The sequence below is a fragment of the Cylindrospermum sp. FACHB-282 genome, assembly GCF_014697195.1.
In the GTDB taxonomy this organism is placed as follows: Bacteria; Cyanobacteriota; Cyanobacteriia; order Cyanobacteriales; family Nostocaceae; genus Cylindrospermum.
In genome coordinates this window covers 1-57671 of record NZ_JACJRJ010000031.1, presented here as the reverse complement: position 1 = coordinate 57671, position 57671 = coordinate 1, and the positions used below count along the sequence as shown (strand labels likewise).

Below are 57671 nucleotides of genomic sequence, written 5' to 3'. Positions count from 1 at the left end.
GCTCACCTGATTTTAAATCTTTGAGCGATGACTTCTGCGCGGCTGCTTCTTCAGAACCAATAATCACGCAAAATTGAATTCCTTGTTTCTGGGCTAACTGAAATTGTTTACCTAATCCTCGTTTGTCAAAGCTAGTTACAACATTAATGCCCGCCTGACGTAACTGTTGTGATACTTTTAAATAAATAGGCATCAAATCCTCTTGCATATTCACTACCATTACCTGGGCTGGTGTGGCAGCTAAAGTGTTAAGAACGCCAGCTTTTAATAACCGACTAATTAAGCGAGTTAAACCTATAGAAATTCCCACTCCAGGCATTTTTTCACCCAAAAATACCCCAACTAACTCTTCATATCTGCCACCAGAACAAATACTACCTAAAGCTTCATGCCCTAATAGGGTTGTTTCGTAAACTGTGCCCGTATAGTAATTAAGACCACGGGCAATACGTAAATCAATACAAAAACGATTTGCGGGAACTCCGAGATTACGCACCCCTGTAATTACTGTTTCTAGTTCAGCAACTCCCAGACAAAATTGCTCAGATTCTGGCAGATTTTCTGATAGGTGTTTAAGCTTATCTAATACCTCATCGACTCCACCATCGATTTTAATAAAATCAATAATTTTTTGCACCTGCTCTAGTGAAATACCCTCTTTTTCTAAATCTTGTTTTACCTTACCTTCCCCGATTTTCTCCAAATTATCGATAATGCCGATACAGGATTTAATTTGGTTTTCAGCAATTCCTACTGACTGAAAAAAACCAGTAAGAACTTTGCGATTATTGATGCGAATTAGAAAATCACCAATATTAATTGCTGTAAATATTTCCGTGATAATTGCCGGCATTTGAGCATCATATAGCAAGCTGAGTTGGCCACGAGTAACCACATCAATATCGCACTGACGAAATTGACGGAAACGCCCATCTTTTGCCCGTTCACCACGAAAAACTACATCCATTTGGTAACGGGCGAATGGAAAAGTCAATTCATTTAAATGACGGGCAATATACGCCGCCAAAGGTACTGTTTGATCAAACTTTAGAGCTTTTTGCTCTGAACCAGAATCACCCGATTTATCCTTCTCAGCTTGGCGATTTGGTGGCAGAATTGGCTCAATGCCATAAATGATATTATCTCCTTGATTCCCTTTGGCTTGCAGCACTTCTAAACGTTCTACTGCTGGGGTTTCAATGGGTGTAAATCCATAGCTTTCAAAAACCCTACGGATAATATCTAGTAAATATAATTCCAGTCGCTTTTCACTAGGAAGAAATTCAGGAAATCCGCTAGGAGTCGAAAAGTTTATTTTGTCAATTTTTGCCATAAAAAATTAATTTTGGTAATGGAAGGCTGGGGATTTTCAATCATTATTAGCTATCTGGAATTAATCCAAATATTTTTGTTCAATAATGAGGAATTAACACATTATAACGCGCCCTAAAGATTGATAATTAATTTTATCAAAATTACTGGAAATTTTCAGCTATTATTGTATCGGTTTTTCTGGAACTAGGGTGAGTTGATAGACTTGATCATTTTTAACCAATGCCAAATTACAGTGTATATGAACCAGATCACTCTTCTTCATGGAGGAGCATAATGGGCATTGCTTGATGAATATTAGATATACAAAAAAAATATATTCAGCTAACTAGGTAATTGCTGATTTCCAATTATTTTTGACTATTCTTGATGATTAAACCACCAAGGATCTTTAATTGAGTTGGTTTTAATCAAAAAAGATTTTTTTCGCATAAACCGTTTCAATGCTGTCGCACCCATACCTGATCCACCCATCCCAGAAAATTTAAAGGCATTTTTCTCTCCTTCATGCATAATTGCTGTTAAGGCAGCATCGTTGATACTGATGGCACCTGCATCTATCTGCTGGGCAACTTCTAATGCTAACTCTTCTGACTTGGCAAACACAGCAGCACTCAACCCATAAATTGAGTCGTTTGCCAAATGCACTGCTTCTTCAACTGTGGAAAAAGGCATTACTGGCATAATTGGGCCAAATGTTTCTTCTGTCATCACTTCCATTGAATGGTCAACTTCGGTGAGAACTGTGGGACGACACCACCAACCCCCACCTAATTCTTCCACTTTACCGCCACAGTGAATTACTGCTCCTTTAGACGCTGCATCCTGTAGATGTTCATTAATAATTGCTGCTTGGTTTTCGGCAATGATTGGGCCAATTTCACCACTTTCTATTGTGGGGTAGGCTAGCTGGAGGCGAGAAGCTTTAGCTACTAATTGATGATAAAACTTTTCAAATATAGATTCAGCCACATAAATTCGCTCAATTGAGAGGCATGACTGTCCGGTGTTGACGACTGAACCCCACAAAATTGCTGAGGTGGCTAATTCTAAATTGGCTGATTCTAAAACTATTGCTGGGTCTTTGCCTCCTAATTCTAAAAAAGCTGGAATAAAGTTTTTAGCTGCGGCTTCTGCAACTCTTCTCCCAGTTTCTACGCTGCCTGTAAAGCATACCAAATCTACATTTTCAATCAAAGCTGCTCCCGTTTGTCCTGCTCCCTCCACAAAAGTTAAGACATCGCGCAATTTGGGGACGGTATTAAGGGCGGTCATTAGCGGTGCTACAAAGCGGGGGGCAATTTCACTAGGTTTAACAATAACGGCACAACCCGCTAGCAATGCCGGAATTGTGTCCATTGTAGACAGCAACAAGGGAAAATTCCAGGGGCTAATTACCGCTACTAGGGGGTAAGGAACTGATGTTTGTTGTAAGGCGATAAAGGGGATGGCTGTATTTTTGGCAAATTCTTGCAGCAACTGTGGAGCTAATCCACACCAGCGGTCGATGCTAGAGAGAAAGGAGTCTATTTCTAGGATGGATATTGACAATCTTCCTGTGTCATTTATTAAAGCCTCTGTCAGCTGTTCGCGCCCAGATAAGATGACTTGCTTCCACTGCTGTAAGGCTTCAATTCTCCCTTCTATACCAATCTGCTGCCAACTAACTTGTGCCCTGCGGATACGGTTACATTGCTGGGCTAGTAGTTTTGGGGGTGGTGGGATAATTACATAGTCATATTTGCCAGTTCGGGGGTTGCGGACTTCTATTGGTTTTGTCATTGGTCATTGATTAAACAAGTTATTATCAAATTACCCCCAATAACGAAATGCCCATAAGGATGCTTTTGAGATTTATCGAAAACAATTTTTGTGGGGTTTCATTAAAGTTATCCTTTGATTGGCGGTTCCTGAGAGGATGTTTTAAAAGTCTAAATTCATACTCCCCTGGGCGATTAGAAATCGCGCGCCACATGCTTCAAGTCGGCGGAGCCGCCCAACGCAGTGGCTTGGCTACACAGACAAAACCCACCTTTCCTGCGGAACGCTACGCGAACGTGGGTTAAAAACCCTTAATTTTTCATTAGTCCACGGAGGTGGACTTCGTTTGTGTAGTAGCGTTCGCGGAGCGTGCCGGAGGCTCTATTATATTCGCCCAATACTTTTAAAACATCCTCTTAGTATAAAACACCGTAGTGGGAAGATTGTTGTAGTTGGAAGTATGAAGGAAATCTTGTACATCCTTAATAGGACTGTGATTCGCCCAGATCATAACGTTTGCGGTTGATGTGGGAGACTTCACAAGATTTTTATGGTTGATGGCGTCCAAGAATATCAGCGATCGCTCTAGCTAAATCCTCTGGATCAACAGGCTTAGAAACGTGCTTTTGGAAACCAGCCGCCATTGCTTGTTTGTAGTCAATTTCTCCAGCATAAGCGGTTAAGGCGATCGCCGGAATTTGCCCACCTTGCTCTGGTGGTAATTGTCTCACCTGGCGCAGCAACATATAGCCATCGATCACCGGCATGCCAATATCACTTAACAGAATATCTGGCTGTGACTGATCCAGTACTTCCAGAGCTTGATCTGCCGATGCCACTGCCTTTACAGTGGCCCCATACTCTTCTAAGGTAAAACAAAATAAATCTCGCACATCAGCCTGATCGTCTACAAGCAAGATTTGCACTCCAGAGAGTAATAAGTCTTGGGTTGATTGTTCTAAATCAGCAGACTCAGGACTCGAAGAAGGTAACTCAGTACTTTTGAGCAACGGTAGCTTGACTGTAAATGTTGCACCCTGTTCTTTTCCAGCACTTTCCACCTGAACAGTACCCCCATGAAGTTCTACTAGATGATGCACAATTGCCAGTCCCAGTCCTAATCCACCAAATACCCTGGTTGTTTTGGCATCTGCTTGGCGAAAGTATTCAAAGACGTGAGGCAAGAATTCCGGGGTGATGCCAAGGCCAGTATCAATCACCTGGATTTGTGCATCTAACCCAACTTTTTCTAAACGTACTTCCACTCGTCCGCCTGTGGGAGTAAACTTCACAGCATTCGAGATTAAATTCCAAACTATTTGTTGTAAGCGATCGCCATCGCCCATCACCTCAACGATATCATTACTCAGGAACGTTGTTATTTGAATTGACTTAGCTTCTGCTGCCAAGCGTACCGTTTCTATGGCGGTGATGATTGTGACGCGCAAATTTACCGCACAAATATTGAGACTCAACTTACCTCGTAAGATTCGGGAAACATCTAGCAAATCTTCAACTAGTTGAGTTTGTAACTTGGCATTGCGCTCAATTGTTTCCAAAGCGCGATTGACGGTAGCTTCATCGTGCTTGCGGGTGCGGAGTAACTTAGCCCACCCCAAGATGGGATTTAGGGGCGTTCTCAGTTCGTGAGAAAGCACAGCGAGGAATTCATCTTTAATGCGGTTTGCTGTCTCAGCTTCTGCCCGGGACTCTTTTTCTGCCTCATAAAGTTGAGCGCGGGCGATCGCCAAAGCACACTGCTGCCCTAGAGTAAACATAAATCCCCGGTCTTCTTGATTAAATGCTAGGGCTGTAGCAAAGCTCAATCCCAATCCCCCTATTGTTTTTCCCTCTACTATCAGAGGAATACAAGCAAAGCCACGATTTTCTGTGATATCTGGCAGATCCGCTAAATGGGGATACTTAGCAGCTAAGGACTCTACATTTTCTATAAAAATTGCCTGCCCAGTTCTTAATGTTTCAGCTAACGGGACAGAAGCAGTAATCGGGAAACTTTTCCAAGCATCTACCAGTGATTGCGGATAGCCAATGGCTTGCACAACGTTGATGGTAGTACCTTCTTTAGCTAATAAAACGATGCTCCCAGATGTAGCTCCCAAAGCTCCAATTCCTTGATTCACCACCACATCCGCCACTTCCTGAGAAGTCAACGCTTCGGAAAGGGCGGCGGTAATTCTTTGTAACTGCACCGTGCGATTAACAGCCCTCTCCGCTGCTTGCTTGGACTGTTGAGTTTCCTGGTAGAGTCTAGCATTATCAATTGCTGTTGCAGCACGACGGGCAATATCCTCTGCTAAAGCCAAGTCTGTCAATTCATAGTGATGATCAGACTCAGCCGAGAAGAAAGAGATTGCCCCGAATAATTGCCCACGGGAACTTAGTGGAATCACCATCAGAGAGCGAATACCCAAGCTTCGGAGTAATTGCAGATGTTCCTTGTCTTGAGCCATCTGTGCCAAAGTAGATTCGGTTAATTGAGGATAAAAGACAGATTTTTCCTGCTCTAGTTTCTGCAAATAATCTTTGACACCGTTTTTTGGCGGATAACGCCGTCTGATTTCTTCTAAAATCCTTCGTTTTCTGGGGTCGGCAGTTTCCAGGGCAATTTGTTGACTAGACTGATCTTCCTGAAAAATCTCCACAACACACCAATCTGACAGAGTAGGAACTGCCAGTTTAGCCACATTTACCAAAGTAATTTCATAATCCAATGAGCTAGCTAGTAAGGTGCTGGCTTCAACTAAAAATTGTTGCTCGGCTTCAACTCTTTTGCGTTCGTGCAACGCGGCTTGCCGTTCGCTAATATCTTCAATAATACCTACCGCATACTTTGCTTGCCCGTTAGCATCCCAAACCGCTGATGAAGTCAAGTTTACCCACACGATGGAACCATCTTTGCAGATGTAGCGTTTCTCCAGGGAATAACCACTAATTTCCTTGGCTAAAACCCGTCGCGCATATTCCCAATCTATTTCCAATTCATTAGGGTGAGTAATTTCCTCGAAGCTCATCTGAATTAATTCTTCATGCTTGTACCCAGTAATCTCACACAGGGCGCGATTAATCTGGAGGAATCGCCCATCCAGCCCTACCAGGGCTATACCTACCGCTGCTTGGTCAAACATTGCCCGGAACCTTTCTTCACTTTCCCGCAGTTCATGGAGATTCTTTTGGGCCCGTCTTTTGGCAGTCTTTAATTCTTCACATAAAATACTGAAGAGAAATCCCTGAAATACAAATAACCCAATTCGCAGGAAATTAGGTGGGTCAAAAAACAAGGTATATTTTGGTTCAATAAAGAAGAAACCGCTCAATATAGTAGACAAGACAGTTGCTAACAGCCCTGACTTCAAACCACCGTACCAAGCACTCACCATGATAGCGCTAAAAAACAGCAAGAAAGGAGTTTTGCTCATTTCCATCCAAGGATCTAGCGCCAGCATCAGCAATAGAGCAACCGTAACATTTAATACAGTCAATCCATGTTTTCGGAACTGAGGATGATTAATATAGGGCATGAAAATGATTGAGAATAGCTAATATTTTTTACCAAGATTCTATCTACCCTAAACTTGTTTGTAAATTATCGTAATTTATCTTCCGATAGATTTTTATCTAAGTTTAAAAAATCTTTTGCTAAAAGTAGTTTTCCCATTAATATTCTTCTATTTGCAGCCAGCATTGAGCATTTATCTTGTACAGATATAATGCTTTCTTATTGATAGCAAATATTGAATATTCACCAGGGCTATTTCGTTTTAGACATCCCCCGCTCAGAACTGAATTGGCTAATCACTAAAGTCCGTTGTCAGAGACTAGAAATTTCTTTTAGTCGTCTTTAGACGAATGAGTGCTATTAGAATCAGAATTCATTCTGATAGCGCAGCGTGACGTAAGTCATAGTGGGTTAGATAAGAATCAAATAGCCCTGGAATATTCAGCAACTCAAGTGCCCAATTTTTTTGAAAAAACTTGGCTGATGATATTTTACCAAAGCAACAATGAAGTCACTGTAAATATATACACATTTTACCAAGAGATATTTTTCAATTCTGCTACCAATTTTTTAATATGCTCTGATTCATGAGTTGCCATCACAGAAATCCTAATCCGACTTGTAGGTACTGTAGGAGGACGAATGGCTGGGGCAAAAATTCCACCTGCTCTTAATTGTTTCCCTGCTGTTAACGCTGCTGCTGCACTTGGCAATTGCAAACATAATATAGGTGATTCTGTAGGCAGTAATTGAAGATTAGGTAAATCTTGGATTAAGTTCTTTAAATAATCTACATTTTGCCACAATTGGGTGCGGCGTTGCGGTTCTTGTCGCACTATCTTGATTGCTGCTAAAGCTGCCGCTGTGTCAGGGGGTGACAGGGCTGTGGTATAAATCCAACTAGGGGCGCGATTCCGCAAAAAATCAATTAGGGCAGCACTTCCCGCTACATAGCCGCCTAAACTTCCCAAGGCTTTACTCAAGGTACCAACTTGAATTAACTCTCTACCTGTACAGCCGAAATGTTCAACACACCCAGCACCATTTTTTCCTAGTACTCCAGTACCATGAGCTTCATCGACTAGCAGCATACAGCTAAATTCTTCAGCTACATCCAACAGCCCATTTAAGGGACATAAATCGCCATCCATGCTGAAGACGCTATCAGTAATTATTAAACAGCGTCGGTAATTTTGCCGCTGTTGACTCAAATTTGCTCTTAATACTGCAATATCGCCATGGGGATATTCAATGAATGCTGCACCGCTGAGAATTGCCCCGTTTTTGAGGCTGGAATGATTGTATTGATCAGATAAGATTAAATCACGCTTGCCTACTATGGCAGTAATTGCACCCAAATTTGCTAGATAGCCTGAACTAAATACTACAGCATCTTCGGTTTGTTTGGTAGATGCGATCGCCTGTTCTAATTCTCTGTGTAATTCTCGGTGTCCACTAAGTAACCGCGAACCAGTGCTACCAGTGCCAAATTCTTGAATAGCCGCAATTGCTGCTGTCAGCAAGCGCTCATCCCCAGCCAATCCCAAATAATCATTACTGGCAAAATTAATTACCTCTTGCCCTGACAACAGCACCGTTGCGCCAGGCAGACCATGGATTGTTTGTACTGAACGATACCAGTTAGCCTGGTGAATAGTTGCCAGGGATTGTTCTATCCAAGCATAAGGGTTTGTCTTCATTTTTGAGTTTCAAGACTCAACTTCGGTGCTGCTAAGATGTGCGATCGCTTGTTTAATCCAATCTTCCACATAGGCATCTTTCGTTAGTCCAATATTTTCACTGACGACATGGAGGGCGTGACTGACTTCATTGGCAGTATATCCCAAAGCAAAGAGAGTCATTTGCACTTCTTCCAAAATCCCTGGTGCTGGGCCACCAGTAGCGACGAAGAACCCTGCTGATTTGCGCCATTCAATTAACTTGCTTTTCAGTTCTAGACAAATGCGTTCTGCGGTTTTCTTCCCCACGCCGGGGGCTTGAATTAAGATTTGGGTATTGGCAGCGATAATGGCTTGAACTAAATCTGGTAGTTCCAAAGTGTCCAAAAGTGCGATCGCCGAAGCTGCACCAATACCGCTGACAGTTTGCAAGTGACGAAATAAATCTCGTTCTGCTGGTGAAGCAAAGCCATATAGCAACGGCACTTCTTCGCGAATTTGGTAATGGGTAAAAATTTGTACCTCTTCCCCAATCGTCATTAATTGCTGGGCGAGTCGTTGGGGGATTTGTAAATCATACCCCATACTATTCACCTCTAAAGTCAGAATCGTGCGACTCGGACTAATTGTTTGGATACCAGCAACAATACCTTTAAGATAGCTAATCATGTTAAGAAACCAAAGTATTTTAATCCTTCGATAATTCCACCTGCACAAAAATTTTGTGCTAGGTAACGGTAGTCAGCGGGATACTCGTTGTGCCATTGGAGTAACTCAGGACGGGCATTGCCGACAATGATTCCCCGTTCGTTGCCTACAGCGAATAAAGCAATATCATTACCTGAATCACCACAAACAACAGTTTGTTCTGCTGCAAATTCCCACTTTCGGCGCAGAAATTGCATTGCCTGACCTTTATCGCTGGTAAGGGGTACAATGTCAAGGTCAATACCGCTGCTATAGATTAACTTTATATTTAATTTAGATTTCTGCAACTCTGCCTCTAGTTTTGGTATAACATTTAGGGCTGCATCTTGTTGGAGGAAAAAACTCACTTTGAAGGGACGTTGTTCTGTGTCTGGTTGGCGAACTAACTCCCGAAACTGCTTGGTGATCGATAAAACCAATTCCCGATCCCAACCAGGGGTGAGGATTTCTACCCAACCAGCATCTGTTGTGTCACTACCATTGAGATAGATTTCTGTGCCCACAGACAGAACGAGAGCATCTGGTGTTAAGAGATTTTTTTCCTTTTGGATTTCGCGGTAGAGAATAGGCGATCGCCCCGTAGCATATACAATCTTAGTGCCATGTTCTTGGCGATGTCTTTCTAAGCGATCGCTTAATTCTGCCAATGTCTTGTCATCGCCTACAAGGGTATGATCTAAATCAGTTACGAAGAGAAATTTAGTCACAGCAAACTCTTTTGTTAGGTGAACCAACAGAATAGTTTATCAGCCTTCGGGCAAAGCAAGAATTAACATTACCATAAATTCACTGTGTATAAAACTTACAAAGGATTCCCTAAAATTCTGGTATGTTTAGGGTTTTCTTCGGAATTTCAAGTAGTACAATTGTTCTAGTAAGATCAACTTTTAGTCTTGGCTATCATCCTTGACTAATGTGAGATGGCCTTTAACAAAAACCCTTAGAATGACCCTAATACCACTATGACACCAATGCCCGGTGTAGTGCCAACCCAAGTTAACCATCAAGCAATTGCTCCATCCAAGCTTGAGCAATATATAGAACTAAAAGCTGAAGAGAATAACCGTGTTAGTACTGAAGATTATGCGGCCCCAACTCTTGCCGATGTCACTAAGACAATAGTGCATTATGCGTTTTGGTTAGCTGAACAAAAACAAAAGCTACCTTTACAAGAGTACAAAAAGCTACTGGCTGAACTGGGTTGGCAAGGTGAGGAAAAGCGTTATCTGAAGATTGCCGCAGCATTTGGGAAGTTTTCCCCCGAAGATTTTGCCCAAGTTGAGCCTAGAACCATATATCAGCTAGGGGAAAATAGTAAAAAGTATCAGCAAGTAATAGAAAGGCTACTAGATTTAAGAGAAATCACCCAAGAAACTATACGCACTTTAACCAAAAAAGCGCGTCATCCTCAAGGCAAAAGACCTGAAAAACCTAGTATTTGGCGGCGGACTAAAAACGGTGGGAGATACTGCCAAATTCCGCCAATTCACGAAGCAGCAGAACAGACTGGAGTTACTCTGCAAAGAATGATGGATGAAGAAGGATTGAGCGCCCAGTATATTGTGGCAGATGCGATCGCCCTGAGACAAGCATATCAGGAAGGCCGACTGGTAAGAGTAGAAGAAACCAAATGCCCGCCAGGTAAATGAAACCCCCGTTGCAAATATCAATCATCAGTTAAAGTTTCAATCAACAAATCTACCTGCTGCTGTCGCTGCTGCAAAAAACTTTCGCACTGACGCAAAGACTCAACAGCGGCGGCAAATTGCTCAAAAACCTCAGCTAAATCCAACTCACCCGCCTCAATGCGAGCAATTATTTTCTCAATTTCTGCCACCTTTGCCTCATAACTCCCACCCACCAGAGAATCAGAATTAGAGGAACTATTACGTTTAACCATTCAAATCTTGGCGTCCTTGGCGCGGCAGTTGCTTTAAGTCGGGAAACCCGCCCAAGGCACTGCCTTGTCTTGGCGGTTTGTTAACTTCTACAACCTTCACTTTAACTTCCCCTTGTCCCAACTGAATCAGCAAATCTTCCCCTACAGTTAATTTTGCCGCCGAACGAGCGATCGCGCCATTTTCTTGCCTCACCACCGCATAACCACGCTGTAACACCGCTTTCGGGTCAATACTAGCCAACTTTTGCCGCAACATTTCTAAATGCTGGGTGGCTTGTTGCGATCGCCCCATAGTCACTTGCAATAACTGCTGACGCTGCCAACCAAGATTTTGCACCTCTTGCTGTACAAGCCTTTCTAACCCCAACCGCCGCAACCGATCTTTTAACAATTGCAGTTGGTTTTCAGCAATTTCCCCAGACTCATGCACCGCCTCATGTAAAGCTGCAACTCGCTGCCGATGCTGATTATACAACTCCGACAAAGCCGGCACAACCCTTTCCGCTGCTGCCGTAGGTGTATGAACACAGACATCAGCAACTAAATCTGCCAAAGACTCATCTCGTTGATGACCAATACCACTAATGATAGGAATGGGACAATTGGCGATCGCCCTCACAACCCGTTCATCATTAAAGCAAGCCAACTCCTCAACCGCCCCACCGCCCCTAGATAAAATTAACACCTCAGCGCGAGCATCTCGTTCTACCCGTTCAATAGCTTTGACAATAGATGCCGGTGCTAAGTCACCTTGGACAGTAGCGGGAGAAAACAAAACTTGTAAACCAGGATATCTGTGTTTAAGGGTTTTTTGAATATCACCCCAAGCCGCAGCAGTGGGAGAAGTGACCACAGCTATAATTTGGGGGTGAATAGGAAGCGATCGCTTTCTTTCCATATCAAACAACCCCTCAGCCTCTAAGCGTTTCTTCAGTTGTTGATAGCGTAACGCCTGTAAACCAGCACCAGCAGGCAAAGCTTGCCATACCGTCAACTGATACTCACCCCGTTGCGGATAAAGCCGGATACTACCCAAAATAATTAACTGTTCACCACGAATCGGTGTCTGAGCCAGTTTTGCCAATTGGCTATTCCACACCACACACTTAATAGTTGCCGTACCATTAGTATCTTGCAGCGTGAAAAATAACCCACTGCGATGATTGTTAGCGCTAGAAACTTCCCCAGTCACCCAAATTTGCCGCAGGTGTTGATCTTCCTCCAGCAGCAAGCGGATGTAGTCAGTTAACCCAGCCACCGAAAGCGCGGTATCGGGAATCAGAGAGTCAAAAATCATCAAAGATGCCTGAAAGCATTTGTGCTAGAGCGATTTTAGCATTTTTCATCAAAACCAAACTTTAGCCCAGTAAACGCTTTAATCTTTTGTAGACATCATCATCATTGCGCTTACCGACTAAAATCACTTCCACTAAATCTTGTTCAGGAAAAAACCTGTAAACAATTCGATATTCACCACTATCAACTCGATATAAACCCTGATAACCAGATAGCTGCTCACTATCAGCTGGTAAAGGCTCAACGTTCAAGGCTAAAACTTTTTTGGCAATTTGTGCTGCTATTTTAGGCTGCAAACCGTTGAGAAAATCAAGAACAGTTGCTAAACCATCAAGCCTCGCCATCAGCTAAATGCTCCAATGCAGACGTAAAAGCCTCTGTACCAACCATTTTGGACTGACTCAAAGCCGTTTCAGCAGCTTGACCAAAAACCATATCCTCTAATTCTTGCAGCCGATTAAGTAATTTATGGTAGCTATCTGCGGAAATAATCACATGACTAGGACGTGATTGTTTGGTTAGTAGAACTGGCTCAATTGCAGCCTTGTCAAAAACCTCACCGTGTTTGTTGCGAGCATCTGTGAGAGTGTAGGTCTGCATAGTAGTTTTGACTATTTTAGACATTATGACTATATTCTAGCAGATGCAATGGGCAAAAGCACCCGCTGGAAGCGATCGCATAACAGGCATTAAACCCAGGCGATCGCACCTTAAAATATTGGTAAACTTAAAGAATCAATCACACCAATGCAGCTAACCCTCCGCGTACCTCTGCGTTAAAAAAAATTACCCATCTCCAAAATTGGCGTTGCTGAATTGGAATATGAAATCGGGAAATTCAACTTTTTTAAGCTTGATTCTTTGCGCCTTTGCGCCTTTGCGCGAGACATATTCATATTTTTAATCAGCAACGCCCCAAAATTGTAGCGATCTATTACCCAAACCAGAGCGCGATCGCATTTTTCAGCTTAAAATTACTTAAGTCTTTTTTTACATAACCCAAACATGGATAATGCCAACCCAGAAACCCCTCCCTTATCCGGCAAAGAAATTTATCAAAAAATTTGTCACAACATTGAAAAAGTGATGAAAGGGCAATCAGCAGCCATCAGGAAGTTGCTCTCAGCCTTTGCTAGTGGTGGTCACGTCTTACTAGAAGACTATCCCGGAACCGGTAAAACCACCTTAGCCAAAGCCCTAGCATTCTCTGTAGATGTCACATTCAAGCGGATTCAATTTACACCAGATTTGTTGCCGTCAGACATCTTAGGCGTTTCCATGCTAGACCCCAATGCACGCACCTTTCATTTCCACGAAGGGCCAATATTTGCTCATATCGTCCTAGCTGACGAAATCAACCGCGCTTCACCCCGCACCCAGTCCGGCTTACTAGAAGCAATGGCAGAATTTCAAGTCAGCATTGACGGAAACTTGCGAAAACTCAAAGACCCCTTCTTTGTAATCGCTACACAAAACCCAGTAGAGTCCCGTGGTACTTACCCCTTACCAGAAGCCCAAATGGATAGATTTGCGCTTCAATTTAGCCTAGGCTACATATCCCCAGAAGAAGAAATTAACCTGCTCTCAGACCAAATTCAGCAACATCCAATTGATACCATTCAACCATGCGTTGACTTACAACACATAATCACCTTAAAACAGCAAGTTAAGCAAATCAGAATCAGTGAAGAATTGAAACGCTACCTTGTAGATATTGTTAATGCTACTCGTTCAGCCGAAGGTGTGCAATTAGGAGCTAGTCCCAGAGCTTCTATTACTTTAATGAAAATTTCTCAAGCTTTGGCTTTGTTTGATGGTTATGAATTTGTCACCCCAGAACACATTCAAGAACTAGCAGTATCAGTCATTGCTCATCGTTTAGTCATGGAACCCCAAGCACGTTTCTCTGGGAAAACTGCTGAAAGTGTGATTGAAGATATTCTCAAATCTGTGCCTGTTCCTACCTAAAATGCAACCTACAAAGACACAACGTTCTATCTATCGTCTTTACCATTTCAGTTCTGCTATTCAACACAGACTAGAAAAACGAGTTACTGTTATGGGTGCGGTTATTTCTTGGTTAACTGCTGCTGCCATAATGGCCGGAGATAGCAACCAAAGCATGACCTATCAGATATTTACTTTTTTGCTATCTATTCTCATCATAGCTACAGTCTATAGTCTATTTTTTCGCTACCGCTTTAGTGCAACTCGCAATTTACCCAGATATGCAACTGTAGGGGTAAAACTGAACTACCGAATTTTGATTCATAACAAAAGTGACAAAATTCAAAAAGGATTAAAATTATTTGAAAATTTTGCTGACCCCCGTCCCACTTTTCAAGAATTTATAGAAACACCTGAACCTGACGAAAATAAACGTAGTACTCTGGATAAAAAATCAGGAGCTTATCGCTGGCTATGGCTGGTTTCTCGGAAAGAATGTGCTACAGCGAAACCAACAGAGTTACCCCCGCTTGCACCTAACAGCAAAACTGAAGTACTTTGTGAACTTACACCCACCCATAGAGGTGTTGTTCGGCTCGTTGGAATGACGATGACGCGACCAGATCCTTTTGGTCTTTTTAATGCTTGTACAACTATTTCTTTACCCCAATCTTTATTAATTCTACCAAAGCTATATAAACTACCACCAATTGAACTTCCTGGTTTAAAGAGATATCAATCTGGTGGGGTGGCTTTAGCTTCATCTGTGGGAGATGCAGAAGAATTTCGGTCTTTGCGAGAATATCGTCCTGGAGACTCACTGCGAAAAATTCATTGGAAAAGTTGGGCAAAAGTTGGTAAGCCAATTGTCAAAGAAGAACAAGATGAATTTTTTGTCAGACACGCACTGATTTTAGATACATTTCAAAGTGAAAAATATAGCGAAATTCTCGAAGAAGCAATATCAATTGCAGCTTCATTAGCCTATGAAGTTCAAACCCAAGAATCTTTATTAGACTTGATGTTTGTGGGTAATGAAGCTTATTCTTTTACCTTTGGTAGAGGACTGAGTCATACTGAAAAAATGCTAGAGATTCTCGCTTCTGTAGTTGCTTGTCGGGATAAATATTTTGATTCACTAATTCCAGTAGTGATTGAGAGAGTTTCTCTGTTGAGTGGGTGTATCTGCATATTTCTCTCTTGGGATGAAGAGAGAATCAAATTAGTCAATTATCTCAAGAGAATGGGTATCCATACCTTAGTACTAATTATTCTAAAACAAGAAGACAATTTAGATAATTTTGATTTTATCCAAGATGAAATCACAACTTTTCATATCTTAAAATTGGGTACAATACAGGAGCAGTTAATGCGTTTATGAAAACACCTCCTTTTCTCCTTGGTGCTGCTTTAATGTTTTGGGGTTTTCAGTCGGGATTCTGGATTTTTGCCCTACTAATGGCTGTAATTCTGGAAGGCTCGCGCTTCATTAATTCGCGGTGGGATTTCTCTAGTGATGATTTCCGGCGCCTTGCTAATCTGTGTTTGATGCTTCTGATCTCTTTATTAGTTTATCTTCTCATTACTCAACGCTCACTTTATTTAATATATTCTTTTTTAGAACTACTGCCATTTGTATTTTTCCCTCTTATAGCTGTTCAGGTATATTCTGTAAAGGAAACTATTGACATTCGTACACTTTTTTTAAAGATTAAAAATGTAACTACAAAAGAGAAATCAACCAAATTTACTATTAATTTAACTTATCCATATTTCGCTCTTTGTATTTTTTCTGCTGGAAATGCCAATACTCAGGACATTTCTTTTTATATTGGGATGTTTTTACTTTCATCGGTTGCTTTTTGGTTTCTGCGGTCTAAAAGATTTCCGCCTACTGTTTGGTTATGTCTAATCCTGCTTGCTGGAATAATTGGATTCATCGGACAGATTGGGGTGGCTCAACTTCAAGTGAAGTTAGAAGAAAGTGTTGTAGCCTGGTTAAGCAATGGTGTCGGACAAGAGATAGATGCTTTCAAGAAACAAACAAGTATGGGAGAACTTGGCACTTTAAAGCAGTCAAATGATATTATATTTAGGGTAAATGCTGAAAATCAAAAAAGCTCTCCTCTTCTGCTAAGAGAAGCAACTTATAATAAATACAAATCTTCTTTTTGGGTAGCATCAAAACCTCAGTTTATTCCTGTTCAACCACAAAGCAATGGTAAGACTTGGACTTTAGGAGATCAACCAGCAAATAGTTCGATACTCACCGTTTCTGCTACGCTTAATCGCGGCAAAGGTTTATTAAGGTTGGTAGATGGCACATTCCAAATTGATGAATTACAAGTTAGTCAAATGGAAAAGAGTAAATATGGTACGGTAAAAGTAGATGGAAAAGTTAACGATATCGTTTACCAACTCAAGTTTAATAATAATCTTTCTGTTGATAGCGCACCTACAGAAGATGATTTGCAAATCCCCCCAAAAGAACAAATAGCAATAAATCAAACTATCAGTAACCTTGATATTCAAAACAAATCACCTCAAGAAATATTAAAGCGTGTAAATAGCTTTTTTCAAAATAATTTTCGTTATTCCCTCAAGCTTGCAGGTAAAGACAATTCTTCAACAGCTTTATCAACATTTTTACTACAAAATCGCTCTGGACACTGTGAATATTTTGCCACTGCAACTACACTTATTTTGCGTGCGGTAGGCATCCCCACCCGTTATGCTGTGGGATATTCGGTGCATGAATTTAGCAATTTAGAAAAGCAATATATTGTCCGCAGTCGTCACGCCCATGCTTGGACAATGGTATATTTAGATAACAGATGGCAAGCCTTTGACACTACACCTGCTGATTGGACAGGTATTGAGGATGCAACTGCTTCTAAATGGTCATTCATCTCTGATTTATGGTCGTTTCTGGGTTTCAGACTTTCAAGCTGGTTAGGAAATGTTAGAGGTAGCAATTTACTTAAGTATGGTTGGTGGCTGATGCTGCCGTTTATCTTGATTCTGATGCGGAGGTTGGTTCCCCAAAAAGGGGTGCGCCGTGTATCGACGAAACAGATATTGCTGAAACAAAGTAACAACTTTGACCCAACTAGAAAGAATTCTGAATTTTATTCGATTGAGAAGGCTTTAAACGAGTTAGGATTTATACGTAACCCTTCAGAGTCTTTAAAGAACTGGATTCAGAGGCTAAAAGAGGAATTATCCCCATCACAGGTTGACGATTTGACTTCGCTGATTGAGCTTCATTATCGCGATCGCTTCGATCCGGTTGCCATGAATGAGACTGAACAAGCAAAATTTAAGTCTGCTATTCAATCATGGCTCGATAAATATAGTAATCCTCAATGAACCTTCAGCTCATCTCCCTATGGAAGCAGTCAATCCCAGCGCACTGAGACCCAGGATTGATTTGTAGGTTAAAAAAATCACCCCTTTGCAAAATCGTCGAGTTTTATTACCCTAATCAGGGAGCGATCGCGTTAGGATCTTGTCAAACATCCTTGTAGGAAAAGTCCTATTACAACATTTTCCAGCTAAAATAGTATATCTGTTCTACTCAAACTCCCAACCTAAAAATCCTTAAATCCTATATTTAGAGGCACTAATGGCTATCAACACCGAGACTACTGGCAAGCAAAAAGCCCTGACTATGGTACTCAACCAGATTGAGCGCAGCTTCGGTAAAGGAGCAATCATGCGTCTAGGAGATGCTACCCGGATGCGGGTAGAGACAATTTCCAGCGGAGCGCTCACCTTGGATTTAGCATTGGGTGGCGGTTTACCCAAAGGACGGGTGATTGAGATTTATGGCCCGGAAAGTTCTGGTAAGACAACAGTAGCTCTCCATGCGATCGCCGAAGTGCAAAAAGAAGGCGGTATAGCAGCCTTTGTTGATGCTGAACACGCCCTTGATCCTACTTACGCTGCCGCCTTAGGTGTAGACATTGACAACTTGCTAGTTTCCCAACCTGATACTGGTGAATCGGCTTTAGAAATAGTCGATCAACTCGTTCGCTCCGCCGCAGTTGACATTGTAGTCATTGACTCAGTAGCAGCACTAGTTCCCCGCGCCGAAATCGAAGGCGATATGGGTGATATTCACGTTGGTCTCCAAGCCCGGTTGATGAGCCAAGCTTTACGTAAAATCACTGGCAACATTGGTAAATCTGGCTGCACAGTAATTTTTATCAACCAATTGCGGCAAAAAATCGGCGTTACCTACGGTAGCCCAGAAACCACAACTGGCGGTAACGCCTTGAAATTTTACGCCTCCGTGCGCTTAGACATTCGCCGGATTCAAACCTTGAAAAAAGGTACAGATGAATTTGGTAACCGCGTCAAAGTGAAGGTAGCAAAAAATAAAGTAGCGCCGCCTTTCAGAATCGCCGAATTTGACATTATTTTTGGTAAAGGAGTTTCCACTCTAGGTTGTATTGTTGACCTGGGAGAAGAAACTGGCGTCCTAGTCCGCAAAGGCGCTTGGTACAGTTACAACGGCGATAATATCTCCCAAGGCAGAGACAACGCCATCAAATACCTCGAAGAAAAGCCAGAATTTGCCGAACAAATTAAGCAGCTAGTGCGTGAAAAGCTAGACAAGGGGGCGGTTGTGTCTGCTAACTCCATCACCAAGGTCAACGAAGACGAAGATGAAGAAGAAGCTGAGTTAGAAGAAGAATAACAATAGGTTGACGAATCCCCGGACTGGGTGAGCATCACTTCTCACATTCCCCCAAAAAGTCCGGGGATTTTTTAGCTCAATCCAAAATTCATCTGTAATACCAGTTCACTGACAAATTCATAATATGTAAGATATACAAGTAATATCTAGTCACAATTATAGGAAAAGTCAACAATTTTTTCCCATTAATACGTTTTTTAAGTAGCAAAAGTTACATTGAGCTAAGAATATACTACTATATTTAACCGAGTAATCTCAATCTAAAACACCAAGACTTTTAAAGCGCGATAACGCTTCTTAGCAATACAACCTCTCGATTTGTGTTAATATATCGAGAGATGATTAAATTCGGCTGTACGGTTTGTTGCTATTTACACTCGTATTACAGACATCTCCGGATCTAAATCTCTACACTCTCGGTTTCTGGAGATTTTTTTTATGTCAATTTACGTCGGTAACTTATCCTATGAAGTTAGAGAAGAAGACCTTAAGCAGGTCTTTTCAGAATATGGGACTGTTAAGAAAGTCCAACTACCTATCGACCGCGAAACAGGACGCGTTAGAGGTTTTGGCTTTGTAGAAATGGACTCAGACGCGGAAGAAGAAGCAGCAATTGCTGCCCTTGATAACGCTGAATGGATGGGCCGTAGCTTAAAAGTTAACAAAGCTAAACCGAAGACAGACGGCGGCGGCGGCGGCGGTGGTAGACGCGGAGGTGATGGTGGTGGATACTCTCGACGCTACTAAGGTTTAAAACCAAGAATTTAACTCTAAGGTCTTAAGGGCAGACAAAGAGTCTGCCTTTTTTAGCGATTTGCTTGACTGCATTGCTTACAACTAAATAGCTACTAATTAAGTCAATTTAGCAGGAGAGAGAATGACCCAAATAATCGTCGGCGAAAATGAAGGAATTGAATCAGCCTTACGTCGGTTTAAGCGACAAGTATCCAAGGCTGGGATTTTTCCAGATATGAGAAAGAACCGTCACTTTGAAACTCCTCTGGAAAAACGCAAGCGCAAAGCAGTTGCCAAGCACAAGCAAAGTAAGAGACGGTTCCGAAATTAAGGTTAACTGTCTTTGATAAAGGCAGGGGATTGTTTTTTAAACAGGTGTAGCAACTGTGACCCCAGAAGCCAAACACATTGTTAGCGAACTAAGAAGTGAGTTCTACTCTCTCTTTGCTGCTGCTATGAGTATGCCAGTGAACATAAGCGGTACATCCTATAGTAGTAATTCCCCTATTGCATCTTGGATGGATAATCGGCGGCGATTAAACTATGTAAACATATACGCTTACATAGCACCTGACGAATTTATCCCATTGCGCCCTTTTATTCTTCGTCTGGCTATTAATAAGAGCGCTCTTCAAGTCATGATGGTCAAAAAGGGGCAAGTATGTCGAGGTCTTAATCTGTTGTGGGACTTCGAGCTAACTGTATTGCCAAGAGAAATCTTAGACTTTCTTCCTTGGATAGTTAACTTAGTAGAAGCTCATGAGAAAGGTTCACCCCTGTTGCTACAGTCACCACCCCATCCATTTGAATTAAATTTGCCAGCAGTTGGGTTATGCAATGACCCATGGACTGAAAAAGCTAGGCTCCTTACAAAGAATCAAGGTTTGTGTGAAAGCCCCTCGGTTAACGTCCTAGGGGATGAAACACGAGCCATATTGCTCTAGCCTTCGTGTACAGGCATCCTAATGGCATCATCGAACAAGATAGAATTGATTATTCAATATGAGTATTACAAGAAAATAATGATCTAGAAATCAAATAGAACCGCCAAAAATTTCAACAAACCATTTCTTCAAGTTTGGTAAACCTTGAATTTGTTTTTCAACTGCCGTCATTGATTCTTTGGTGAGTTTAACCCCAGTACAGTAAACCTAATCAACCAAAGTAACCACAGAATTTTTACCCTTACAGCACTTCACAAGTAAATAAAGTACACATCTTAATATTATAAATCTTGTGGGGTGGGCCGAAAAGCCCACCCTTGTGTAGCTCACTCAGATGAAATATGCTGTAAAAGTTAGGTTTGAGACCAACTGTAGTACATTATTAACACTGTCGAGTAAGCTACCACTCCCACACTGTTCAAGCCATTAAAAAGCTCTTCAACAGGATTATATTTCAGGATTATATTTACTGTGGTAGGGCCGATAGTAAGCCAATTTAATTGCAATTTTAAACTTTTGAGTAAATTAAAGAATTAAGATATATAAATTGGGTTCGCCAAGAGTGATTTCCTGGTATGTTCCCCTAGTTAATAACTATTTTACGGATGTGATAGAAACGGTATTTGACACGCAACCACCAATCCTCTTTTTAGGTCAACGATACAATCAGCAGTCAGCTTGAACTGAACGAAACATAAAAATCACTTGCCCCCTTCAGGTAAAAAAACCGTCTTGAGTCAGATCCGAGCAATCAGAAAAGTCAAAGCTCATATCTCAAAACATCACTGATCTTTCTAAAACAACAACACCCAATCTCGGACTAACTGAGTGATTTCCTCTCTTTTGTGATTTTATGCAGGGTTGCACTGATTGAACGCTTAACAATCGCAGTATACTAAGCAATCAGCCGCATAGCCCCCTCTTGATTACCACTTTGAGGAGATATCAGTTTTGGAGTTGGGTGTTATTGTTAGTTGACGAGACAGATGTTGAAACAGCGTCTTTACCTCTTAACTTAACTTTTGGACTTTGGCTGTTGGATCTGCCAGGGAAGTTTTTTAGCTTCTACTAATAAATTATCACTATGGAATGTGAAGGGATGTCTTTTGCAACTAAACTTTACTTTTAAGCAGGTGAAGGAAATTAAAGATGATTTCACTTGTGGTAATTGGCAATGATTCTAGGCTTAAGTAAACTCTCTATATCAATCAATACCAATTAGTTAAAGGGCGTTACTGTTTCAGTGAATAAAGTTAAGAAATTTAAGAAATGTAAATTCGCTACCCTTGCATTAATGGTTAATCAACTCTGACAGTTATACGGTAGATATTGTTTAAGTTTCTTGAAAATACCCTGAAAATAGCCTCTATTGCTTCACACCCCTAAACAGCAATCCCCTGGAAAAAGTTACGTTTGTTTATTTATAACTATTTTCCACCACGATATAATAATAGCGTTCAAATAATCATAGTTTTTATTTAACTGATATTGATGCTTATTTAAGTATGTACAATATTTTTTTGGAGGTTTAGTACCTTAATTATCTTACCCGTAGGTACTTTGCCATTATAATGATTTTTTATCATTGAAATCAAAAAATCCGCAAATTTACCATAGGTTATCTTAGGTAATTAATTTTATTCTGGGTACTTGGGCAAGAATAAACTAAAGTATATTGCTCTTGAGTTGGAAAAATTGCCAGGACTCCCCAAGGAAACCTGGCTGGATAAATGGGCATTTCATTCCAGAGGGTTAATTCCTAGGAGAATGGCCAGGCGATAAGCTGCACAGATGGCAAAAAAGTTGATTGAGCAGTTTTCCCAGAACTGGGGGCTGAAAGTCAAGACTTATTTAGAGCATTATTCTTGCAGAGAAGACCCAAAGACATGAGAATTTGAGGAAGAGCCATGCTGGGAAATGAGCGGGGAAAAATCCGCCACCTATTCGTCCTTCAAGACCTGCACGGGCAAAGAACTATCCCCCTGCTAGAGACGACTTACTCTCTTGGGCGGGATACTAGAAACGCTATTGTTCTGCATTCCCGTTCTGTATCGAGGCAACATGCGATTTTATTGCGGGTAACTATTCCAGATACCGATCAATATGGTTTCCGGATTATTGATGGCAACTTCAAGGGCAAAAGAAGTACTAATGGCTTAATCGTTAATGGCACTAAATGCTTTTCTCATAACCTCCAGCATGGAGACACGATTTCTTTTGGCAATCATCAAGCTCAGGCTAAATACTATGCTATTTCCAACTTATCAGAACAAGCGTTTTCTGAATCTTGTCAAGTAGAAGACATTTCTAGCTTTCTGTTGGAACAAGCCAATCCCGCCAATCCTTTTGAAACCCTAATTATCCGCGATCCCAACTTGGAAGGAGCTAGTGAGGGCGCCCTGGCTCGCCTTGCATCCTTTCCTGAACTCATCCCTAATCCAATTATCGAGATGGATTTAGAGGGAACAGTTACATATCTCAATCCAGCCGCGGCTGTCAAGTTCCCCAAACTCAGGAAAATGGGCAAGCAGCACCCTATCCTGGCAGAACTTGTGAATGCGGTGCAGAACCAAGAGGGAAATTCTTTTGTCCGGGAGATAGAAGTTAACGGAGAGATTTTTGAACAATCCGTTCACTACCTGCCTGAAAGTGATTTAATTAGAACTTTTATTATTAGGGAAATTACGGGACAAAAGCAAGCTGAGGCAGAACTACGCCAACGCGATCGCTTGCTACAAGCAGTTGCTGAAGCCGCCAATTATTTGCTGGCGGAAATGAACTACGAGACAGCCATTAACAAAGCGCTGGCAGCCCTAGGGGAAGCAGCTGGGGTAGATCACGTTTATCTCTTCCAGAACCATCCCCATTTAGTTACGGGACAAATGGCGGTAAGCCTACGGTTTGAATGGACGCACACTGGTGTTGAAACCTCTTACTGCCACTGGCAGAATCAGTCTTATCAAACTTGTGGACTAGAACGCTGGTATACTGCCCTCTCTAGGGGCCAGTCTATTAGTGGACTCACCCAAGAATTTCCGCCCACCGAACAAGAACTTCTGACCAGATACGGCATTAAATCTCTCCTGCTGGTGCCTCTCCGCTTAGAGGAACAATTTTGGGGTTACCTTGGCTTGGCAGACTGTAACTCAGAGCGTTATTGGTCAAGACACGAAGAATCTACCCTCTTAACGATGGCCGCCAGTATCAGTGGCGCTCGCCAACGTCAGCAGGTAGAGGAAAAGATTCGCTATCAGGCCCTTCATGACCTGCTCACTGGATTGCCCAATCGCTTGCTATTTAATGAAATACTGGCTCTAGCCCTGCCCAACGCGGCGCAGAATCAGGAAAGTTTAGCTGTTATGTTCCTTGATCTAGATCGCTTCAAGATCATTAACGATACCTTGGGGCACACACTGGGAGACAAATTTTTACAAAGTGTAGCTCAAAGACTGAAAGATGCTCTCCGACCTGGGGACACCGTTGCCCGTTGGGGAGGTGATGAATTCACCATCCTCATGGCCGGAATTACTCAGAGAGAAGAGGTAGCCCAAGCAGCTCAGAGAATCTTACAAGCCTTAGAAAATGCTTTTCATCTTCAGGGACACGAACTTTATGTAAGTGCCAGCCTTGGGATTGCGCTGCTTGATGACAACAGTCCTGATGCCGAAACTCTGATCCAGCACGCGGATGCTGCTTTGTATTATGCCAAAGATGAGGGCAGGAATAACTACCAATTCTATAGCTTGTCCCTAAACGCTAAGACTCCCGAACTCCTGAGTTTAGAGAGGAGCCTGCGCCATGCCCTAGAACGGGAAGAATTAGTGGTTTACTACCAGCCTCGGGTCAACATCACTACAGGGAAAATAACTGGTATGGAGGCTTTGTTGCGCTGGCATCACCCTGAAATGGGGATAGTCGCCCCTAATGTCTTCATTCCTCTTGCTGAGGAAAGTGGATTAATTGTCTCTATTGGCGAATGGGTATTACAGAAGGCCTGTAGTCAGAATAAAGCCTGGCAAGCAGCGGGATTGCCTCCCCTAACTATCGCTGTCAATCTTTCTCTCAAGCAGTTCTGCCAACCTAAACTGGTAGAGATGGTAGCCAATATTTTAGTAGAGACGGGACTAGAAGCGCACTTTTTAGAGTTGGAGATTACGGAAACGATCGCTATTGAGGATATCGATTTCACTAAAACTGTGCTCAATGATTTGGAGCAAATGGGGGTATACCTCTCCATCGATGACTTTGGTACAGGTCATTCTTCCCTTTCCCGCCTCCAGGTGTTACCGCTCCACAGTCTAAAGATTGATAGTTCTTTCATCCGAGAATTGACAACGAATTCCAAGGTAGCTCATATTATCCAGGCTATAGTTACCTTAGGGCGAAGCTTGGGTTTGCGCCTGACTGCTGAAGGTGTAGAAAAGCCAGAGGAATTGGAGTTCTTAAGATCAATTCACTGCGACGATGTCCAAGGGTTCTTGTTCTATCGACCGCTTTCTGCCCAACAAGCTACAGAAATTCTCCAAGTCAACGCTGCACATCCATGTCCACTTTCTTTTTCCTAGCAAGAAAGGGCTAATTAACATACATAATTCTGTCTTGCCGAAAGTGCATCTACAGTCCTGAGAAGGATTTTAACTGCATTAATTTTGACTACCATCAGCAACGACTGATGAGAGAAAAAGCAAGATGAACGCAGAGATAACCGCAGTCTGGGACAAGGTGCAGGTAATGATTAACGGCTTCATAATGTTGTTGCCAAATATCATTCTGGCCTTGATTGTCTTTACGCTCTTTGTTGTAGTTGGTAGAGCAATCAAGCGATTAGTCAAGCGCTTGACCCGCCATCACCGTTATGCTCGCAATCTGGGAATGGTGTTGGGAAGATTAGCACAGGGTATAACCATTTTGGTAGGTCTGTTTGTCTCTCTGTCTATTGTGATTCCCTCGCTCAAAGCAGGCGATTTAGTACAACTTCTAGGAATTAGTGGGGTGGCGATTGGTTTTGCTTTTCGCGATATTTTGCAAAATTTTTTAGCAGGTATTTTAATTTTGTTGACAGAACCGTTTCAAATTGATGACCAAATTGTTTTTAAGGGCTTTGAGGGTACGGTAGAGAATATTCAGACAAGGGCCACGACTATCAGAACTTATGATGGTCGTCGGATTGTCATTCCCAATTCTGAACTGTTCACCAATTCAGTAACAGTGAACACTGCTTTTGAAAACCGCCGCCTAGAGTATGATATCGGCGTTGGCTATGGTGATGATATTGACAGGACAAAGCAGTTAATGCTGGAAGCAATGCATGGTGTAGATGTTGTTTTAAAAGATCCGGCTCCCGATGTGCTGGTGATGGAACTTGCGGAAAGTACTGTCAATATCCGCATCCGGTGGTGGATTAAACCGCCACGCAGGATAGATGCTCTGGAATCGCGGGATCAGGTAATCTCTGCAATTAAACAAAAGCTGTATGTGGAAAATGGAATCGATTTACCCTATCCCACCAGACAAATTTTATTCCACGACCAAACTGAAGAGACTGATGGCGATCGCTCTCGTCAACGTGAAGGCTGGCCTAAAGGTAAAAGCGAAGTTCCCAAACCGCGCAGCATTAGCGGTTCGCTTCAGCGTTTAGCGCAAATCCAAAATGGTAACAGCAAGGTACGTGCTCACCAAGACGACAACGAATCATGAAAAATGTCAAGTTGAGCCAGTTTTGGAATTCAATCATGAGTAAGTAGCTCATTACCCGTTACTAATTAACAATTGACTTTCGATTGTGATTGTGTAGCACATCCAGTATCATTCAAGCTGTTTAGACTAGTGTTGTTTCAATCCAGGGGATAAAAACATGAAGGTTTGGCTGGCCTGCTTTTTGGTGCTGTTTGCCTTGGCGGAAGTATTTAACTGGGTGGGAAACTTTACTTTACCTTTGCCCATCTATATCTTGGGGGGGGCATTGTTAGCTGTTGCTTCTAATTACGATAAAATTATTGGCTCTTACTTCAGTGATATAACTAGCGAAATATCACCCGAACCACTCCAGTTAGATTCATCAACTCAATCTAGCCGCTCGATTTCTTTCACAATTGCCCGTCCTGTTGAGAATGCTCAACAATCGGAAATAGATTGACCTCTCCCCGGTCTAAAGACACGGGGATTCTAAACTGTTGCTACACGGAGGGCTAAAGCCGCTCCGTTTCGCTTTTGAGTTTTGGTTTCCCAGATGCGAAATCTGGTAGCAAGGGTCAAGACTTGCCTACAGACCTTGACTAGACATAAGTCTAATTGTGTCTCTACTTTGCGAAGTATATTCGCTGCACCATTTAGATCGGCATTGATGAGAATTCCTGCCCCAGTGCGGTACGTACCGCGTTTAACTCGTTTTCCGCTTGGTTTCCACCCTTCAGGTTTTTCGCCGAATGTAGGTAGAAAATCATCATCTAGAAAGCTAGCAATGCTTGTGTAGGATTCTTCGGTTTCCACAAACTGAATGCGATACTCTTGGCACAGTTGCTTAACTCGTTGTTTCAATTTGGCGGTAGGTATCTGCACAAAGGATTGAGTTGTCTTGCCAAGTGTTGCTTCTTGTCGTTGATATTGATTCCAGCCAAAAACAACTGTACCAATATGGTGTTTGAGGCAGTGGTCTACAACTAATTTTGCAGCCTTGTTAACCGCGTCTCTCATCTGACGATTACGCTTTTCTGTAATCTGGGCTAGTTGGTCATCCCAGTAGCCTTGTGGTTTGCCTTTTTTAAGTGTGCTAACACGCTTGTTATACCACTGATTAAGACTTTTAACCTTACGCCCATCAACAATAAAGCTAGTCCCAAAATTAGAAACACAACTTAGCCAATTGTTAATACCTGGGTCGATTGCTAGAGCGTTGCTTGGGTCGACATAGTATATTGGGGTTGAAATTTTCTCGTAGACAAACTCAGCGTAGAAACATTGATTCCTAGGCAGTATTCGCAGTTCCTTTATGTCTGCAAACTGCAAGTTAGACGGCATTGGAATTATGAAACTATCAAGCTTGAACCAACGCTTAACAGTGTTGCCTAAAGGAATCTTTATACTGTTACCAATAAGTTTTAATGCCTGCTTGGGATAGGCTACTAAGGCGTATCCTGCACCTTGACGATATTTGGGAAGCTTAGGCTTGAAGTGCAAGTCACCTTTGTTGTACTTCTTCTCCAACTCTTTGAAAGACTTGAACGATTCTGCAACAGACCTCAATATTTGTTGTGCCGCCTGAGAATGAAGAACTTGATAATGCTGATTGGTTTTGTATTCCTTCTCTAAGTCGTACTTACCAATCAATTTTTTGGTTTTCAAGTATAGTTGGCGAGCGTAGTAGATACCGCAGTTTGTCAGCTTATGCGACTCAGAACATATAAATTCAAGAACTGCTTTTAGCTCTGAGTCTGGACTAATTAAATTTTGTTGGCAACCGTACATTTGCTTTACCTTCTCTGGTATATGCTAACATGAATGTATCGCTATTGTGTCTTAGGTATACCAAAGAATTACATATTAGGATTACAGAGCGCAGAATGAACAAACTGCGCTTATATGCAGCCACTAAAGATAAAACTATTACTCAGGTTGTTGAAGAATTGCTTGACACTCTGCCTGAATTCAAGGATATGTTACAGGCAGGTTAAAACCTGCCGAGTCGTTTTTCATCCCCGGTCTAAAGCACGGAATACGTCCCTGTGCGCCTGTTCCTCCGGGGCTTTCAAACTCCCGTCTGTTTCTTGTAAATATAGCACCATCTCACTTAAATTTGCTGTGTTACTATATTCACGAGCCAAACTAGTATTAGTGCTTGGCAGCTTCTACTTCATAACACCTGGGAATAAGTGACGCCAGCTGAGCTAAATCACTGACAGAGCAAATAGTTACTTTTGGTGCTGCTTCTCCAAATGTAGCTGGTACTTCCAGCACTGTGAAATCTGGTGCTAATAACTTCGCTTCATCTACACCAAGCCGAGCAATAAAGGTGTTTTTGGCAGAAGATAATTACAGCCACAAAAACCACAGTTAGCAAATTATCCTAGTTGTTTACAAAAATTTTTATATAAAAAGATAAGTTTTGTAGCGTTTACACAAAATGCTATCTTTGCAACCAAAGTATGAGAATATTGCATGGCAATACAGTTATTTAACGGTTAGCAACTGTAATAAGGATTATATTTTTGTTAACATTATCCAAAAAACTCAAGTTGAGTAACTTTTAAGACAGAAAATAGTATCAAAAATTACGGATTCTATTTAAGTAGCACAAAATTGTTGGTGCTTAGGGACAAAAACAAGTGTTCAAGAAAGTTGTCATGATTGGGGTTTTGACCCTATTACTGCTGGCAGTACCGCTGATGGGCGATGCTTTTGCCCAAGCAGCAGCCGCTCCGCCTGCGGCCGATACGGGAGATACAGCATTTATGCTGATTTCATCAGCGCTCGTGTTGCTGATGACGCCAGGGTTAGCCTTCTTTTATGGTGGATTTGTGCGATCGCGCAACGTTCTGAACACGTTGATGATGAGCTTCGTACTCATGGCCATTGTGGGAGTTACCTGGATTCTCTGGGGCTATAGCCTTTCCTTTGCACCAGGGAACTCGATATTCGGTGGGTTCGATTGGTTGTTTGGCAATGTGGGGTTAGAAACTCAGGGCTACCTGCCGCATATGCCCTATGAGGATGCACTCATTGCAGCAGATCCAAAATATGCTGATTTAACGTCATATGCCGGGACGATTCCGCACCAGGCATTCATGATCTATCAAGCTATGTTTGCGATTATCACCCCGGCTTTAATTTCTGGGGCGATCGCCGAACGCATGAGCTTCCGGGCCTATTGCTTATTTGTGCTACTGTGGTCAACCTTTATCTACACGCCCTTAGCCCACATGGTATGGGCTAAAGGTGGATTCTTGGGGTTAGCTGGCGGTTTGGGTGCCCTCGACTTTGCGGGGGGTACAGTCGTGCATATTAGTTCTGGTGTTTCTGCCCTCGTAGCGGCAATCGTTCTTGGCCCTCGGAAAACCCATCCTGATCGGCTGAGTCCGCCCCACAACGTTCCCTTCATTTTGCTAGGTGCTGGTTTACTTTGGTTTGGCTGGTTCGGCTTCAATGCTGGTAGTGCCTTATCTGCCAACACAGTAGCCACGGTAGCCTTTGTTGCTACCAATACAGCTGCCGCTGCTGGTGCTTTAATGTGGCTGATTTTGGAAGGAGTTTTACGCGGTAAACCAACCGCTGTAGGTGCGGCGACAGGTGCTGTAGCTGGTTTAGTAGGCATCACCCCAGCTGCCGGATTTGTCACACCCCTATCAGCGATTTTAATTGGTTTCATCACCTCCTTTGTGTGTTTTTATGCGGTGAGTTTCAAGCACAAGCTGCAAGTTGACGATGCCTTAGATACTTATCCCGTGCATGGGGTCGGTGGGACTGTAGGAGCCTTCTTAACCGCCATCTTTGCCACGACAGCAGTCAATGCAGGTGGGAAAGATGGGGTGCTGCGTGGTAATTACGGTGAAATCTTAGTTGAACTAGCAGCGATCGCCATTGCTTATATCGTCGCTGCTGGTGGTACTTGGATCATTCTGAAAATTATCGATGCGACAGTCGGTCTGCGCGTCAAAGAGGAAGCTGAACTACAAGGCATGGATATCAACGAACACGGCGAAGAAGGTTACAACTCCGAGTTTGGCGATCGCATTAATGTTTCGTAATAGATAGTGGGATTTAGGCGCACTGGCGATCTAAAATCTGATTCAAACAATCGGTAAAATTCGCTAGTCGTGTCCAATCCTGCAAAAACCTTTCCTATCTGGGGACTTTTCTCCCTGGTAACCAACAGCATACTCATGTTGGCGGTCATCCTGCTGATTTGGCAACAGCAGAGATTGACCGCTTTTTTTGGCACAACAGCATCCTCGAATCAAGTCAGCCTCAAGAGTTCAGCCCCAGCCGCTACACCAGAGTTAGGCAAGCGTCACCAACTTAATTACCAGCAATGGTTAGACATCCTCAAGCAAGAAGCCAAGGTAGCTGCTGACGACCCTCCTAGGCACTTAACCATACTGGCCGGAGATTCACTGAGCTTGTGGTTTCCATCTAAGTTATTACCTGAAGATAGAAATTGGCTCAATCAGGCAATTTCTGGCGAAACCAGCAATGGACTTTTGCAAAGATTAAATCTATTTGACAGCACCCAGCCAGAAGTTATTTTGGTGATGATTGGCATTAATGACCTAATCCGGGGGGTGAGCGATGAGGTGATTTTAGACGATCAGCGGCGAATTATCACTTACTTACGCAAGATGCATCCCCAAGCGCGAATTGTTATCCAGTCGATTTTGCCTCATGGGGGAGAGGAAGCAACTTGGGAAGGACGAGCCAAATTACTAGCTATTCCTAATAGTCGTATTCGTCAGTTGAATCAGCAACTGCAAAGCATAGCTACTAAAAAAAATGTCACATATCTTGATTTACATTCCTTGTTTACTAACCAGGAAGGCAGTCTCCGCCGCGAATTTACTACCGATGGCTTACACCTGAGTCCCCAAGGCTACATAGTCTGGCGTACCGCATTGCAGATTTATGGACAGACGGAATTCAACTCCAGCCTCAGGAAAAGCGAAAGGGGGTGAAAACGAGATTTTCAAAGCCGCTTTCCTTGCATTGGCTAACCAATTTTGGACAGGTTTTTCCTAAGGGGAGATGACCTAGTCAAAATAGAGCCATCCCTTCCCGTAAGGGATACAAAATTCAAAATATGCCTGTCGTTATCGCGTCTTAGGGAGATCCAAAAAAGATCAAATGCCTAGCCGTATCAAATATATTTTGGGAAAATCCAAGAATTTAAGCGCTTTCGCGTTTTAGGCCAAAGGTAAGCTAACAGCATTTTATTATTGGTAAGTGCCTTAGCGCGAGAAAATGAATAATAGTAATTTTAGTGGCAAAATCAAATGGATACAAAAGCTTTTAAGCGTAGCCTCCAACATTCTGAAAATTACAATCGTAAGGGGTTTGGTCATCAAGCAGAAATCGCCACCCAGTTGCAGTCTGAGTATCAAAGCGACTTTATTCAGCAAATTCGCGATCGCAACTACATCCTGCAACGGGGTGATGTTACCATCCGACTAGCCCAAGCTTTTGGTTTTTGCTGGGGTGTAGAACGTGCAGTGGCCATGGCATATCAAACCCGTCAGCACTTCCCCACCGAACATATCTGGATTACTAACGAAATTATTCACAATCCTTCTGTAAATCAGCGAATGCAGGAGATGCAAGTAGACTCCATCCCCCTTGATGCTAATAAAAAAGACTTTTCTGTTGTCGCCCCTGGCGATGTCGTCATCTTACCTGCCTTTGGAGCCAGCGTCCAAGAAATGCAGATCCTTCACGATAAAGGCTGCAAAATTGTGGATACAACTTGTCCTTGGGTCTCTAAAGTTTGGAATACAGTAGAAAAACACAAAAAAACCGATTACACTTCCATTATTCACGGTAAATATAAGCACGAAGAAACAGTTGCCACCAGTTCTTTTGCTGGTAAATATCTGATAGTGCTGAATTTACAAGAAGCAGAATATGTTGCTAATTATATTCTCAATGGTGGCAACCGGGAGGAATTTTTGGCAAAATTTGCTAAAGCTGTTTCTGCTGGATTTGACCCAGATCAAGATTTAGCACGGGTGGGTATTGCTAACCAAACCACAATGCTCAAAGGGGAAACTGAGCAGATTGGCAAGCTGTTTGAGCGGACAATGATGCAGAAGTATGCACCCACAGAGTTAAATCAGCATTTTCAAAGCTTCAACACTATCTGTGACGCCACCCAAGAACGGCAAGATGCCATATTGGATTTGGTGCAACAAAATCTAGATTTGATGGTAGTAATTGGTGGGTTTAATTCATCTAATACTACTCAATTGCAACAGATTGCTTTTGAGAGAGGTATTCCTTCCTATCATATTGATGTTGTTGGGCGCATTAAATCAGGTAATTCTATCGAACATCGCCAATTAAACGGAGAGTTGGTAATTACAGAAAATTGGTTACCTGCTGGAAAAATTATAGTAGGGATTACTTCTGGTGCTTCGACACCAGATAAGGTAGTAGAAGATGTGATTTCAAAGATTTTTGTATTGAAGGCGATCGCCAAGGTTGAAGTTTAGTTGATTGCAACTGTCGTTTAAGCGGCAACACACCCCTTTTTAGTAGCTAAGAGGGGTGTGATTTTATCTTACCTGGGTAAATTCTCGCAACTCAAATAGAATTGCTATATCAGCTTTCAGCATATTTGCATACATCCCATAGGGAGATGCCCGATTAAAAAAAGAATGAGTAAATTGGTTTGGGATGTTGTTATGCACTGGATTTATATCAAGGTTTGGTTCACTACCAAACCTTTTTTATATCTATTTCCCATAGCAAATAGTTGCTCGGCAAAATAGAGCGATGACTTTTGGTAGCTCTAGAAGAAAACACACTTTTAAAACGCTTATATCTGAGGATATAGCCCAGAGCAAAATTAAAACAGAAAAGTGCTGCGGATGATGCCGATAGTCACTGGGTCGCTATCAGGTGTATTACCAGGCTCTATGATATGAATTATCCCAGGTGTGATATGGATGTTATCTGTAAGCCGGAAACGATAAAATGCTTCAATGTGAGTCGTTGTTCCTGGTTGTCCCCCTGGTTGTCCCCCATCACCATTTATCAGTCCAGGGACATTGTTTCCTACAGGTAAGTCGCTACTGATGATTTTAGGCGGTTGTCCAACATAAATTCCGCCGAAGTTTCCCTTGGCAAATAAATCAGGAAAATTCAGATATGCCATGTAATTCGTCGTCTCTACAGTGCCCGAAAGCCCCGGAATGTGAGAACTAGTATAACCAGCCCACCCACCCAAGTTAATACCGGATGTAATTTGCCAATTTACAGAAGCACCAACAGCATTGGTTTGTAGAGGCTGTCCGGTTTGTAAATTGCCTCCGCTGTCTTTGGAGCCAGTTAAGCAGTCATCGCCAAGAAAGGTCTGCATACAACCATCTGAGGCGTAATTATTAACGTAATATAAAGATAAATCAAGCGATTTAGTTGGTGCTACCTGCAATTGCACACCAGCAGTAGTGTTACCATCAAATAAACCGCTTTCATTACCGGGATTACCAGGGTTATTACTAGAATAAACTGCCTGCAAACTGGCATTTTTGGCAAATTGCCAATCAACAGCGGCACCAGCGCGTCCAAACCCGGTAAATAAAATCGGGTTTCTTTGTCCAATACGAGATAATGCACCTAAATCAGGGCCTAGTGTTCGCTTGAGAGGGCGGAAATTAGTTACCAAATCCATGCCCGCTGCACCCACTCGCAGGACTAAATTATCAGTAGCCTGCCAGTTAAAAAACAAGTCACTTATGCGCGGTTGAGGAGCAAGATATTGGTAGCCAAGTACAACATTAGTATTAAAACCACTATAAGGGTCAACACTAGGAAATCTGGGAGACGTGGCACCCTGAACATCTGTGATACTTGTCCATAAGAAACTGCGGGGGGAGAATTGACTAACTAAATCCAGCCGTGTGTAGGTGATGACGTTAGCATTAGTCCCACTATCATTGGTATCTTTAATTCCATCTCTGGGATTAACGTCACCACGATTACTAGTCCGCCCTTGAAGGCCAACTACGAATGTTCCATGAAGTTTCGTTGTGGGTGAGAATTGGTTGGCGGCAATTTCGGCAGTGCGGGCTTCTAACTTATCGACTCGACCCCGCAAAGTGGCTAATTCGGGGGCAAATTCTGTTTGTAATTTTTGTAAAGTTGCTAAATCTTCACGGCTGCTTAGATCACTGCTGGCTGTGGCGATTAATTCATTGACTCTATCTAAGCAGGCATTTACACCTGCGGCAAATTCATATCGAGTTAACGCGCGATTACCGCGATAGGTGCTATCTGGATAACCTGCTATGCAACCATAGCGTTCTACTAAAGACTGTAATGCTTGGAATGCCCAATCTGTGGCTTGCACGTCTTTGAGTTGAGATACCGATGTGACTTGTGCCATCGGATCATCGGTAGGTTCTGAAGATTGCTCCTCAGGGGAGATAGGGTTAAGGGTAAAATTTAAATCTATACTCTCCTGTGGTTCTGCGCTTTCTTGTACCTGAGTAATTTCTGCATCCTTGTACTCTTGGGCAAACGCTTTTTGTGTAACTCCGTTCACTGCTCCAATTATTAGCCATAGGAGCATCCAAGCTTTACGATCGCTGCGGTCACCAAGTCTAACTTTCAACTTTTTACACCCTATGCACACTTAACCCCTGAGTCTATTACTAATCATCCTGCCCACACTAGAGAGAATGCACTGAATTTATGTTAGTTAACTTTAATGCGGTAATTTCTTGTTTAATACTTAAACTTTTCCGCGTTCCCAGGGGACTCATTCAATTAAACATTCGGGCTTCGAGTTACTCACTTTAACCGCTATAGTTATAGGCAACTTTTGCAAGTGCTTTTATAAAACAAAAAACATCAAGCCTAAATATAGACCACCTGGAATGACTAAGAACTAATATGGCAAATCCCTGGCGTAAGCTGAAGCCAAAAGCATCTAAACTTAATCGGCAGTATCCAAATGCAACTAAAGGTATCCCCAAAAAACCTCAAACAAAGTCTCACCGGGGAAGTTGGCTGTCGTCAACCCTAGCGCTAGGGTTTTTATTGGGCAGTGGTGGCTTAATTATGGCTTTTGCCTGGATTAGCATTCTCTATATTTTCAATCCAGATCAACTAAGTGGGCTGAATAAAATTTTACCAAAATGGGCACAAATCCCTCTTGGTAACCATGAACGCCCCCAAACCCTCACAGAAATTCAACTCAGCCTGAGTGAACAAAAACAAATAGCTGGGGCTACGCTGTTTTTAGATGAAGAGGCCCAAAACTCGTTTTTGCTGCCAATTTTTCAAAAGCGTGCCAATTGTCAGTCTGATTGTCAAGAAATTGTGGAATTGAGGGTTTATCAGCGTTCAGATGACTTGGAATTCCAATCACAGCCAGAAACTTACTACCATCTAGCAACTCAACTGCCGATAACAGATGCTGAAGAATCCTTTGTAGACTCTACCTGGGTCAAGGCTACATCAGAAAACCAGGATGCTGAAATTTCCCTACCTTTAACGGAAGTGAAACCCTTTGAAGACCATACACCATCATCAGGGGCTTGGTTTTATCTACGGGGTCAGCGCCAACAAGGAACTAGTGCGATCGCATCCAGCGGGGCGCAGCCCATCGCCTATGGTTACATTATCTACTACAATCCTCAACGCACCAACCTACACCAAATGTTATCTTGGTCAAGTCTTAGTGGACACACGCCCAAATGGCAGCAGGTGACTGGTGGTGGCGCCAAAGAGTTAGTTATAGATCAAACAGTAGGTTTAGAACCGCACTTGCAAGTTTACCAAGTCAAATCGATCAAGTTATTCCTCAAGCCGGTGCAACTGGAGGAAATTACCCTCATCCCTCCAGCCCTTGAGGATTCTGCTTACAAAAATGCTCTCTTACTTGCCCGTAGCGGGCTGTGGACACCAGCTTTTGAATGGTTGAAAGATATCCAGAAACAGCGCCAAAATACTCTACCAGAGGCGGCGCAAGCGCAAATGGATTTGATTCGCTTGCACTCCCAACTCACCAAAAACCAAGCAGATAAAAATTGGGCCAGTCCTAGTCAACAGGTGCTGGCAGATTTGATGGATGGTCGATGGACAAAAGCTTTACAGGTATTTGAGTCCTCACCCAATGATGTCCAAGAAATTGCCAGCTTGCTGAAAGTGAATGGAGGACGGTTGTGGAATCGCGCAGCAGTGGCGTTGCAGGTAAACCCCAATCAGCCAGAGGTGCAAGCTTGGGTGGGTTTGATGTTAGCAATTCGCCAGGGGGAAGCATCTGCTAATTCCTGGTTGAACTCCCAGCCAAAAATCACCCCAAAAACTCTAGCCTATATTCAAGGTCTGTTAGCAAAACTCAATGGTGAGGTGACAAAATCTCAAGTTCCCTCTCCTCACCCTAGCCAGATTGTGGGTTCGGTGCAAAAAATTATCCAGGTTAATCAAGGTGAGTGGTTGCAAGCAGATCCGAAAGCAGATTTAAAACTTACGGATAATCAAGTTTGGTATCAGGTGCAGGTGAGTGCATTTCATGATGGTCAAAGTTGGCTAAATTTCCCCTTTGGGAATTTGCGCCTACCCAAAAATTCCCCAGGCAGATTTCTTTGGGAAACTTTGGGGATCATCTCTGACTCTGCAATTGAGATAGTTGTCTGGCTGCCAAATGGGGAACAGCAAATCACCACCGCAACTATTAAAGGGGTGCAATTGCGTCGTGGGGTTTTGCGTCTCTTAGTTGCTGGCGCAATAATTTCTCAGAATCAACACAATGCTCTCCAATCTAAACCTTTAGCGCTAACAGATGCCGCACTGGAATGGGTGCAACCATCACCCATCACTTTCCAAGAACTATATCAACAGAATCCCCAAGGGATAAAGGTAATGCTACTCACTGTATGGCGTTCTTTACAGCAATCCGGTAATCTTCTGCCTGCTGCTATTCCTAGCTTTCAGCAGATGCAGCAACAATTGGGTGATTGGCCTGTGCAAGTGATTGATTTAACTAATAATGCCAAGCCTGAAGTGGTGCTGACTATTTCTGAGGCAGCCATCGCATCTTTAAATCAGCAAGTATCGGGAAATTTAGCGACGGTCAAAAATCAAGGACATCACCGTACCCTCATTGTTTCCGATAGTGGTAATGTAATTTATAGTGACTTTCAGAAAAATTCTGATCAAAGATTGATAGCGATCGCTAAACTTGGCGATGGGCAATCTCTAGCTTTATTGGTAGAAAACCCTAATGGCTACAGCTTGCAGCGCTGGTCAGAGACTAATCAGCGCTTTGAATAATATCTTGGGAAAGTCCAAGCTAGGGCAACACAGACGAATACTGTCTAGAACAATGAATTATTCTGCCTGGTGAGTACCGTCTAGCCGCTGGCTCTTCAGGTTTTGCAACTGCTCTAGCAGAGATTCTACCTCCGCTTGTAAATGCATAAATTTGGTTTGCTGATCGTCTGGATAATAGTCTGTGGTTAACTTGCTGGCCCAGTCGGTCTGGGTTTGGGAATGAGAAACGCGACGAGATGAACAAGTAGACATAGTCATAGCTAATTATTAAATCTAAAACTCAACTCACACCATTAGAGATATTATAATAATGTAATTATAAGCTTTATTACATTATTGTATGATTTTAATCACACACTCTAATGATTTCCCCGTTTAGTTATAAGCGACTGTGATCATAAAGGCTCGGTTATAGAGAAAACATCGACCCTGTGTTATGGAAAGTTTCCTGCCACTGGATGATACTTAGGTGTACTTGATGATTAGCCAGTCTATTATGCTTGTATTGCTTATCGCCCTACTTTTTGCCATTTATGCAAAAAACTACATGAAATACGTTGAGTGTTTGACAAACTACATAAAATAAAATTGGCCAGTGGGGCTTGTGTACCTCAAGAAATAATATTCTTGGGGAATTGAGGTACTAGGATCTGGAAGCAAAGAAAAATTCCCTTTCTTTCTTTTCTTAATCCTGCACTCCCCAATTTCAAAGATCCAATCCTTAGTTAAGAAGTTTTAAATCCCGTGACATTGAGCTTGTCTGCTGCTAAATCTTATCGCCAACCCTGGCCCGGACTGATAGAAGCCTATCGTGAATACTTGCCTGTGAGTGAACATACCCCTGTTGTCACTTTGTTGGAAGGTAATACTCCCTTGATACCAGTGCCGGCGATCGCAGAACGCATTGGCAGACAAGTGCGGGTGTTTGTGAAATATGACGGTCTTAACCCCACTGGTAGTTTTAAAGACCGGGGAATGACAATGGCAATTTCCAAGGCTAAGGAAGCAGGGGCGAAGGCAGTTATTTGTGCCAGTACGGGCAACACCTCTGCCGCAGCGGCTGCTTATGCTAGGCGTGGGGGTATGAGTGCCTTTGTGCTGATTCCCGATGGCTATGTGGCTCTGGGTAAGTTGGCTCAGGCGTTACTTTATGGGGCAGAAGTACTGGCTATTAAAGGTAATTTTGACCAAGCGTTGGAAATTGTCCGCGAGATGGCCGCAAGTTATCCGATCACCTTGGTGAATTCCGTCAACCCCTACCGCCTAGAAGGGCAGAAAACCGGAGCTTTTGAAATTGTTGATGCCCTGGGTGATGCCCCAGATTGGCTGTGCATCCCCGTAGGTAATGCGGGTAATATCACAGCATATTGGATGGGATTTTGTCAATATCATCAAGCTGGAAAATGCGATCGCTTACCCCGGATGATGGGTTTCCAAGCAGCAGGTGCAGCCCCATTAGTCACCGGTCAACCAGTGGCCCATCCGGAAACCCTAGCTACAGCCATTCGCATTGGTAATCCTGCTAGCTGGGAAAAAGCGATCGCCGCCCAATCAGCCAGTCAGGGAAGCTTCAAAGCTGTGACTGATGAGGAAATTCTGGATGCTTATCGACTTTTAGCGGCCTCAGAGGGCATTTTCTGCGAACCTGCCAGTGCTGCTTCTGTAGCTGGGTTATTGCAGGTGAAAGACCAAATTCCTACAGGTGCAACAGTAGTTTGTATTCTCACAGGTAATGGACTCAAAGACCCGGATACAGCTATTAAACATAGTCACAGTCAATTTAAACAGGGTATCCCGGCGGAAATCAAAGCAGTAGCTGAGGCTATGGGATTTTAACAATTCAAACTTCTTAATTCTTCATTTTAAATTAAGCATTAAGAAGTTTCCTTTGTTCCCTGTTCCCCAGCGCTCCGCTCCCTTGCTAGGCTGTCGATGGCATCACCCAAGGCAGTGGTGAGGCTTTTACGGGTTTGGGCGTGGTTGTCTTGCTCAAGTTTCAAAGCTTGCAATAGGCGATCGCGTTCTTTAACAAGGGCGATAAATTTGGTTTTCAATTCCTCGACAGATTTGATTTGAGCTATTTCTTGTTGAATTATGATCGCTGTTGTGGCGTCAGGTAGTGTTTTGGCGTCAATACCCTGGACTTTATGTAGTTCTGCTTTAATTGAGGCGATCGCCTGTTGGGACATTTGGGCATCGGTGCGCCGTTGTTCTGCTTCAGTGTTAAAGAGTTTACGCCATTTTTGCGAACTTTCCCAAGCCTCATCGCGCTCACTCTGAAGTTGGGCCATCTGCTGTTTAAGGGCGTGAATTTCCGCCAGCCACTGTTGTGTTAAATGTGTAGATTTATCAATATTGTCCGTCATTATTTTGGTTAAGCGTAGTAAATAGGTGCTAAATAACCCACTTTCACATTATTCCTTGCTGGTAGCAACATATCCTGCTTTTAAGGAATTATGCCCTGATAGGTCAAAAAGATGATGCGATCACCACGTAATATCTGGCAAAGTTGAGGAAACTAACCAAGTGTGACTCAAATCATGACACAGCCTCGTTTTATCAGCTTCTTTCGCCACCTCAATTGGCCCATCCTTAAAAAAACATTTGCCAGGACAATCGAAAGACGACTTTTAGGGCTAGCCTCAGAAATCGCCTTTAATGCCATTTTATCCCTATTTCCAGCGATTCTTGCCCTGCTTACAGCCATTGGCTTATTGGCAGAATCCTTGCAAGACACCTTTAGAAAAATGGCACTGCAACTGAGTCAAGTGGCCCCAGAAGAAGTTCTGCGTCTGATTAGTGATTTTGCGACTACAGAAATTGCTAACTCCAAAAACAGTGGTTTGTTTTCTCTGAGTTTTGTATTAGCCATTTGGACGGCTTCAGGGGCTATAAGTACTGCAATGACTGCCTTTGATCAAATTCATCAAATTCCCACCCAAAATATCCGTCCCTTTTGGAAAGCGAAACTCATCTCCCTCGGATTAACAGTTGGTACCATCTTGCTGTTGATGCTGGCTTCCTTCTTAGTTTTTATTAGCGATCTATTATTAGGAATGGTGGTTAATAAAAATGCTTCTTTAGTCTTTTTGTTACATCTTTGGCAGCTGTTACTCTGGCCTTTAGCCTTAGGCATGGTGGCCTCTGCCTTTGGCTTCATCTATCGCTATGGACCCAGCGTTTGGAACCCAGGTAAGCCCATGATGCCAGGGGCGATTTTAGCAGCTATTTTCTGGGCGATTCTTTCGGCCCTATTTCGGCTGTACGTCGCAAATTTCGGCAACTACAATAAAGTATATGGTGCCGTAGGGACTGTAATAGTTTTAATGCTGTGGTTGTGGATGAGTGCGCTTGTTCTCCTTGTCGGCGATCAATTGAATGTGATTGTCGGTGAAGATATGCACTCCCAGACGTCAAAATTGGGCAAATAATATTAATCACTAGAGTTTTGCCAACATAATCAAACATTTAAATGTAATTTAGATCCAATATATTAAAAAGGACTATATTGCAAAGAAAAATGTAGACCATTTTCTTGCCATGTTTTGTTCTGGGATTCTACAGCTATTAAAGGAATTCCCCAGTCAAGACGAGCTGTAAAGCGATCGCCCTGTGTCCAGCGCAAACCCAAACCAACAGCAGCTAGGGTATTAGGCTCGGGATCATCTCTACCAGTATTCCAGACAACACCAACATCAGCAAAGGGTATCACGTGTAATATACCTTCCTTTTTCGGTAAGCGCAAAATCGGCACTTGCAGTTCAGCAGAGGCAAAAGCTCCATTATCTGACAAGATATAATCTTGGCGGTAGCCGCGAACACTCTCTTGACCACCTAAGCCAAACTGTTCTAGAGGCACAAGTGCTCTAGAGGCAAACTGCATGTTTCCACGCAGTAAAAGTAACATGTCAGAAGCCAACAGGCGTACCCACTGCCCTTGTCCCCGCCAAGCAAAAAAGCGTCCATCAGGGGCTTGTTCATGAAAGGTGGCATTAAACGCACCAGTGCCTAAGTTGAATTGCGATCGCAAGGCGAAGACTTCCTGGCTGTTGCGAGCAGTCCATTCTTGAAAAAATCGCAGCACAGATAACCTCGTGCGTCCTTCATTATCCGCCCCCAGCAAGGGAAAAGGTTGTCGATCTTCTTCATCATAAGACGCTTCAGTTTCTGTTCGGGAAGCTGACAAACCGAGGGTAAATTCTTGCCTGGGAGTTTGAAATATTGGCTGGCGAAATGTCAGTTCGTAGTAACGAAAATTTGATTCAATACCTAGGATGTCCACAGGACGTTCAATAACATTGCTGGATGCAGAGCCAACACTAAAAATCAGCGTCCCGTTACGTGAATTCAGAGGCAATGTGTAATTAGCCTCAAAGGCGTTACTACCATCAGTATTGGTGTACCCTACACTCAGACTATCTCCTAATCCCAGTAAGTTGGCTTCAGAGACATTTAATCGGCGTCGCAAGCTGCCAACACTAGGCGATCGCCCGTTATCTAGAACCACTTGCGTATTAAAGGTTTTTGCCTCGCTGATCTCGACTTTTAGCACACTCACACCGGAACGCGATCCTGCTGAGAGTTCAGCAGACAAGTTTTCAATCAAAGGATTCAGTTGCAATAATTGCAGCGCCTCTAGCAGCCGATCCCGATTTAAAGGTGCCTTGGTAGCTATTGCTAGGCGACTGCGTATATAATTAGGATTGAGTCTCTGAGTGCTATTTTTCAGGTAACTTACCTGGATATCTTCCAATTTACCTTCAATCACCTGAATTTTCACCACACCAGACTGGATGGTTTGAGGTGGAATATAAGCACCAGAGGTAATGTAACCATTCTTGATATATAGCTCGGTGATTTTAGAAGCAGCCTGAAACACTTCAACCAAAGAGATTCGGTTTTTAGTAAATTTCTTAGTCACTTCAGCTAATTCTTCAGAACTGAATACTGTACTGCCAACAACTTCAAAACGCTCAACAATAATATTTGCCGGAGCATTGACCGGAAAATTTTCATCAGGTGAGGCAGTTGGCTCAGAGGGGGCAAGTAATTCTCCTGGTGGGGGGAGTAGTTGCGGTGTGGGAAATGGAGAAGGCGAAGATGGTTGCACATCCTGCGATGGTGGAAGTTGTTGAGCAAAGACGGCATTGTCCTTTAGCGCTTTTCCCGTCTCTACAGTCTGTGCCTTCAGGGGTCTAGAAGTCATGCTGCCAACCAACACAAATATAGTTAGCTGTAACCAGTACAACGCCAGATTTTCAGGGGATTTGTTGATCATTACACTGAATGAATTTTTGCTAGGAACTATCGAGTAATATGGATAGTGCTTCAGCGGTGAAGATGACTTTGTCATTGGCAGCGATTAACTACCCCTGAGCTTCTAGTTCATCTAGTGGTAAATTTTATAGCATAGCTAATATTAGTCAAATTTGGCCTTAATTTCCGGCGCTATGACTTTAGATGGGCCAAAATTCTTTATTTAGCTTGATACTGGGAATGTCCTCCCATTTGTCGACTTTCCCACAAATATAGAGCAGAAATTTTGGGATTGCTCTGCTCTGTATCCAATAAATAGCCTTTTAAGGGTAGTTTGAAGGTATTACGAATTTACAAAGCCTTGCATTGTGGACTCCAAGATGCAGGTATAATCAACCACAGCGAAATCCTAGTAAAAATCTGTACCTCAATTTACAGCTGATATGATTCAAATCCTTGATTCTACCTTGAGAGAAGGTGAACAAACCCCAGGAGTTTACTTTTCCCCTGAAACAAAATTGGCAATTGCCCACCTTTTAGATCAGATAGGAGTTGATATTATTGAAGCTGGTAATCCCGCAGTAGATAACGAAATTGCTTTAGCTATAACCCGAATTGCCAACGCCGGACTCAAAGCCAAAATAGGCGCTCACTCTCTTTGCCGCATAGACGATGTAAAAAAAGCGCTAGATTGTGGCGTAAACTTTTTAGGAGTCTTTTTTAGTGTTTCCCAACAACGATTACAACAGGAGTACAACATAGGTTTAGAAAAAGCTATAGAAAAAATTGTAGAAGTAATAACTTACGCCAGAGAGCAAGAGGATAATTTATTAATTCGATATACACCAGAAGATACAGTTCGTTCACCGATAGAAAATGTGATTGAGGCCGCAAGCGCAGCAATACATGCAGGAGCCAATATAATTAGCATAGCTGATACGACTGGATACACAACACCATTTCATCAGAACCGCAGTATTTATTATTATGTAAAAACTCTTAAGGAAGAACTGGCAAAAAGAGCATTATATCCACAAATCGAGGTTCATTGTCACAATGATAGAGGTTTAGCCTTAGCAAATGCACTAGATGCCTACAGAGCAGGATCTGATATTATTGATGTAACTGTGATGGGATTAGGGGAACGATCTGGCATTGTCGATTTAGCAGAATTACTCATAAATTTAACGGATATGGTTGAAGGAAAAACCTATTGGAAACTGAGTTGCTTAAAAGATTTATACGATTTAGTTAGTGAGCATTCCCACATCGCTATTCCTCCTCATCACCCATTGGTAGGCAAAAATGCCTTTACCCATTATGCGGGTGTTCATGTTAAAGCTGTTTCCAAAAATGAAGAACTTTATCAAAGTTTAAGTCCAGAAATTCTAGGGAGAAAAAGTAGCTTTGCATTAGGGATGCAATCGGGTTTAGCTGCTGTTGAACTCGCTCTCAAGAAGATTGGGAGAAATGAACTGGTTGAAGACAAAGATTTAGTGGCTAAAATTCTCAAAGAAATTAAAGCGATTGCCAAAAGAGGAACCCCAATCGATATCGAAAAGGAATTGCCAGAAATTGTGGAGCGCTGTAATATTAGCCTGCCAATTACTAATGGGTGTAAGATTTCTGTTTGAGAATACACATTTCAAGCTATTCTATAGCTTTGGGTTACACCAAATTAATTTGGCTGATCCAGCATATCCGCCACATTTATCTTCACAGGAAACTCCTATGGAAATAATGACCTCAATATTAAGGAACTGTTTGTACCCACTAAAACAGCTAGTGGTGCCGGATTCTCAGATTTACTGGCTTTACCTGCTTTCCTCGTTATTAATAACACTGCTGCTCTATCTACTGCACCTTGCTAAGACAGAAGAGAAGAAAAGCTTTCTGGAATACTGCTTTCCCAAAGAAGTTTATCTTCATCATTCCGCAATTCTGGATTTACAGAACTATTTGCCTATGGCGTTGATCAAAGGCTTTCTCATAGTTCCCATCGCCACAGTTATATCTGCAACAGCTATTGCTAATGTAGTCAGCAGATTTTTAAGCTACCTAGCTGGCGTAACTAGCCTTTTTCCAGTCACTGAACCACAGTTTTGGCATCATGTTGCTTTTAGTATTTTTCTGATCCTGGCTATTGACTTTGGCTATTTCTACAATCATTACCTAAGACATCAAAGTCCTCTAATCTGGGAATTCCATAAAATCCACCACACGGCACAAGTGCTAACCCCGCTGACTTTATACCGCCATCATCCTTTCGATTATGTTTTCCAGACAGTGGCGGTTTCTATGTGCTCTGGTGTAGCGATAGGATTGTGGACGTTTCTGTTCGGCAGCCAGATGCAGGTTCTATATCTCAATGGTATTCCCTTTCTGCTGTTCGTCTTTCATCTCACTGGTAATTTCCGCCATTCTCATATCTGGCTAGCATTTCCTTATTGGGTCAGCCATATTTTCATTAGTCCAGCCCAGCACTATATTCATCATGCTAACGAGTCCAAGTATTACGACAAAAATTACGGAAAGATATTCGCAATCTGGGACTGGATGTTTGGTACATTGTATGTTCCGAACAGCTATGAGCATCTCGATTTAGGTTTGCCTGGCGATGAAGGAAAGCCGTTTGATAGTGTAGCAAACTTCTATTTGCAGCCATTTAAGGCAGTACTCAAAAATGCAAAAAACCGAAAACCTCTCTACATCTCAGTTTTGGATGGGGACACCACATCACCCAACCAGATACAAGATTAAAACAAAGCCTTGCTGCTAAAGAGAATAATTTTGGATGTGGAGGCAGAGCTTTAACATCCAAAATTTTCCCTTTCTTAAGTAATGCTATTAGGTAAGCTAGATGAGATATTTATTCAGATATTTATAATGACAAAAACCCAGGAAGAGCAAGTTAATAAACTAAAGCCAGAAACAAAATCGGTGGAAAAATGGGGGGCAACCCTGGGCATTAGCATTGGTGTATTCATTTTTGCCTTGGATGTCTACATAGTCAACCTGGGACTGCCAATGATGGTTGAATCACTCCACACCAGTTTTGCTACCATTCAATGGGTAGTTTTAAGTTATCTGTTAGCGATCGCAATTTTTGTGCTGAGTGCAGCGAAACTGGGCGATATGTGGAGCAAAAAGCGGTTGTACATTATCGGCATGATCATCTTCACAATCAGCTCGCTGTTATGTGGACTTGCGCCAAATGTAAGCTTTTTGATCGCCTTTCGGGCACTCCAAGGACTAGGTGCTGCATTTATGTCAGGACTGGGAACAGCAATGATTGTGGAAGTGTTTCCACCAGAAGAGCGAGGACTTGGGCTAGGCATCAGGGCGGGGGTTTTCGGACTGGGAATTACCTTAGGGCCAACAGTCGGTGGGCTGCTGATTCATTTGGGAGGCTGGCCTTTAATTTTCTTGGTGAATGTGCCAATTGGGATTGTTGGTAGTTTGATTGTGGCTCGTCTTGTACCATCTTCTGTTGTGAGTGGTAGCAAACAAGGCTTTGATCTCATCGGCACCCTCATCCTCACCCTAACATTAACCTGCTTTACACTCGGCATCACCCTACTACAAAGCGGTAGCTCTTCTAATACAGCCCTGACTTTGCTCGTTGTATCTGTCATCAGTTTAGCCTGCTTTTTAGTGGTTGAATCCCGTCTCTTAGAGCCAATGCTCGACTTGGAGATTTTTCGCTCCCTAGAGTTCAGCCTTGGTTTAGCGCTACGTTTTCTGGGGAATTTCGTGATGGCAGGTGTCATCTTCATGCTACCTTTCTTTCTGGAGTTAGTTAAGCACTATCCCACTGAGCAAGCAGGTTTGTTGCTGGCCGTACCGCCAATTCTGATTGTGTTGACAGCACCCATAGCTGGTATTTTTTCTGACCGCTTTGGAGCGTCTATTATCAGCTTAACCGGGTTAGTATTAATGGCAGTTGGTTGCTTGCTCCTCAGCACTTTTGATACTGAATTAACTATACTGAACTATATTCTGTCCATTATTCCCTATGGAGTAGGAGTGGGAATGTTTCAATCGCCTAACAATAGCGCCATTATGGGAGCCGCACCAAAAGAGCGTTTAGGTATCGCTTCGGGATTATTGTCATTATCGCGGATATTGGGACAGACCGCAGGTGTGCCGCTGGTAGGCGCTTTGTTTTCCTTTGTGGCGATCGCCAGTGCTAAACTTGCCCCAAATATCGATGTCACCAAAGCACCTATTGAGGCATTAGTTTTTGGTACGCAGACTACCTTTCGCATCATCGCCGCTTTGTTGATGGTTTCGACAATACTTGCAGTTTTCTTGTGGTTCCTAGAGCGAAAGAAAGCAAAAGAAAGCAAAACTCTTCTAGGTTATGAGAAATCTACCAGACTATTAATTACAGATCATTCCTAGGGGAACAGCATTGTTCCCCAGCGCGTGTTGCATAAGAGCAAAAATTGCTATATTTCCAACCGCTACAACCAGCGCTACCGCCCTATTATAGAGAGGAGTAAACGTTGCTGGGAAAAATTGTGAATAAAAAAAATCTTTTTTTAGTAGGAATTTTTGTATTAGGACTATCACTATTTTTTTGGCTTCATTCTCAAATTGAATTATCAAAAAAGCCGATAAAAGTTGGCGTTCTCCATTCCCTTAGCGGCACAATGGCAATTAGTGAAAAATCTGTTGTTGATGCCACCTTACTTGCTATTGAAGAAATTAACAAAAAAGGTGGCATTCTCGGCAGAAAAATTCAGCCAATTATCGTTGATGGCAAATCTGATTGGAATATGTTTGCCAAAGAAGCAGAAAAACTTATTACTCAAGAAAAAGTTGCCACAGTCTTTGGTTGCTGGACTTCCGCCAGTCGTAAAACTGTTAAACCTGTATTTGAAAAATACAACCATCTACTGATTTATCCCGTCCAGTATGAAGGACTGGAAGATTCACCCAATATCATCTACACAGGCGCTGCACCAAACCAACAAATAATTCCCGCCGTCAAGTGGTCTTTTGATAATTTAGGCAAACGGTTTTTCTTGGTGGGTTCTGATTATGTTTTTCCCCGGACAGCCAACGCCATCATTAAAGACCAAGTAACCGCCTTGCGTGGAGAAATTATAGGCGAAAAATACATACTTTTGGGTAGCAATAATGTAAAAGATATTGTCAAAGAAATATTTGAAACTCAGCCAGATGTCATTTTAAACACAATTAACGGTGATAGTAATATTGCTTTCTTCAAAGCCTTGAGAAAAGCCGGAATTACTGCTGATAAAATTCCCACTATTTCCTTTAGCATTGCCGAAGAAGAACTGAGTTATTTGCCTAAACAAGACGTAGTAGGCGATTATGCAGTTTGGAATTACTTCCAGAGCATTGATGATGGAACTAATCATAAATTTATCAAAAATTTTAAAAAGAAATATGGTGAAAATAGAGTTACATCTGACCCCATTGAAGCAGGCTATTTTGGGGTTTATTTATGGGCACAAGCCGTGGAAGATGCAGCTACAGATGAAGTAAATTCTATTCGGCAATATATCAAAGACCAAAGTTTTAAAGCACCAGAAGGCGTTGTATATATAGATTCTAGTAACCAACATACCTGGAAAACAGTCAGAGTTGGAAAAATTAAAACAGACGGACAATTTGAAATAGTTTGGAACTCAGATAAACCAATTCGTCCCGTACCCTATCCCCTCTCCCGTTCCAAAGCTGACTGGGATAAATTCTTAACCGTTCTCTATCAGGGTTGGAACAAAAATTGGGCTAATCCTGGTTAATAAATGGAGGTGAGATTTGAAACACAAAAAAATTGTTAATAAACTCCTATTATGGTTTTTACTAATTTCCTTAGTTCCTCTAACTACAGTTACATCTATCAAATATTATATTGCCAGTAGTTCTCAAAAAAAAGAAGTCAATAATAATCTGGCTTCTATTGTAGATAACAAAGCCAAGCGACTAGAAAATTATCTCAATGAAAAACAAAAAAATGCCGCAGCTATTGCCCAAATTCCAAACATAGTTGATGCAATTGAACAGTATGAAACAGCTTATAAAGCTTATGGTATTAACTCGCTAATCTATCAGCAGGTAGATGATAAATATAGACCTTTTCTTTCTAATTATTTAGAAATATTTGGCTATTCTGATATTTTTTTAGTATCTCAATCTGGTGACGCTATTTTTTCAATAAAGCGCGGTAAAGAATTTGGCACAAACTATTACAACGGAAGTTATAATAATTCTGAAATAGCGAAAGTGTTTGACCGAGCTAAAACATTGATGCAAGTTGAAATATCCAACTTTAGCTATTATGCAGCTACCAATGAACCTGCCGCATTTATTGCTTCTCCTGTATTTAAAAAAAATCTAATTATTGGTGTGGTAGTGTTGCAACTGAATAATCATGAGTTTAATCAAGTGGTCAACGATTACACTGGTTTGGGCAAAACTGGTGAGACAATAGTCGGTTCGGTAATCGGTCAAAGCATAGTCTTTACCTCTCCAACTAGACACGACCAAAAAGCAGCCTTTCAAAGAAGTGTGAATATTGGTAAGCCGCAATTACACCCAAAGGCTGGCTTTCCAATAAATGTAAATCTTGTCCAGCAGCAATTACACCCACTAGTCCAAGCAACTTACGGTATTAAAGGAATTGGTATTAGTATTGATTATCGAGGTCAAGAAACTATCGCAGCCTGGAGATATTTACCTTCTATAAATGGTGGGCTTTTGGTGAAAATGGATACAGCAGAAGCCTTTATCAGCTTAAACTCCCTGAAAAATCTTGTGATTATTTTAGGAATAATTACAATTTTTTTGGTGACATTTGCCGCTATTGTAGTTGCCAAATCTATTTCTAGCCCAGTTGTTGAACTCACTCAAATTGTTCAAGAATTTGCTCAAGGAAATCTGCATAAACAAGCACCAGTTGTTACCCATAACGAAATTGGTCAATTGGCGGAATCATTTAACGCCATGGCAAAACAACTAGAAGAAAATTTTGAAACTATCCAAGTGCGAGAACAGGAACTTGCTATTGCCAAAGAACGACTAGAAGCAGTATTAGCAAAATTAAGCCAGGAAGCACAGCAACTAGCTGCTCAACTGGTGCAGAGCGAAAAGATGTCTAGCTTGGGGCAGTTGGTAGCAGGTGTGGCACATGAAATCAACAACCCAGTCAACTTTATTTATGGTAATCTCACCCCGGCTAATCAATACATCCAAGATTTACTCAGACTACTACAACTTTATCAGCGTCACTATCCTCACCCAATCGCAGAAATTCAAGATGAAGCAGAAGAAATCGATCTTGATTTCTTAGTTACAGACCTCCCTAAGTTGCTAGTTTCGATGAAGGTTGGGGCTAAAAGAATTACAGAAATTGTGCTGTCTCTGCGAAACTTTTCTCGTTTGGATGAGGCAGAAATGCAAGCGGTGAATATTCATGAGGGTATCGATAGTACGCTAATGATTTTGGGAAATCGTCTCAAAGCTACATCTGACCGTTCAGCAATTGAGGTGATTAAAGAATATAGCGACCTGCCACTTGTAGAGTGTTATGTTGGACAACTCAATCAGGTATTGATGAATATTCTGGCAAATGCGCTTGATGCTTTGGAAGAGTCAATTGTCAATAGTCAGTGGTCAGAGAGTAAACCACAGATTCGCATTGCTACTGAACTGGCTGGAGAACAAGAAGTAATGATTCGTATTGCCGATAATGGTCTTGGCATTCCCAAAAATTTGCAAGCGCGATTATTTGACCCATTTTTTACTACCAAACCGGCAGGCAAAGGTACAGGGTTAGGTTTATCTATTAGTTATCAGATTATCACTGAAAAACATCAGGGAAAATTGGAATGTGTTTCCTCCCCTGGTAAGGGGACAGAATTTGTGATTGTAATTCCCCTAAATCAGCTAGAAGCGCGAGGGACAGAAGGGTAACGTCGATGAATTCTTAACAGACGTAGCCAGCGCATCCAAGTTTTAGCTGGTTGCTCAAAGACGGTGAAAATATCGCCAAAACCAAAGTTAGTTTTTTGATGGTGTAGCCAGTGTTGTTCAGGAGTCGTGATGAATAGAATCTGGCACAAAATAGCTACGGGTTTTGGAGTTTGCCAACCCAAGGCTACTACATGTCGCCACCACACATGAAGCTGACCAAGCAGTAGTCCAGAGATAACGCCGATGGGAGAGAAAGACCACAGAACTACTGCCATAAGCAGGTATGGCAGGGCACCCAAGATACCATCTAAAAGAACCTGGGGATTTAAGGTCAAAATAGCGTAGTGGCGGAAGTCTTTCTTCCAGGAGTGATGCGTTGTCAAGTGGAGGTTACCAAAAACATGCTCAGGTACGTGGTAACAGAAAGTTGAGAGAAAATCGCCAAAAAACAGTAATAACCAAGCAATAGCGATAGCCTCAAGCATTTGTACTCCTTAGGTTTAGTAAAAAACTCCACAGAAAAAAGTAGCCAAATTTCATGCTGAATTACGCTATAGCGTAATTGGGCATTTCGCAATCGCTCCGGCATAGACTGGCATTCTCCCCAAGGGAGGTTTACACCCAAGCCGCTACAGAAACGAGAAGCTGTTTTGCTTGTTGTCTGTCTATGCTTTACTTGGTTCTGCTCAGAATCTATCTAGGTAGGGAACTAGCAGTTTCATCAATTTATCATCCTTAATTGCAGTACACAGCAACTGTTGACAGCCTGCTTTCTGGTTTTTAGCTCTGAGTTGATGGAAATAATACATCTCAATCTCGATAGGAATACTGTAATTTATTATAGTCACTTTACAATCTTCTTACTAAGCCATACGGCATTAGCAAAGGTTGAGTTAAAACTGGTAAAAATTTAGGTTAAGTTTTCTCTTCCAGCCAAATGGGTGACTTTCCTCAAACCTTTCACCGAAGTGTATTCCAACCATTGTTTGTGCGTGTCTAATTGTGTTGATTAATTAATTTTGAGGAAAAAACTCAGCACGAATTGCCAAGCCATGCAAATATAAAGAAAATATTAAAAAAATAAAACCTCATGATAACTGCCAAAATAATGCAACAAGTCTGGGCTGTAATCGAGTCAACTCAAGTCAGCACCCTCCTCCAGTTTGACGATACTGCCTTAGTACAATTGCTCCTCCAGCAGTTAAAAGCCAAGCAAGTAATCGACGCGCAGGCAGATATTAGCCTCAATACTTACATCAAATCTAAACTGCCACTAATTCGCGACACGGCTGAAGGCCGACTATCCTTCGGGCAAGACAATCATTAGCACGAGTAACCAAATGATTGCTCTCTGCCAAACATCTTCAAGAAAGTTCGACCAGTACAATATGATGAATCACTGGCTAGGAATTGCCCTCGTAGCTTATCTAATGGGAGCAGCGATTGAAGGGGCGAGTACAGCTAGTCAGCTATTTCATTCAGCGCCAGAGCTAATTAAAGACACACAAGACAACCCCTCAGAGTCTGCCACTCCACCTAGCATAAGTTGGCGACTTGTCGCCGCTATTGCCTCGGTAAGTATTTGTGGAGCTTGCTGCTGGCCCTGCCGCCTACTCCACCGTTCAATTAAAGGGGGTCGGAAAGATGGGGAAGCAAAATAATCCGAAACTGTAGATATACTTATTAACCAGACTTCAGGTAAATTTTTTAGAGAAATTTTGAATAATTTCTTAGTTATTGATAATTTTCCCCAATTCCCATTGCCCCTAATCCCCAGAGGGGTCTCCTATTTGCCCAATCCCTCATCCCTAATCCTTAGATTTCCTACTCCCTCAGACCCCATATGTGGCACAATATAAAACTGTAAATAAGAAAATTATTGTTTAAGGTAATATAGTGAATCCAACTGCTCAATCTACGGCAAGTGCGCGCCGCGTGGTCTTTCCCTTTACGGCCATCGTGGGACAAGAAGAAATGAAACTGGCGCTGCTGTTGAACGTGATTGACCCCAAAATTGGTGGTGTAATGATAATGGGCGATCGCGGCACCGGCAAATCCACAACCATCCGGGCGCTGGCGGATCTACTGCCAGAGATACCTGTAGTTGCCAATGACCCCTTTAATAGTGACCCCAGCGACCCGGACTTGATGAGCGATGAAGTCCGCCAAAAGTTACAACAAGGTGAAGAAATTCCCATAGCTCACAAAAAAGTCCAAATGGTAGACCTGCCATTAGGAGCCACAGAAGACCGAGTTTGCGGCACTATCGACATAGAAAAAGCTTTATCGGAGGGTGTAAAAGCTTTTGAACCAGGACTACTGGCTAAAGCTAACCGAGGCATTCTCTACGTAGATGAAGTCAACTTGTTAGACGACCATTTAGTAGACGTATTACTCGACTCCGCCGCCAGTGGTTGGAACACGGTGGAACGGGAAGGGATTTCTATCCGTCACCCAGCACGATTCGTTCTCGTTGGTTCCGGAAACCCAGAAGAAGGCGAACTGCGCCCCCAACTACTCGACCGCTTTGGGATGCACGCTGAAATTCACACCGTTAAAGAACCAGCTTTGCGCGTGCAAATTGTGGAACAACGCTCGGAATTTGACCAAAATCCCCTGGAATTTACCGAAAAATATAAACCTCAGCAAGAAGCACTGCAAGAGCAAATTGTTAATGCTCAGGAGCTTTTGCCAAAAGTCAACCTTGACTATGATATGCGGGTAAAAATTTCAGAAATTTGTTCAGAATTAGATGTAGATGGTTTGCGAGGTGACATTGTTAGTAACCGCGCAGCCATTGCCTTAACCGCATTAGAAGGGCGTATAGAAGTTACCGTTGATGATATTCGCCGCGTGATTACTTTATGTCTGCGTCACAGGCTGCGTAAAGACCCTTTAGAATCAATTGATTCAGGCTACAAAGTGGAAAAAGCTTTTAGTCGCGTCTTTGGCGTCGAACTATCAGAAGATAATGCTGCACAAAAAAACAGCACAGGTCAAGTTAAAACAGGAATTAGGTAATAGGAATTGGGGACTGGGGAAAATATCAACTAAATAACCAATACCCCACCCACAATTGAGGAATCAGCACTCAGAACTTCAAACTCAGCACTGACTATGAGATTGTGGCACTTCTGGTTAAACAGCTTTATTTTATCTAGCCAACACAACCCACCCCGGTTTGTAGAGTTATTGATGCTCTTATTGGCGATCACTATGCTATTAATTGCGACTATCTTACCAGACAGGCCTTATTTAGTCTTGGGTTTGAGTTTTGTAGTTGGGTCATCTATTTCTATCTTAGTGCGGGAAGCGATCGCACCCTCACCCCAGATTCGACTAACCCAACTAACAGCATTACTATTACTCTTCATCAGCCTTTATGGCTTTGCCGATTTAATCAATACGCTCTAAAATTAGTCAGTGGTCAGTAGGGACAAGTTTAAGTATGTATTTGTGAGCAAACGAGATATCTTATTGAACCCACCTGTACAGTGCTAGGAGTTATCAAAACCGACTATTAACTCCAACCTTGCATCTCCACTAATTCCATACACAATTCATTAATTTGCTCCAAGTCAGGTCTGTGAGATAGCGTTGATTGTTCATAAAAAATGTCCATTTGGGCAACTAAATCCTCTGCCATTTTCATGACCTGCTCGTAAGCATACTTACCCTGAAGGATAGCTTTTAAATCCTCAACATCACCAGCTATCCTTCTATCCACAACTAGTTCCCCTGTACGCAATATTTCAAGTCCACTTCGTAGCAATCTAATACAGTGCATCCCATGCTTAAGGTCAAAACCTGACTTTCTTTCCATTTCCGCCCTAGCTGGATTTCTATTCTCCTGCCAAGACAAGTAAGCTTTCCATTCTCTTACAGCTATTTGATAGCTTTGACTTTTCTGAAGCAGGCGGATAAAGTCTTTACGACTATTAGTTAATTTTTGGGTATATTCCAAAGTTTTATCGGGCAGAGTGTATTGTTTCAATACACCTTTAAAATCAATATCTGCCGTTAGCAATTGGTATAATTGCTCGGCTTCTTCCAAAAACTCAATTTTACCTCTGATTAAATTATAAAGATACTCCAGAAAAGCGTTTAGCTCATCTTTACTCAGTGGAGCTTCATCCTCTATATCAAAGTCAGATGGTAGAGGTTTCTTTTGCGGTGGATTTAACAACCACTTGCGATGGGTTTCCATCTTTTTGATTTGAGCAAAGGCATAACCAGAGTAAGTATGCTTTACTTTCTTGCTCAGAAATAGCTTTTTGTGATTAATTAAATGCTGTCCAATTGGCGTTAAGTAAGGATAGTTATGCAACCACAGCAACTCTAAAACATTAGGATTCGCTCCAGATAATAACTGAACGACTTTCCTTAACTCATAGATCACCGTGTCTTTGTTGCCATCTATAAACGGAAATATTCCTGGTTCATCCCAGCCAGTATCTTTTTGTTCTATGTTATCGAATCCTAAATAGTAACGCTTGGGTGCAATAAACACTCCCCGATAATCATAGTCAGAATCAGGACGATTTAAACCATAGCCGTGACTACCTGCCAACCCAATAAAAATCGTTCTTTGTTCAACTTCTATTCTTTTCACTCTAGTGGTTCTCCCTCGTTCTGATCTACCAAATCATTATCTAACAGACGCTGGAATTCTTGCTTTTGCAGATAGCTACTGTATGCATCTAGGTACTTCCTCTCTCTGGCTAGTAAACACTTTTCCCCAGTGTAATTTCTGGAAACTGCCATGCCAGGTCTTGACGGTAACTTCTCAATCCCTTCTCCATGAGGTATCAAAAAAGCCAAACTAGTACAAATAACCTATTATAGAAAAGTCTAGATTTGATTCGCTGTGAGTCGGTCTTATCTGATGGTTAAAGGAAATCTGAGCAACGGAATCCGCCACTCAGATATATTAGTGTTCTTATGTGTTCATAATTAACTACACAAACAACAATCTACATTTCGGCAATCAAGGGAATTTTTTTGTTGGCACTTCCAGGGAAAGTCTAAAATTATGTGAGAGGTTGACTTCACAGCAGCCAATAAAATATAATTATGGATCGTCTGTCTAATTCCTGCTCGGATCAGGTAGACATACTACAAAAGCTGGCAATAGTGATTCATTGCATCACTCCAAAATATCAAAGTCAGCTACCTGTACGGCAACCCTAAGGACAATTCCATGACCTACGCAATTATTGAAACTGGCGGCAAACAACTAAAAGTCGAGGCGGGTCGATTTTACGACATTGAGCTTCTGACTGCCGAACCAGATGAAAAAGTTACCATAGAAGCAGTATTACTAGTGCAGCATGAGGGCGAAGTCACCATTGGACAGCCGCTAGTGGCAGGTGCGACTGTGGAAGGAACGGTGCTGAGACATTTCAGAGGTCGTAAAGTCCTGGTGTACAAAATGAAGCCGAAAAAGAAAACCCGCAAAAAGCGGGGGCATCGCCAGGAAATCACCAGATTTTTGATTAACTCCATCAACCTCAATGGTGCAGTGTTGGCTTACCAAGAAGCCGCAACCATTGTGGAAACTCCAGACACTGATGAATTTCCCACTGAAGAAACCCCTGCCGAATCATAAACAATCATTAAATACATAAGGAGGAAATCATGGCTCATAAGAAAGGAACAGGTAGTACACGCAACGGTCGCGACTCTAATGCCCAACGACTAGGTGTAAAGCGTTTTGGTGGACAAGCTGTGCGTGCAGGAAACATTCTCGTGCGTCAACGCGGTACTAAATTTCACCCTGGTAATAACGTCGGTATTGGTAACGATGACACTCTGTTTGCCTTAATTGATGGCGTGGTCACCTTTGAGAGAAAGGGCAAAACCCGCAAAAAAGTTAGCGTTTACGCAGCCGTTACAGCTGAAGCAACAGCAAGTTAATAATTAGTCGTTAGTCAGTGGTCAATACTCAAAAACCACTGACTACTGACCTTGACAACAAACTTTAAATTAACTTGTAGACTAGAACACCTGCAGCTAAACCTACCAATGAAAAGATAGACGTGAACGAAAAGACAAGCCATTGCCTCAAACCAGCTACTTGAAAATCTATTCTTACTAATATAGTTGCAGAAAGAATGAGTAAAGTATCAAGAAACACTCGAAACCAGGCAAGCATGACAAAGAGTAGGAAAGCTGCTAAAATGGCAACGCCAAAACTCCTGGTATTGGATTTTAACAAGATACTATAAAACTCTGCTACTCTCGACCAAGGAGTGGTTAAGCTAACTACCATAAGCAAAATAGCAACCACAACTGCTAGCCAAACAAACCAAGGGGCTTGTGTTTCGGATATTACCCAGCCCAACGTACTATAGCTAAGTAGTACTAGCGCTAGGGAAAACCAAGGAACTCTTTTCAGGATTGACATATATTGGTATTCCCAGTACTAGAGTTTGAAACAGGTTGTCAAAAATTTCAACGTTATCCCTCAGAACTGGCCTCATTAGGTGAGGTAAAGCCCCCATTAAGTCGCATACTTTAGTATCCTTTACTTAATTTATCGCCAAAACAACTTTAAAACCCACATTCTGCAGATGTAACTCAGATTATTGATATTTTTGAAAAATCTCAGTCAGAAAAATTTTATTCACTAAATTGTCTGGCTGAGGTGAAATTTATTCTGCTAAAAAATAGAGCAGATTAAGTAAGTTAATTTTATGAGTTATTAAACTAGATTCTCTCTGTCAATTAAGGGAGTTATTTGGGTTAAAAGTGGCAGTGGCGATAGTTTGAGAAGAGGAGAAAAACAAAAAACCCCTCTAAGTTGAATTAGAGAGGTTTTTTGCCGATAAATAACCTGGCATCGAGCTATTTTTGCGTTTGGCTACCCAAAAACTATCGTCGCCGCAGTAGCGTTTCACAACTGAGTTCGGGAAGGGGTCAGTGTGGTTCCACTACGCAATAGACACCAGGAAAGAATTCAAAATTA

Annotated in this window: 47 protein-coding genes, 1 rRNA gene and 1 pseudogene (1 of these 49 running past the window's edge); 28 read left to right on the top strand and 21 right to left on the bottom strand. The window is 42.3% G+C overall.

The window, feature by feature from the left end; genetic code table 11:
• From hisS to H6G32_RS16695, 6 genes are all read right to left on the bottom strand, one after another.
• Positions 1-1333, bottom strand: the 5' portion of a protein-coding gene (gene hisS, locus H6G32_RS16720; RefSeq protein WP_190460266.1) for a histidine--tRNA ligase. Its footprint begins 56 nt before the window's first position; 1333 of the gene's 1389 nt are visible here — the first part of the coding sequence; its start codon is at positions 1331-1333; its stop codon lies off the left edge, out of view.
• Between the two features lie 359 nt (positions 1334-1692).
• A complete protein-coding gene (locus H6G32_RS16715) occupies positions 1693-3114 on the bottom strand; it encodes an aldehyde dehydrogenase family protein (RefSeq protein WP_190460264.1) in 1422 nt (473 codons plus the stop codon).
• Between the two features lie 527 nt (positions 3115-3641).
• On the bottom strand, positions 3642-6632 hold the full coding sequence (locus H6G32_RS16710; RefSeq protein WP_190460262.1) for a PAS domain S-box protein: 2991 nt from the start codon (positions 6630-6632) through the stop codon (positions 3642-3644).
• 511 nt (positions 6633-7143) lie between these two features.
• Positions 7144-8310 carry an 8-amino-7-oxononanoate synthase gene (bioF, locus tag H6G32_RS16705; protein WP_190460259.1) on the bottom strand — a complete coding sequence of 389 codons (1167 nt, stop codon included), beginning with the start codon at positions 8308-8310 and terminating at the stop codon, positions 7144-7146.
• 9 nt (positions 8311-8319) lie between these two features.
• On the bottom strand, positions 8320-8958 hold the full coding sequence (gene ruvA / locus H6G32_RS16700) for a Holliday junction branch migration protein RuvA (RefSeq protein ID WP_190460257.1): 639 nt from the start codon (positions 8956-8958) through the stop codon (positions 8320-8322).
• Positions 8955-9704: a sucrose-phosphate phosphatase gene (locus tag H6G32_RS16695; RefSeq protein WP_190460255.1), complete on the bottom strand. Its 750-nt coding sequence runs from the start codon at positions 9702-9704 to the stop codon at positions 8955-8957. Before H6G32_RS16695 ends, ruvA begins: the two co-directional genes overlap by 4 nt.
• Positions 9705-9959: 255 nt before the next feature.
• Between H6G32_RS16695 and H6G32_RS16690 the strand changes: the two genes are divergently transcribed.
• Positions 9960-10646: a hypothetical protein gene (locus tag H6G32_RS16690; protein WP_190460253.1), complete on the top strand. Its 687-nt coding sequence runs from the start codon at positions 9960-9962 to the stop codon at positions 10644-10646.
• Positions 10647-10663: 17 nt separating this feature from the next.
• Here the strand turns inward: H6G32_RS16690 and xseB are convergent, their stop codons facing one another.
• From xseB to H6G32_RS16670, 4 genes are all read right to left on the bottom strand, one after another.
• A complete protein-coding gene (gene xseB, locus H6G32_RS16685; protein ID WP_190460251.1) occupies positions 10664-10897 on the bottom strand; it encodes an exodeoxyribonuclease VII small subunit in 234 nt (77 codons plus the stop codon).
• The gene (gene xseA, locus H6G32_RS16680; protein ID WP_242046622.1) at positions 10890-12194 is read right to left on the bottom strand and encodes an exodeoxyribonuclease VII large subunit; all 1305 of its coding nucleotides are present in this window, start codon (positions 12192-12194) and stop codon (positions 10890-10892) included. The genes xseB and xseA overlap by 8 nt, the downstream gene beginning before the upstream one ends.
• 61 nt (positions 12195-12255) lie before the next feature.
• Entirely contained in the window at positions 12256-12537 is a 282-nt protein-coding gene (locus tag H6G32_RS16675) for a type II toxin-antitoxin system RelE family toxin (RefSeq protein ID WP_190460249.1), read from the bottom strand.
• Entirely contained in the window at positions 12524-12793 is a 270-nt protein-coding gene (locus H6G32_RS16670) for a type II toxin-antitoxin system Phd/YefM family antitoxin (RefSeq protein ID WP_190460314.1), read from the bottom strand. Before H6G32_RS16670 ends, H6G32_RS16675 begins: the two co-directional genes overlap by 14 nt.
• Positions 12794-13198: 405 nt before the next feature.
• On the opposite strand from H6G32_RS16670, the gene H6G32_RS16665 reads away from it, so the two are divergent.
• From H6G32_RS16665 to H6G32_RS16635, 7 genes are all read left to right on the top strand, one after another.
• Positions 13199-14161: an AAA family ATPase gene (locus H6G32_RS16665; protein ID WP_190460247.1), complete on the top strand. Its 963-nt coding sequence runs from the start codon at positions 13199-13201 to the stop codon at positions 14159-14161.
• A 1-nt stretch (position 14162) separates the two neighbouring features.
• Positions 14163-15521, top strand: coding sequence for a DUF58 domain-containing protein (locus tag H6G32_RS16660; RefSeq protein ID WP_190460245.1), 1359 nt, complete (start codon positions 14163-14165; stop codon positions 15519-15521).
• Between the two features lie 77 nt (positions 15522-15598).
• Positions 15599-17509: a transglutaminase-like domain-containing protein gene (locus H6G32_RS16655; RefSeq protein ID WP_242046621.1), complete on the top strand. Its 1911-nt coding sequence runs from the start codon at positions 15599-15601 to the stop codon at positions 17507-17509.
• Positions 17510-17765: 256 nt separating this feature from the next.
• Entirely contained in the window at positions 17766-18842 is a 1077-nt protein-coding gene (gene recA / locus H6G32_RS16650; protein WP_190460241.1) for a recombinase RecA, read from the top strand.
• 438 nt (positions 18843-19280) lie between these two features.
• Entirely contained in the window at positions 19281-19589 is a 309-nt protein-coding gene (locus tag H6G32_RS16645; protein WP_190460239.1) for an RNA recognition motif domain-containing protein, read from the top strand.
• A gap of 130 nt (positions 19590-19719) precedes the next feature.
• Positions 19720-19908, top strand: a complete 189-nt coding sequence (gene rpsU, locus H6G32_RS16640) for a 30S ribosomal protein S21 (RefSeq protein ID WP_015206174.1) — start codon at positions 19720-19722, stop codon at positions 19906-19908.
• Between the two features lie 130 nt (positions 19909-20038).
• The gene (locus H6G32_RS16635) at positions 20039-20521 is read left to right on the top strand and encodes a hypothetical protein (protein ID WP_242046620.1); all 483 of its coding nucleotides are present in this window, start codon (positions 20039-20041) and stop codon (positions 20519-20521) included.
• A gap of 90 nt (positions 20522-20611) precedes the next feature.
• Here H6G32_RS16635 and H6G32_RS27545 read toward each other — a convergent pair.
• Positions 20612-20764, bottom strand: a pseudogene (locus H6G32_RS27545) (ISAzo13 family transposase); the annotation flags it as partial.
• A gap of 1664 nt (positions 20765-22428) precedes the next feature.
• Here H6G32_RS27545 and H6G32_RS16630 point away from each other — a divergent pair.
• The 3 genes from H6G32_RS16630 to H6G32_RS16620 all read left to right on the top strand — a co-directional run bounded on the left by H6G32_RS16630 (position 22429) and on the right by H6G32_RS16620 (position 26657).
• Positions 22429-25086, top strand: coding sequence for an EAL domain-containing protein (locus tag H6G32_RS16630; protein ID WP_190460235.1), 2658 nt, complete (start codon positions 22429-22431; stop codon positions 25084-25086).
• A gap of 124 nt (positions 25087-25210) precedes the next feature.
• Entirely contained in the window at positions 25211-26218 is a 1008-nt protein-coding gene (locus H6G32_RS16625; protein WP_190460233.1) for a mechanosensitive ion channel family protein, read from the top strand.
• Positions 26219-26375: 157 nt separating this feature from the next.
• Positions 26376-26657: a hypothetical protein gene (locus H6G32_RS16620; protein ID WP_190460231.1), complete on the top strand. Its 282-nt coding sequence runs from the start codon at positions 26376-26378 to the stop codon at positions 26655-26657.
• Positions 26658-26686: 29 nt separating this feature from the next.
• On the opposite strand, the gene H6G32_RS16615 is transcribed toward H6G32_RS16620, so the two are convergent.
• Positions 26687-27985 (bottom strand): RNA-guided endonuclease InsQ/TnpB family protein, encoded by a 1299-nt coding sequence (locus H6G32_RS16615; RefSeq protein ID WP_190460229.1) that lies wholly within the window; start codon positions 27983-27985, stop codon positions 26687-26689.
• Positions 27986-28860: 875 nt separating this feature from the next.
• Here H6G32_RS16615 and H6G32_RS16610 point away from each other — a divergent pair.
• The 3 genes from H6G32_RS16610 to H6G32_RS16600 all read left to right on the top strand — a co-directional run bounded on the left by H6G32_RS16610 (position 28861) and on the right by H6G32_RS16600 (position 32712).
• Complete coding sequence (locus H6G32_RS16610; protein WP_199328141.1) at positions 28861-30261, top strand: ammonium transporter; 1401 nt, start codon at positions 28861-28863, stop codon at positions 30259-30261.
• A 69-nt stretch (positions 30262-30330) separates the two neighbouring features.
• Positions 30331-31182: an SGNH/GDSL hydrolase family protein gene (locus H6G32_RS16605; protein ID WP_190460225.1), complete on the top strand. Its 852-nt coding sequence runs from the start codon at positions 30331-30333 to the stop codon at positions 31180-31182.
• A gap of 318 nt (positions 31183-31500) precedes the next feature.
• Entirely contained in the window at positions 31501-32712 is a 1212-nt protein-coding gene (locus tag H6G32_RS16600) for a 4-hydroxy-3-methylbut-2-enyl diphosphate reductase (RefSeq protein WP_190460223.1), read from the top strand.
• Between the two features lie 356 nt (positions 32713-33068).
• On the opposite strand, the gene H6G32_RS16595 is transcribed toward H6G32_RS16600, so the two are convergent.
• Positions 33069-34793: an iron uptake porin gene (locus H6G32_RS16595; protein WP_190460312.1), complete on the bottom strand. Its 1725-nt coding sequence runs from the start codon at positions 34791-34793 to the stop codon at positions 33069-33071.
• Positions 34794-35116: 323 nt separating this feature from the next.
• On the opposite strand from H6G32_RS16595, the gene H6G32_RS16590 reads away from it, so the two are divergent.
• Positions 35117-37501: a hypothetical protein gene (locus tag H6G32_RS16590; protein WP_190460220.1), complete on the top strand. Its 2385-nt coding sequence runs from the start codon at positions 35117-35119 to the stop codon at positions 37499-37501.
• Between the two features lie 57 nt (positions 37502-37558).
• On the opposite strand, the gene H6G32_RS16585 is transcribed toward H6G32_RS16590, so the two are convergent.
• Positions 37559-37753 (bottom strand): hypothetical protein, encoded by a 195-nt coding sequence (locus H6G32_RS16585; protein ID WP_190460217.1) that lies wholly within the window; start codon positions 37751-37753, stop codon positions 37559-37561.
• Positions 37754-38245: 492 nt separating this feature from the next.
• Here H6G32_RS16585 and thrC point away from each other — a divergent pair, with 492 nt between their 5' ends.
• Positions 38246-39337, top strand: coding sequence for a threonine synthase (gene thrC, locus H6G32_RS16580; RefSeq protein WP_190460215.1), 1092 nt, complete (start codon positions 38246-38248; stop codon positions 39335-39337).
• A 38-nt stretch (positions 39338-39375) separates the two neighbouring features.
• Here the strand turns inward: thrC and H6G32_RS16575 are convergent, their stop codons facing one another.
• The gene (locus tag H6G32_RS16575; protein WP_190460213.1) at positions 39376-39867 is read right to left on the bottom strand and encodes a hypothetical protein; all 492 of its coding nucleotides are present in this window, start codon (positions 39865-39867) and stop codon (positions 39376-39378) included.
• A 174-nt stretch (positions 39868-40041) separates the two neighbouring features.
• Between H6G32_RS16575 and H6G32_RS16570 the strand changes: the two genes are divergently transcribed.
• Positions 40042-40932: a YihY/virulence factor BrkB family protein gene (locus H6G32_RS16570; protein WP_190460210.1), complete on the top strand. Its 891-nt coding sequence runs from the start codon at positions 40042-40044 to the stop codon at positions 40930-40932.
• A 62-nt stretch (positions 40933-40994) separates the two neighbouring features.
• Here the strand turns inward: H6G32_RS16570 and H6G32_RS16565 are convergent, their stop codons facing one another.
• Positions 40995-42779 carry a ShlB/FhaC/HecB family hemolysin secretion/activation protein gene (locus H6G32_RS16565; protein ID WP_190460310.1) on the bottom strand — a complete coding sequence of 595 codons (1785 nt, stop codon included), beginning with the start codon at positions 42777-42779 and terminating at the stop codon, positions 40995-40997.
• Between the two features lie 421 nt (positions 42780-43200).
• On the opposite strand from H6G32_RS16565, the gene H6G32_RS16560 reads away from it, so the two are divergent.
• From H6G32_RS16560 to H6G32_RS16540, 5 genes are all read left to right on the top strand, one after another.
• Entirely contained in the window at positions 43201-44391 is a 1191-nt protein-coding gene (locus H6G32_RS16560) for a LeuA family protein (protein WP_190460208.1), read from the top strand.
• Positions 44392-44440: 49 nt separating this feature from the next.
• Complete coding sequence (locus H6G32_RS16555) at positions 44441-45517, top strand: sterol desaturase family protein (RefSeq protein ID WP_242046619.1); 1077 nt, start codon at positions 44441-44443, stop codon at positions 45515-45517.
• Positions 45518-45643: 126 nt separating this feature from the next.
• Complete coding sequence (locus tag H6G32_RS16550; RefSeq protein WP_242046618.1) at positions 45644-47161, top strand: MFS transporter; 1518 nt, start codon at positions 45644-45646, stop codon at positions 47159-47161.
• Positions 47162-47280: 119 nt separating this feature from the next.
• Entirely contained in the window at positions 47281-48534 is a 1254-nt protein-coding gene (gene urtA, locus H6G32_RS16545) for an urea ABC transporter substrate-binding protein (protein WP_190460206.1), read from the top strand.
• A 16-nt stretch (positions 48535-48550) separates the two neighbouring features.
• Positions 48551-50704 carry a sensor histidine kinase gene (locus tag H6G32_RS16540; protein ID WP_190460204.1) on the top strand — a complete coding sequence of 718 codons (2154 nt, stop codon included), beginning with the start codon at positions 48551-48553 and terminating at the stop codon, positions 50702-50704.
• Here H6G32_RS16540 and H6G32_RS16535 read toward each other — a convergent pair.
• Entirely contained in the window at positions 50674-51189 is a 516-nt protein-coding gene (locus tag H6G32_RS16535; RefSeq protein WP_190460202.1) for a sterol desaturase family protein, read from the bottom strand. The genes H6G32_RS16540 and H6G32_RS16535 overlap by 31 nt on opposite strands.
• A gap of 605 nt (positions 51190-51794) precedes the next feature.
• Here H6G32_RS16535 and H6G32_RS16530 point away from each other — a divergent pair.
• The 4 genes from H6G32_RS16530 to H6G32_RS16515 all read left to right on the top strand — a co-directional run bounded on the left by H6G32_RS16530 (position 51795) and on the right by H6G32_RS16515 (position 54118).
• Positions 51795-52031 carry a hypothetical protein gene (locus H6G32_RS16530; RefSeq protein ID WP_190460201.1) on the top strand — a complete coding sequence of 79 codons (237 nt, stop codon included), beginning with the start codon at positions 51795-51797 and terminating at the stop codon, positions 52029-52031.
• Positions 52032-52092: 61 nt separating this feature from the next.
• Entirely contained in the window at positions 52093-52365 is a 273-nt protein-coding gene (locus H6G32_RS16525; protein ID WP_190460199.1) for a hypothetical protein, read from the top strand.
• A gap of 235 nt (positions 52366-52600) precedes the next feature.
• Positions 52601-53725 (top strand): magnesium chelatase ATPase subunit I, encoded by a 1125-nt coding sequence (gene bchI, locus H6G32_RS16520; RefSeq protein ID WP_190460197.1) that lies wholly within the window; start codon positions 52601-52603, stop codon positions 53723-53725.
• A 96-nt stretch (positions 53726-53821) separates the two neighbouring features.
• Complete coding sequence (locus tag H6G32_RS16515) at positions 53822-54118, top strand: hypothetical protein (RefSeq protein ID WP_190460195.1); 297 nt, start codon at positions 53822-53824, stop codon at positions 54116-54118.
• Between the two features lie 106 nt (positions 54119-54224).
• Here the strand turns inward: H6G32_RS16515 and H6G32_RS16510 are convergent, their stop codons facing one another.
• Entirely contained in the window at positions 54225-55316 is a 1092-nt protein-coding gene (locus H6G32_RS16510) for a nucleotidyltransferase domain-containing protein (protein ID WP_190460193.1), read from the bottom strand.
• The gene (locus tag H6G32_RS16505; protein WP_190460191.1) at positions 55313-55468 is read right to left on the bottom strand and encodes a hypothetical protein; all 156 of its coding nucleotides are present in this window, start codon (positions 55466-55468) and stop codon (positions 55313-55315) included. The genes H6G32_RS16510 and H6G32_RS16505 overlap by 4 nt, the downstream gene beginning before the upstream one ends.
• A 436-nt stretch (positions 55469-55904) precedes the next feature.
• Between H6G32_RS16505 and rplU the strand changes: the two genes are divergently transcribed.
• Positions 55905-56312, top strand: coding sequence for a 50S ribosomal protein L21 (gene rplU, locus H6G32_RS16500; protein ID WP_190460189.1), 408 nt, complete (start codon positions 55905-55907; stop codon positions 56310-56312).
• 29 nt (positions 56313-56341) lie between these two features.
• Positions 56342-56620, top strand: coding sequence for a 50S ribosomal protein L27 (gene rpmA / locus H6G32_RS16495; protein ID WP_190460187.1), 279 nt, complete (start codon positions 56342-56344; stop codon positions 56618-56620).
• Between the two features lie 64 nt (positions 56621-56684).
• Here the strand turns inward: rpmA and H6G32_RS16490 are convergent, their stop codons facing one another.
• Both H6G32_RS16490 and rrf read right to left on the bottom strand, forming a co-directional pair.
• A complete protein-coding gene (locus H6G32_RS16490; protein WP_190460185.1) occupies positions 56685-57110 on the bottom strand; it encodes a hypothetical protein in 426 nt (141 codons plus the stop codon).
• Positions 57111-57537: 427 nt separating this feature from the next.
• A 5S ribosomal RNA gene (gene rrf / locus H6G32_RS16485) occupies positions 57538-57655 on the bottom strand.
• Positions 57656-57671: the final 16 nt, after the last annotated feature.

What these genes read in the sequence shown, in the direction of transcription:
- H6G32_RS16715 (WP_190460264.1), bottom strand. Translation starts at nt 3,114, where the DNA reads ATGACAAAACCAATAGAAGTCCGCAACCCCCGAACTGGCAAATATGAC.
- H6G32_RS16710 (WP_190460262.1), bottom strand. Translation starts at nt 6,632, where the DNA reads ATGCCCTATATTAATCATCCTCAGTTCCGAAAACATGGATTGACTGTA.
- bioF (WP_190460259.1), bottom strand. Translation starts at nt 8,310, where the DNA reads ATGAAGACAAACCCTTATGCTTGGATAGAACAATCCCTGGCAACTATT.
- ruvA (WP_190460257.1), bottom strand. Translation starts at nt 8,958, where the DNA reads ATGATTAGCTATCTTAAAGGTATTGTTGCTGGTATCCAAACAATTAGT.
- H6G32_RS16690 (WP_190460253.1), top strand. Translation starts at nt 9,960, where the DNA reads ATGACACCAATGCCCGGTGTAGTGCCAACCCAAGTTAACCATCAAGCA.
- xseB (WP_190460251.1), bottom strand. Translation starts at nt 10,897, where the DNA reads ATGGTTAAACGTAATAGTTCCTCTAATTCTGATTCTCTGGTGGGTGGG.
- xseA (WP_242046622.1), bottom strand. Translation starts at nt 12,194, where the DNA reads ATGATTTTTGACTCTCTGATTCCCGATACCGCGCTTTCGGTGGCTGGG.
- H6G32_RS16675 (WP_190460249.1), bottom strand. Translation starts at nt 12,537, where the DNA reads ATGGCGAGGCTTGATGGTTTAGCAACTGTTCTTGATTTTCTCAACGGT.
- H6G32_RS16670 (WP_190460314.1), bottom strand. Translation starts at nt 12,793, where the DNA reads ATGCAGACCTACACTCTCACAGATGCTCGCAACAAACACGGTGAGGTT.
- H6G32_RS16665 (WP_190460247.1), top strand. Translation starts at nt 13,199, where the DNA reads ATGGATAATGCCAACCCAGAAACCCCTCCCTTATCCGGCAAAGAAATT.
- H6G32_RS16660 (WP_190460245.1), top strand. Translation starts at nt 14,163, where the DNA reads ATGCAACCTACAAAGACACAACGTTCTATCTATCGTCTTTACCATTTC.
- H6G32_RS16655 (WP_242046621.1), top strand. Translation starts at nt 15,599, where the DNA reads ATGGCTGTAATTCTGGAAGGCTCGCGCTTCATTAATTCGCGGTGGGAT.
- recA (WP_190460241.1), top strand. Translation starts at nt 17,766, where the DNA reads ATGGCTATCAACACCGAGACTACTGGCAAGCAAAAAGCCCTGACTATG.
- H6G32_RS16645 (WP_190460239.1), top strand. Translation starts at nt 19,281, where the DNA reads ATGTCAATTTACGTCGGTAACTTATCCTATGAAGTTAGAGAAGAAGAC.
- rpsU (WP_015206174.1), top strand. Translation starts at nt 19,720, where the DNA reads ATGACCCAAATAATCGTCGGCGAAAATGAAGGAATTGAATCAGCCTTA.
- H6G32_RS16635 (WP_242046620.1), top strand. Translation starts at nt 20,039, where the DNA reads ATGCCAGTGAACATAAGCGGTACATCCTATAGTAGTAATTCCCCTATT.
- H6G32_RS16630 (WP_190460235.1), top strand. Translation starts at nt 22,429, where the DNA reads ATGCTGGGAAATGAGCGGGGAAAAATCCGCCACCTATTCGTCCTTCAA.
- H6G32_RS16625 (WP_190460233.1), top strand. Translation starts at nt 25,211, where the DNA reads ATGAACGCAGAGATAACCGCAGTCTGGGACAAGGTGCAGGTAATGATT.
- H6G32_RS16620 (WP_190460231.1), top strand. Translation starts at nt 26,376, where the DNA reads ATGAAGGTTTGGCTGGCCTGCTTTTTGGTGCTGTTTGCCTTGGCGGAA.
- H6G32_RS16615 (WP_190460229.1), bottom strand. Translation starts at nt 27,985, where the DNA reads ATGTACGGTTGCCAACAAAATTTAATTAGTCCAGACTCAGAGCTAAAA.
- H6G32_RS16610 (WP_199328141.1), top strand. Translation starts at nt 28,861, where the DNA reads ATGATTGGGGTTTTGACCCTATTACTGCTGGCAGTACCGCTGATGGGC.
- H6G32_RS16600 (WP_190460223.1), top strand. Translation starts at nt 31,501, where the DNA reads ATGGATACAAAAGCTTTTAAGCGTAGCCTCCAACATTCTGAAAATTAC.
- H6G32_RS16595 (WP_190460312.1), bottom strand. Translation starts at nt 34,793, where the DNA reads ATGCTCCTATGGCTAATAATTGGAGCAGTGAACGGAGTTACACAAAAA.
- H6G32_RS16590 (WP_190460220.1), top strand. Translation starts at nt 35,117, where the DNA reads ATGGCAAATCCCTGGCGTAAGCTGAAGCCAAAAGCATCTAAACTTAAT.
- H6G32_RS16585 (WP_190460217.1), bottom strand. Translation starts at nt 37,753, where the DNA reads ATGTCTACTTGTTCATCTCGTCGCGTTTCTCATTCCCAAACCCAGACC.
- H6G32_RS16575 (WP_190460213.1), bottom strand. Translation starts at nt 39,867, where the DNA reads ATGACGGACAATATTGATAAATCTACACATTTAACACAACAGTGGCTG.
- H6G32_RS16570 (WP_190460210.1), top strand. Translation starts at nt 40,042, where the DNA reads ATGACACAGCCTCGTTTTATCAGCTTCTTTCGCCACCTCAATTGGCCC.
- H6G32_RS16565 (WP_190460310.1), bottom strand. Translation starts at nt 42,779, where the DNA reads ATGATCAACAAATCCCCTGAAAATCTGGCGTTGTACTGGTTACAGCTA.
- H6G32_RS16560 (WP_190460208.1), top strand. Translation starts at nt 43,201, where the DNA reads ATGATTCAAATCCTTGATTCTACCTTGAGAGAAGGTGAACAAACCCCA.
- H6G32_RS16550 (WP_242046618.1), top strand. Translation starts at nt 45,644, where the DNA reads ATGACAAAAACCCAGGAAGAGCAAGTTAATAAACTAAAGCCAGAAACA.
- H6G32_RS16535 (WP_190460202.1), bottom strand. Translation starts at nt 51,189, where the DNA reads ATGCTTGAGGCTATCGCTATTGCTTGGTTATTACTGTTTTTTGGCGAT.
- H6G32_RS16530 (WP_190460201.1), top strand. Translation starts at nt 51,795, where the DNA reads ATGATAACTGCCAAAATAATGCAACAAGTCTGGGCTGTAATCGAGTCA.
- H6G32_RS16525 (WP_190460199.1), top strand. Translation starts at nt 52,093, where the DNA reads ATGATGAATCACTGGCTAGGAATTGCCCTCGTAGCTTATCTAATGGGA.
- H6G32_RS16515 (WP_190460195.1), top strand. Translation starts at nt 53,822, where the DNA reads ATGAGATTGTGGCACTTCTGGTTAAACAGCTTTATTTTATCTAGCCAA.
- H6G32_RS16505 (WP_190460191.1), bottom strand. Translation starts at nt 55,468, where the DNA reads ATGGCAGTTTCCAGAAATTACACTGGGGAAAAGTGTTTACTAGCCAGA.
- rplU (WP_190460189.1), top strand. Translation starts at nt 55,905, where the DNA reads ATGACCTACGCAATTATTGAAACTGGCGGCAAACAACTAAAAGTCGAG.
- rpmA (WP_190460187.1), top strand. Translation starts at nt 56,342, where the DNA reads ATGGCTCATAAGAAAGGAACAGGTAGTACACGCAACGGTCGCGACTCT.
- H6G32_RS16490 (WP_190460185.1), bottom strand. Translation starts at nt 57,110, where the DNA reads ATGTCAATCCTGAAAAGAGTTCCTTGGTTTTCCCTAGCGCTAGTACTA.